Origin of the sequence: Pseudomonas palleroniana (assembly GCF_003031675.1) — a bacterium.
GTDB classification, from domain to species: Bacteria; Pseudomonadota; Gammaproteobacteria; order Pseudomonadales; family Pseudomonadaceae; genus Aquipseudomonas; species Aquipseudomonas palleroniana.
In genome coordinates this window covers 55,739-110,416 of record NZ_PYWX01000068.1, presented here as the reverse complement: position 1 = coordinate 110,416, position 54,678 = coordinate 55,739, and the positions used below count along the sequence as shown (strand labels likewise).

The following is a 54,678-nucleotide window of genomic DNA, read 5'->3' as shown; positions in this document are numbered from 1 at the left end:
GCCAATTCTGTTTGCCAGTGGTTATGCCGAAAACATCGACGTTCCCGAAGGGATGCAAGTCATCGGTAAACCGTTCTCGATCGATCAACTGCGCGACAAAGTCAAATCGATGTTGCCCGCCGCGTAGCCCTCCTTCCCCAGGACAAACAGCACGGCCCCTCTGAACCTGGAGCCGTCTGCTAACCTGCACATCTGCGCCACGCCGTTATCACACTGACAGTTCAACTTGTTTGCAGGGATTAACGTGACGTCCGGCGAATAAAACTGGAAACTCGGCGTTTTAATCCCACGCCCTTGAAAAAGCACTCAGGAAGGACGCAACTACATGATTGGAAAACCGACGCGCCTGCTGTTGGCGAGCCTCTCGATATTCATGAGCACCGGTGCCTGGGCCGACTTCACGGCGACCCCGACCGAAGCCCGGGCCATCGCCAAGGAGGCCTACTTGTACGGCTACCCGGTGGTGGAGATGTACAAGACGCTCTACACCCAGGCCGTTGATAAAGGCGGCACCAATTTCAAGGCCCCGTTCAACCACATCGGCAACAGCGCCCAGCTGTTCACGCCCAAGGACACTGCGTTCACGACCCCGAACTCGGACACACCCTACTCCTTCGTCTGGATGGACCTGCGCAAAGAACCCCTGGTGCTGACCCTGCCCAAGATCGAAGACAACCGCTACTACTCGGTACAATTGATCGACCTCTACACGCAGAACATCGCCTACCTGGGCACCCGCAGCACCGGCAACAATGGCGGGCACTTCATGATCGCCGGGCCTGACTGGAAAGGTCAGCAACCGGTCGACATCGACCGCGTGATCTACAGCGAAAGCAACATTGCCTACGCCCTGTACCGCACGCAGTTGTTCGATGAAAAAGACCTGGCCAAGGTCAAGCAGATCCAGAGCGGTTATAAAGTGCAGCCGCTGAGCAGCTATGTGAAGCAGCCAGCTCCGGCCAAAGTGGCCAAGATCGAATGGCCCAAGCCGATGGCAACCATGACCGACAGCCCGCAGCTGTTCCGTTACCTGAACTTCATGCTCAGCTTCGCCGCGCCCCAGGACAGCGAAAAAGACCTGTTGGCGCGTTTTGCCAAGATCGGCATTGCGCCGGGCGCACCGTTCAAGGTCAACCAGCTCAGCGCTGAACAGCGCAAGGCCCTGGAAGAAGGGATCGCCGATGCCAAGGCAGAGTTCGCAGCGTTCAAGAAAGACAAGCTCGACACCCAGCAAGTCTCCAGCAGCGACCTGTTCGGCAGCCGTGATCGCCTGAAAAACAACTATCTGTACCGTTATGCCGGGGCCAACCTGGAGATTTTCGGTAACTCAAGCGACGAAGCCACTTACCTGACCTACTACGTCGACAGCGAAGGCAAACCCGCCAACGGCGCGCGCCACAGCTACACCGTGCATTTTGCCAAGGACCAACTGCCGCCGGCCGATGCGTTCTGGTCGCTGACCATGTATGACGCCAAAACCAAGTTGCTGGTGCCCAACCACAAGAAGCGTTACCTGATCAATTCGCAGATGTTGCCCAACCTCAAGCTCGACGCCGATGGCGGCCTGACCCTGGCGCTGCAACACCACGAGCCGCCGAAGGCCGAACAGAGCAATTGGCTGCCGGCGCCACCCGGTCCGTTTTATGCGGTGCTGCGCATTTACCTGCCCAAACCTGAGGTGGGTAACGGTCAATGGAAACTTCCCCCCTTGACGCCTCTCAAGTAACGGGTTGTACAGGAGCGAGCCTGCTCGCTCCTGCTTGCACGCAATAATCAGTGTTTGAACTTGGCATAGGATTGATGCAGATCCGAAGCCCAGGCATCGATCACACTTTTCACATCATCGGCCTTCATGACCTGGGAATCATTGGACAGGGGCTTGCCGGTGCCTTTGCGTACCACTTGGGCGAGCACTTTGCCATTGCCACCGTCGAGGAACTGCGCTTCGGTGCCCAGGGTGGTTTCCTGATCGCGGATGCCGGCGCCGGTACTCACGGCCGCCGCCACCAGGGCCACAGGGATGTACTCATAAGGCTTGAGGCTTTCGGTCTTGCTGCTTACGGCGGTGATGGCGGCACGCACCACAATCACCCCCGGCCCCGGCGCACTCGCCAGCGGCAACGACTTGACCAGCTCACGCTTGAGCGCCTGGTTGTAGTAGGCATTGATGCCGTCCAGGGTGCCTTGCGGGATTTTAGTGGTTGCCTGGGGCTTGGGATAAAACTGGGTCGGCTCGACAAATACCGCCGTGTAGTTGCGCAGGTTCAGATTGGGGTCGACCCAGCGCATCACTTCAGCGCCCGAAGGCGACTTGGCTTCCTTGAGCTGACTGTAGTCCGATAGAAACCCCGAGTACTCGTCGGGTTGGGTGACCTTGCTCGCGCAGCCTGCCATTGCGAGCGAGGCGATGCACAGCGTGCTGATCATTAGCCTTGATTTCATCATTGAACTCCCTGTCGGTCATCACCGGAATATTGAGCTGTAGGTATAGCCAACTTTGCGCAAACAAGGGTTTCTGCCGGCAAGTTTTGCCGCAGTGGCAGAAACGCGCTATTGCGCTTGAGAGGTGAACTGCACCGGTCATTTCGCAGGCAACTGCGTATGACTAATCCACGAGCGGTGGGTAAGGTAACGCGACATTCCTCTTCAGGAGCATCGCATGCGCACCATTGGCCTTATCGGCGGCATGAGCTGGGAATCCAGCGCCGAGTATTACCGCATCATCAACCAGAGCGTGCGCGACCAGCTCGGCCCACTGCGCTCGGCGCAGTTGTTGATGTACAGCGTGGACTTCGGCCCGGTGGAACAAGCCCAGCATGCCGGGCGTTGGGATGACACCGCAGTGATTCTGCAACACGCGGCGCGCCGCCTGCAGGCCGGCGGCGCCGATTGCGTAGTGCTGTGTACCAATACCATGCATTTGGTGGCGCCGCGCATCGAGGCCGCGGTGTCGATTCCGTTCCTGCATATCGCCGATGCCACCGCGGCCGCAGCCCTTGCGGCGGGCACCCTGACCGTGGGCCTGCTGGGTACGGCGTTCACCATGGAGCAGGATTTTCTCAAATCACGCCTGGCCGCCCAGGGTTTGAGCGTGCTGGTGCCTGATGCAGACGAACGCCAGGCCGTGCACCGGATCATCTACGAAGAGTTGTGCGTGGAGGTGATCAGCGAAGCTTCCCGCCAGGTCTACCAACGGGTGATCGACAGCCTCGCCGCGCGAGGTGCCCAGGCCATCATCCTGGGGTGCACCGAGATCTGCCTGCTGATCCAGCCCGAACACAGCAACCTGCCGCTGCTGGACAGCACCGAGCTGCATGCGCGGGCGGCGGTGGCGTTTGCTTTACAGGACTAAGCCAAGGCCATCGACAGTAATCCAAGCCATCTGAAGTCAACTGCGGGAGGGGGCGAGCTCAATTAAGGATGAACATTGTCCCTGTGGCGAGGGAGCTTGCTCCCGCTGGGTCGCAAAGCGGCCCCAGCTTTTGGTTTGAAACGACTAGGCCTGCTACGCAGTCCAGCGGGAGCAAGCTCCCTCGCCACAGGTTACCCGTTGTCCGCTCCTTTGCGCAGGCGCGCCATGCTCAGCGCGTCGACAAACACCCCATCGCGCACACCGTAATCGCGCAGGCAGCCCTCGACCTCGAAGCCGAACTTGCGATAGAGCGCGTGCGCGGCTTCGTTGTCGGCATACACCGTCAATTCGACGCGGCGCAGGTTCATCCAGTTGTCAGCCACTTCCAACGCAGCGCTCAATAGCTTCGAACCCACACCTTTGCCCTGCCACGCGGTAGCGACTCCCATGCCCAAGCCGGCGATGTGGCTTTGGCGAACGCGGGCGTTCTGCTCCATGCCGAGGTTGCCGATGACCTCACCGCCATGCACCGCCACCAGTTGCAGCCGCCGTTCGTTGTCCATCACCAGACGCTTGCGCCAGGCCTCCACGGATTGGAAAGGCATTTGCAGCACCTGACGGCACACAGCCGGGTCGTTATACAGCGCAGTGACGCCCTCCAGATGGGCTTCGGTAAAGCGCTGGATCACGATGTGGGGTTCAGGTGCGTGCATTGTGTTTCATCCTTTGAAAGACACGTGGCCAGCCAGTGTAGAGGCCCAACCCGCCGGCTGGCTAGCGCGCTGGAGCGCTCGACCAGAGCGACGGCCAATCGCCATAACCCACGCCGGTACAGCGCGACATCATCTTGAATTCGCTGAGCTGGAAGCCCTTGCCGTCATACACCCAGACGCCTCCAGCACCGCAATCCCCAATCCCACGCTGTTTATAGAAATAGCTCAACGTGCCAGTGGCTTCGTCATACCCGACCGAGCCTTGCAGCGCCGCGCCGTCCAACGGCAAGGGTTGCAGGGTCAGTGGGGTTTCGCCGTAAGGCGCCTGGCGCTGGCGGCTGGTGACATCGTACTCGCAGTTGTAGGCGGCGCAGTCATAGCGCACCACGCTCATGGCTTGAGCCGCACTCAGCGCGCCGACTTCAGCCTGCGGCGCCATCTCGGTATCGGTCTGCGTGATGGCTTTCACGGCGGCGGCCGCCAAGCCGGTCTGCTCCTGTGCAGTCAGCGGTGGCGCAGCCGGGAACTTGCGCAATAGCGGTAGCGGCAAACGCGCCGGTACTTCACTCGCAGCGCCTTTGCCCGGCCGCGCCAGTGCGGTGACGGTATCCAGGCGACCTTGCACTGCATCCATCAACAGCAGCGAAGCGCTCAGCCCGCTGAGCGATACATGCGCGCTTTCATCTCCCGGCACCTGCAAACGCTGACCGTTGCGCAACCGCTGCAACCAGAGGCGAGCCGGTGCTTCATCGATCACGCCGTAGGACTGAACCTGGGGGTCTTCGCCCTCATCGTCCAGCTCCACGTGCAATGCCTGCGTCAACTCCAGGCCCAGAGGCTGACCATCCAATAGCAATGTAGAAAGGTCCACCGCCTCACCACGATGATCAAAACGCAAACGTGGATACCCCTGCGGGCCGGCCTGATGCCAGATGTGCAAGGTCAGGGAGCTATAGTCCTCTTCGTCGACGCCGCTGGGCGCACTGAGGGCATGGCAATTGCGCAGGTTGTCGCAGCCGGTCACCCATTGCTTGATTTCCCGCAGCAAGGGCACGGTTTCGGCGGGCGGTTGAGCGAAGGCTGGAAAGGTGGCGCCGGCCAGCGACAAGGCCAGTAATGCGGGGCGTAGCATGGGGACTCTCCGTGTCTGAAAGGCGCGGATTGTCCCATGTTCAGTGCATGGCGTCAGCGGCCGGAAGCGGTTCGCCACACCCGCGCAACATCCGCCGCTCGCTCGCGCAACAAACGCGGCGCCTCGGCGCAGGCCTGCTCCAGGTTCATCGGCCCGTTCGGCAAGGCGAACGCAGCCGCCACGCCATGGGCGTACATCTGTTCATAGCCATCGCCCAGGGTGCCGGCGATCACGATCACCGGCACCTGGTGCCGCTGGGCGATACGGGCCACGCCAAAGGGGGTTTTACCGCGCAGAGTCTGGGCGTCGAAGCGGCCTTCGCCGGTGATCACCAGGTCGGCGCCGCGTACGGCAGCGTCCAGGCCCACCAGTTCGGCCACCACTTCAACGCCGGCCCGAAACTGTGCGCCGAGAAACGCCTTGGCAGCAAAGCCCAGGCCACCGGCGGCGCCGCTGCCGGGCTCGTCGCGCACATCCTTGGGCAGCACCCTGGCGCAGTGGTCGGCGAAGTGGCCGAGGGCTGCATCCAGTTGTTGGACCTGTGCGGGATTGGCGCCCTTTTGCGGGCCGAAAATAGCCGAGGCGCCCTGGGGGCCACACAGGGGGTTGTTCACATCCGCCGCGATTTCAAATTGCACCTGCGCCAGGCGCGGGTCCAACCGCTCAAGGTTGAGGTGCGCCAGGCGCGCCAACGCCAGGCCGCCGGCGGGCAGTGGTTGCTGTTGGTCATCGAGCAGTTGCACGCCGAGGGCCTGCATGGCGCCGGCGCCCGCGTCATTGGTGGCGCTACCGCCAATCGCCAGGATGATACGCCGGGCCCCCAGGTCCAAGGCGGCACGGATCAGCTCGCCGGTGCCGTAGGTGGTGCTGGAGCATGCGTCACGCTGCCCTGGCGGTACCCGTTGCAGGCCGCTCGCTTCGGCCATTTCGATCATCGCGGTGTGGCTGGCTGCCAACCAGCCCCAACGTGCCTCGACTGTGCCGCCCAGCGGGCCACGCACCCATTGGCGACGCAGTTCGCCGTCGCAGGCGGCGAGTACCGCATCCACCGTCCCTTCACCGCCATCCGCCATCGGGCACTGGATGCATTGCGCGTCCGGCCAGACCTCGGTCAGCCCTTCGGCAATGGCCTGGGCAACGCCTTCAGCACTCAGGCTGTCCTTGAACGAGTCGGGGGCGATGATGATTTTCATGGGCTTTCTCCGGTTTTTATAACGCCCATGCTGCCAGTTGTCTGCGGCGATGACGCCGGTCCGATGCACAAGTGTGGATGAGCTTTGTTGTTCATTCCGACAAAGCCTGGGGTAACAGCTGTACGCCCAGGTAGAGGGCGAGCATGCCGTCCAGTGTCAGGGGGTCGACACCGCTGAGTTCGGCGATACGCTCCATGCGATAACGCAAACTGTTGCGATGGATGCCCAGGGCATCGGCGCACGCCTGGCTTTGGCCATCGTGTTCGCACCAACTGCGCAAGGTGGCGAGCAGTTGGCCGTTGCTGTCCTTGGCCAGGACTTTGCGCAGCGGGTTGAGCAATTCGTCCAGGGCATCATCGTTGCGATGACGCCAGAGCATCACCGGCAGGCGGTAACGGTTGAGGGTCAGCAGGCGTGACTGAGGCAGTACATCCCGGCCGTAGGCCAGCAGATCGCTGACACGTCGGTAACAACGACGCAACCCGGCCAAGCCATCGGCCTGCCCGCCCACGGCTACACGCAGGATGTTCCAGCCCTGGCCAACGAGTTTTTCCAGCAGGCGTGGGTTGTCCACCGGCACGGTTGCCGGCCGACACCACAACAGCGAGAACTGCGCCGAGCTGACACACCAACTGTCCGGGTAGCGACTGCCCAGCCAGGCACTCAAGGCCTCGGCCGATTGCCCCGGCCCCAGCTCGAACAGGTACGGCGTACGGGGCATCTGCGGCTTGAGCCCCAACTGTTGGGCTTCGTCCACCAGCCGTGGTGAGTCGCCACTGTCGGCCAGCAACAACGCGAGCAGATCATCACAGCGCTGCCGGCGCCATTGCTGTTCGGCTTGCTGGTGGCGATGGCTCACCAGCATTTCAGCGGTCATGCGCACCAGCTCGGCGTAGGTGCGCAGCCCTTCGGGTTCGCCGGTAATCCCCAGCACACCGATCAGGCGCTGGTCATGCAGCAATGGCAGGTTGATGCCCGGCTGCACCCCCTTGAGGTGCTTGGCGGTCTGGCCGTCGATTTCCACCACGCGACCATTGGCCAGCACCAGCTGCGCCCCTTCGTGGCGGGTATTGATGCGCTCCGGCTCGCCACTGCCCAGGATCAGGCCCTGGCTGTCCATGACGTTGACGTTGTAAGGCAGGATTGCCATGGTGCGATCGACAATATCCTGCGCCAGGTCATGATCCAACTCGAACATGGGGCTATTTTCCTGGAAAGCGGTTGTTCAGCGGCACAGCGCAAAGGGCGCTCGACTGTGCGCGAGCACAAAGACAGTACCCCATCACGTCACCGAGACTGTTTGGGCGATCAACGTTACCCTCGCATCGCGAAAAATCATAATAAAGAGAGAACCCCATGTCACAGAGCGCCGCTGCCACACTGGCCACCGATGACGATAAAAACGCCATCTATCAGCGCATTACCCTGCGCCTGATCCCCTTCATCTTTATCTGCTATCTGTTCAATTACCTCGACCGGGTAAACGTTGGCTTTGCCAAACTGCAGATGCTCGATGCGTTGAAATTCAGCGAAACCGTGTACGGCCTCGGTGCCGGTATCTTCTTTATCGGCTACGTGCTGTGCGGCGTACCGAGCAACCTGGCGCTGACCCGGTTCGGCCCACGGCGCTGGATTGCGCTGATGATGATCGTGTGGGGCACGCTGTCTACCTGCCTGCTGTTCGTCACCACACCGACGCACTTCTACACCCTGCGCCTGTTGACCGGTGCCGCCGAGGCCGGTTTCTTCCCGGGTGTGGTGCTGTACCTTTCGCAGTGGTTCCCGACCTTTCGCCGGGGGCGCATCATGGCGTTGTTCATGTCGGCGATCCCGGTTTCCGGCCTGCTCGGCAGCCCGTTCTCCGGCTGGATCCTCAACCACTTCGCCGCCGGTCAAGGTGGCCTGGCGGGCTGGCAATGGATGTTCCTGTTGCAGGGCATCCCCACCGTGATCCTCGGCGCCCTCGCCTACTTCCTGCTCAGCGATAACTTCGCCAACGCCAAGTGGCTCAAACCCCACGAACGTGAGGTATTGGAAGCCGACCAGGCGACCGATTTGGCGAACAAACCGAAAACCACCAGCGACTCATTGGCCGAAGTCTTCAGGAATCCGGCGATCTGGGCGTTCGGCCTGATCTACTTCTGCATCCAAAGTGGCGTCTACGCGATCAACTTCTGGCTGCCGTCGATCATCAAGAACCTGGGTTTCAGCGACAACCTGGTGATCGGCTGGCTCAGTGCCATCCCGTATTTGCTGGCGGCGGTGTTCATGCTGCTGGTGGGGCGCTCGGCCGATTTGCGTAAAGAGCGGCGCTGGCATTTGGTCGTACCGATGTTGATGGGCGCAATCGGCCTGGTGATTGCGGTGAATTTCGCCACCACGCCGGCCCTGGCGATTCTGGGCCTGACGATCGCCACCATGGGCGCCCTGACCGGCCTGCCGATGTTCTGGCCGGTGCCCACGGCAATGCTCAGCGCCGGTGCGGCGGCAGGCGGCTTGGCGCTGATCAACTCCATGGGCCAGATGGCGGGCTTTCTGAGCCCGTATATCGTCGGCTTTGTGAAAGATGCCACCGGCTCCACCGACATGGCGCTGTACCTGCTGGCGGCCGTGATTGTCGCCGGTAGCCTGTTGGCGCTGCGCATGACGCGTAGCCTCAGGACCTGAGCCGTCCATGGCTCCCACGCCTATGGATGCGTGGGAGCCACTGATCAGTAGGTCACTTGAGCGGGTTGCGGCTGAACCGGCAGCCCGTTCAAGACTCGCTGCTGATCCTCGCTGAGCGGACGGTTTTCAACCGGCGGCTTGTTTTGCAGCGTGGCGATAATCGACTCGATCAGATGGTTGGCGCCTGGGAACGCCGTCGGCTGGTTTACTGAGGACATGGAGTTTCTCCTTGGGATCATTGGATGAACACTGCCAGGCATCGGCAGTTACAGCCTGTGTGGTCTCACCGACGATTGCGTTCCCATCGGCCTTGCCCGTGCCTACAACAGGCCGCCACCGTCAATGTCGATCACGGCGCCGGTCATAAAGCCATTTTCCATGGCCAGCACATACCCCGCCGCCACTTCTTCAGCCTGCCCCACACGCCCCACTGGCAGGCCTTCGCCGGCCTTGGCGAACATCGCCAGGCGCTGTTCCTCGGCCAACCCGGCATACGCCGGTGTGTCAATCACCCCCGGGCTGACCACATTGACCCGACGTGGCGCCAACTCTTTGGCCAGTTGCTTGCCCAGCGCCTCGGTCGCCGCATTGATGCCGGTCTTGATGAACTGGCCGGGCGCCAACTTGCGCCCCAGTTGCCCCGAGGTCAGGCTGATGCTGCCGTGCTCATGCAAATACGGCAGCGCCTGCTGGATGGCGCGCAACGCGCCCCAGAGTTTCACGTTGAAATTGTCCTGGGCCTCGAGCAAATCGGTCTCGACCAGCGTCTTGGCACGCACCGACGGGCCGGACGTATACACCAGGTGATCAAAGCGCCCCACCGTCGCGAACAGACGCTGCAAGGACGCGGCGTCGGTGACGTCGACCGGTTCGCTGCGCAGATCGTTGTGCACGCCGGATGTCAGCCGACGCCCGGCCAGTACCACCTGTGCGCCACGCGCAGCGGCGGCCTTGGCGACTGCCGCACCGATCCCGCTGCTGCCACCGATCACGATGACGGTTTTACCGTTGAGGGAAGCGTTCATAGAGAAACATCCAAGGTCAGAAAGTGAGCGTTCATCTTCCTCGCTTGGCAATCCGCGAAAAATCCCGGTAAAACGACAAGATCTTTAAAGGAATTTTACAGATGAGCTCGACCCTGGACCTTGAAGTCTTTGTGCGCACCGCCGATAGCGGCAGCTTGTCGGCCGCAGCACGTGGGCTGGGCCTGACGCCGGCCGCCGCGAGCATCGCCCTCAAGCGCCTGGAGACCCGGCTTGGTGTGCGCCTGCTCGCGCGTTCCACCCGCAGCATGCGCTTGACCGAGGAAGGCCGGCGTTATCTGGACAGCGTACGGGTGGCACTGGAAGCCCTGGCGGAAGGCGAACAGGCCATCAAGCAACAGGGCCAGAGCCTGAGCGGCTTGTTGCAACTGGCGGCACCTTCGGATTTTGGGCGCAACGTGCTGCTGGGCTGGCTGGATGAGTTCAAGGTCGAACACCCGAACATCCGCTTGCAACTGCTGCTCAATGACAGCAACGCCGACCTGTTCCGCGACACCGTCGACATTGCCCTGCGCTTTGGCGTCCCCCGAGACTCAAGCCTGGTGGCGCTGCCGGTGGTACCGGGCCATCGGCGCATTGCCTGCGCCAGCCCCGACTACCTCGCGCGTCATGGCACACCGAGCCAGCCGGCGGATTTGGCGCAACACAGTGCATTGCGTTATATGCGCCGTGGGCAGGCCAATAACACCTGGTATTTTCGCCAGGGCACGCACCTGCAGGAAGTCGAGGTCACGGGCGACTATCTGAGTGACGATGGTGAAATCGTTCGGCGCTGGGCCCTGGCCGGCCATGGCATCGCCTATAAAGCCACCCTGGACATCGCCCGCGATATCCAAGCGGGGCGGCTGGTGCCGCTGCTGACCGATTGGCAAGGCGAGCCGACGCCATTCAACCTGATGTGCCCCCATCGCCTGCAAGTGTCGGAACGCGTGAAAGTGCTGCATCGTTTTCTTCAGCTACGCTGCCAGGCGTTGCTGAGTGCATGAAGAAACCTGGGCAGGGCTTGTTCCAGAGCGGTCCGGTCTGGTATTGCAGGCGCTACGTTTCAACGCCACGAGGAGCTTTCCATGATTTACCGCACACTGGGCCAGTCCGGCTTGAAGGTCAGCGCACTGACACTCGGCACCATGATGTTTGGTGAACAGACCAGCACTGAAGACTCGCTGCGCATCATCGACAAAGCCTGGGACCAAGGCATCAACTTTATCGACACGGCTGACGTGTATACCGGCGGGCGCTCCGAAGAGATCGTGGGTGAGGCCATTGCGCGTAACCGCCAGGATTGGGTGGTGGCGTCGAAAGTCGGCATCGGCCCGGCAGAAGGTTTGCCCAACCGCAGCGGGTTGAGCCGCAAGCGTATTTTCAATGCGCTGGAGGCCAGCCTGGCACGCCTGGACACCGATTACCTGGATATCTATTACCTGCACCGTGAAGACCACGACACCCCCTTGGAGGCTACGGTGTCAGCCATCGGCGATCTGATCCGCCAGGGCAAGATCCGCTACTGGGGCCTGTCCAATTATCGTGGCTGGCGCATTGCCGAGGTGATCCGGGTCGCCGAGCATCTGGGCGTGGACAAGCCGATCATCAGCCAGCCGCTGTATAACATCGTCAACCGTCAGGCCGAGGTCGAGCAACTCACGGCGGCCGCCGCCTATGGCTTGGGCGTGGTGCCTTACAGCCCGCTGGCCCGCGGTGTGCTCAGCGGCAAGTACGCCCCTGATGCACCCCCCGAAGCCGGCAGCCGCGCGGCGCGCCAGGACAAGCGCATTCTGGAAACCGAATGGCGCGTCGAGTCGCTGCGCATTGCCCAGCAGATTCAGCAATACACCCAAGGCCGGGGCGTGGGGATGGTCGAGTTTGCGATTGCCTGGGTGCTGAACCATTCGGCGGTGAGTTCGGCCATTGTCGGACCGCGTACCGAGGCGCAGTGGGATGCCTACACGGGAGCGCTGGATGTGAAGATCACGGCGCAGGATGAGGCGTTTATCGACGCGCTGGTGACGCCTGGGCATTCGTCCACACCGGGCTTCAATGATGTGGGCCATTTTGTCTCAGGGCGCATCGCCCGCTCCTGATGATCACCCCCTGTCGGCGCGCGCGGGTTTGCCGCCACCCGCCCGTGCCGCAGGCAGTGCGCAAAAAAATTCCATCAAACGCTCCAAAACAGCGCACAGCCTGCCGCTAAAAGCACCATAATCGCCTGCTCTTTGTATCCATCAGTTTTCGCGAGGACGGCGTGTCTAAAGGTGTTGCGTTATCGGTCTTGGCCTCGGTGCTGTTTGCCGTGATGTATTACTTCACATCCCTGCTGACGCCCTTGAGTGGCCTGGAGATTTTCGGCTGGCGCATGTTGCTGACCGCGCCCTGCATGACGGTGTTCATGATCGTCAGCGGCGAATGGCGCCGCGTGTGGGACGTGCTGCGGATGTTGGCGGCCAAACCACGCTTGATCGTCGGTGTGCTGCTGTCGTCGGCACTGCTGGGCGCGCAGTTGTGGCTGTTCATGTGGGCGCCGCTGAATGGGCGCAGCCTGGACGTGTCGGTGGGGTATTTCCTGCTGCCGCTGAGCATGGTGCTGACCGGGCGCCTGGTGTATGGCGAACATCTGTCGCGCCTGCAACAGATTGCCGTGGTGTTCGCCGCCATCGGCGTGCTGAACGAGTTGTATCGGGCTGGCGGGTTTTCCTGGGCGACGCTGGTGGTGGTCATCGGCTACCCGGTGTATTTCGTGGTGCGCAAGTACCTGACCACCGACCACCTGGGCGGCCTGTGGCTGGATATGGCGCTGATGCTGCCGGTGGCCTGGTGGTTCGTGCAAAGTGGCGACCAGGGTTTCGCGGTGCTCGACGCCCAGCCGAAACTGTATGCGTTGATTCCCATCCTGGGCTTGATCAGTGCCTCGGCACTGGTGAGCTACATCATCGCCAGCCGTTTGTTGGCATTCAGCCTGTTCGGGCTGCTCAGTTATGTGGAGCCGGTATTGCTGCTGGGTGTAGCGTTACTGCTGGGCGAAGGGATCAAGGACGGGCAATGGTTGACCTATATTCCGATCTGGTTGGCGGTGATGGTCCTGGTGTACGAAGGGTTCAAGCACCTGGTGCGTCAGCGTAGAGCCTGAACGCAGGCGCAGGCTGTCTGGCTGCCGGCTCAGCCGGTTCTCACCGTGGTGCTTGCAGGGCGCACCGGCGCTATCTGCTCAAGACCATCAGCCAACCCTGTCAGTACTGTTCGGGTAGTACCGTAATACCGGATCTCGCCTTGGGCTTGATCACCGAGGTTTTCCAGTTGCGCGTCCATCGTTTTCTGGTCCACGCCGAACAACTTGCCGATCCGGTTATCTCTGTTCAACTCAACCAATGTGCCGCTCCCGGGATTGGTCAATTGGGCCTCAAGGGAATGTGCCACATCCTCGGGAACCCCCAATGCCGTCAGCGCCTTGCCCAGGCCATGGCCTGGGTTTCTGAGTTGCTTGAGGAGTTCTTCGTAGAGTCCGTTCAAGTCGTTGGCGCCAACGTTGTCGAGCGCAACGCTCGTCACCGTCTGGCGGTATTGATCGAATGAAAGCAGTTGCAGCGGCTGATCATCGTTCAAAGCGTTTTTCACGAAGTAGAAACCGTCACGGGCTGCGCCATGCAGGTTTCCATAGGCGTCGTACTTATAGATAACCTCCTTGCCGTCGGTGCGCTTCCCTATGTAAGTCGCGCTGCCATCGGGCGCAAGATTGTAAAGCCGAGTACCGGTCAAACCCTTGACGGGAGCCGGTGGCACGCTGCCTGTTCCGCTCAGATACGTGAAGACATCGCCTTTGACCCGAGCGAAACTGCCCACCACTGCATTGATATCGTTATCGGCAAAGTCAACCAGCCTCTGCCTGACCCGTTCGACCTGCTGGGGCGCCCTATCGTTGGAAAAGTGCCGCACAAAACTATCCAACTCCTTTGGGTCGAGGGCCATCGTTTTAACCCAGTCGGTCAGTTCCTCGCGGTCTTTGAACTCATAGAATGCATACTGGCCCTCCTCCGGTACGTACAGCAGGAAATTGGGGCCCTCAGCCGTGACAGGCACGCGCTTGATCATCAGAATGTCATTGGCTTGAACCCCATCGACCGCGAACGTAGACACCTGCACCCCGGGTGCCCCACGCGTGCCTGGGTACACGACCGCATCCACCAGCTTCTTGCCTTCGACACTCAGGACATCATCGCGAAATGCCTCATCGGCTTCATCAATGAACCGACGGCGGGCCTGGTCACTGCGCTGCAAAGTCTGCGCTGCGGGAGCTGGATCAGGCGATTTGGATGTGACGGTGGGCGCCGGTGGGTGCCCAGGCAAAGATGCAATATTCATCAGAAAACCTCTTTAATCAGATGAAGATTTCCCTACATCGGACGCGACCGGCTACCTGCGTCACTGTCCTCTTTGTGGAGGGTCTTGCCCAACCGGTTCCGTTGTCCTGCCGGCCATGGTCAACCTATACAGCGCATACAAAAAAGCCCGGCAGGGAAGACTCCCGGCCGGGCTTTCAAGTATTGCGAACGAGTCGATCAGTCCGCCGTCAACACGCCCCGGCGCACCTGGTCACGCTCGATCGATTCGAACAGTGCCTTGAAGTTGCCCTCACCAAAGCCGTCATCGCCTTTGCGCTGGATGAATTCGAAGAACACCGGGCCCATCAGGGTTTCCGAGAAAATCTGCAGCAGCAGGCGTTTGTCGCCCTCGATCGACGAACCATCGAGCAGGATGCCGCGTGCTTGCAACTGATCCACCGGCTCGCCGTGGTTCGGCAGGCGGCCTTCGAGCATTTCGTAGTAGGTGTCCGGTGGCGCGGTCATGAAGCGCATGCCGATCTTCTTCAGCGCGTCCCAGGTCTTGACCAGGTCGTCGGTCAGGAACGCTACGTGCTGGATGCCTTCGCCGTTGAACTGCATCAGGAACTCTTCGATCTGGCCCGCGCCCTTGGACGACTCCTCGTTCAGCGGGATGCGGATCATGCCGTCCGGAGCACTCATGGCCTTGGACGTCAGGCCGGTGTATTCGCCCTTGATATCGAAGTAGCGCGCTTCACGGAAATTGAACAGTTTCTCGTAGAAGTTGGCCCAGTAGACCATGCGTCCGCGATAGACGTTGTGGGTCAGGTGGTCGATGACTTTCAAGCCCGCGCCCTGGGGGTTGCGGTCCACGCCTTCGAGGTACACGAAGTCGATGTCATAGATCGAGCTGCCTTCGCCGAAACGGTCGATCAGGTACAGCGGTGCACCGCCGATGCCCTTGATGGCAGGCAAGTTCAGCTCCATCGGGCCGGTTTCGATGTGGATCGGCTGGGCGCCCAGCTCCAGTGCGCGGTTGTAGGCTTTTTGCGAGTCCTTGACGCGAAACGCCATGCCGCAGACCGACGGGCCGTGTTCGGCCGCGAAATACGATGCAAGGCTTTCTGGTTCGTTGTTGAGGATCAGGTTGATTTCGCCCTGACGGTACAGATGGACGTTCTTGGAGCGGTGGGTCGCGACTTTGCTGAAGCCCATGATCTCGAAGATCGGCTCCAGGGTGCCAGGGGTCGGCGACGCGAATTCGATAAATTCAAAGCCCATCAGGCCCATCGGGTTTTCGTATAGATCTGCCATGATTTGGCGCCTCATCATTCTTGTGGTTAAGCGGATTTCAATTGCCGGCAAGGATGAGGTGCAACGGTGGCGCGCAGGAGAGTCCTCGCACGCTGCGGGCGAGGAAGTCACCGAAAATGAGGGGGGAGCCGAGTAGCTTCATGGTTACATCAGTCTCTGACAGCCGAGGCCTGCGTGAGCGCAAGTCCATATTCTTGTATGCGTAAATCGATTCTACACAGCGTAACCTGATTTGTCCTATTCCTTATCAAATCCCTATGCCTTGGCGGTTGCAAGAGGTTTATTGCACCGGTAGATGCCCAGCAGAATCAACACGGCGCCGACATACATCACAGGCGTCAGTCGCTCGTCGAGCAGCAGCGCACTGCTGATCACGGCGGTCAGCGGGTTAAGCGCGATAAAGGCGCCGGACCGCGTCGCGCCAATCCGACGAATACCGTCGTAATAGCCGATGTAGGCCAAGGCCGAGCCCAACACACCGAGGTAAACCAGGCTGAACCATTGAACAGGCTGGATCGCAGCCAGCCGCTGCAGCGTGAAAGCCCCCATCAGCGCACTCGTCACCGTCAGCATCAAGGTGCCCAGCAGGATTGACCAAGTGACGGTCTGCAAGGGCCCCAGGCTCTGGTTGAGGCTGCGCGAGAACAACGAATAGACGCCCCACCCCACCACGCAGCCAAAGATCAACCCATCCCCCAGCCAGGCATGGGCCGCGCCCTGCAGCAAGTTCGGGTTGCGACTGACGATCACCAGCCCCGCACCACCCAGGCACAGCAGAATGCCCGCAGCACTCCCGCGCTCCTTGAACAACAGCCAGGCCGCCAGGCCAATCACGGCCGGATTCAAGGCGACGATCAATGAGGCCCGCGAAGCATTGGTGTAATGCAAGCCATAGAAAAAGCAGAGGTTATAGAAATAGATGCCGAAAAAGCCCAACACCGCCAGCTGTAGCAATTGCCTGCGGCTGGGGCGTGCCAGGGGAACCCGCGCCACGGCCAAAAACGCCAGCAACGCCAGGCTCGCCAGCACAAAGCGCACACTTGCGGCCAGCAAAGGGTCGACGTCAGGCGCCAGGTAGCGTCCTGCAACAAAAGTGCCGCCCCAAATGACAGTCACTGCGACCAGTTTCAGGTAGGTCAGATGATCATTCATACGCGTTCAAGCTCCTCAAGGGCTGGGATGCGCGTATTCTTCGGCTAATGATCTGTCATCGTAAAATGAGTAAACGTTCATGACCCTTACCCAGCTTGAGATATTCTCTCTGGTCGCCGAGCTCCAGGGCTTCACCAGCGCAGCCCATCGTCTCGGGATCAGCCAGTCGGCCGTGTCCCATGCGATTCGGTCCCTGGAGCAGGAACTGGGCGTCGAGCTGTTGCATCGTCATCAGGCCCAAGTGGAGCTCAGCGACATCGGCCGGCAACTGCTGGGGCGGGCGCGTGCGATGCTGGGGCTGGCCAACACCCTGCGCCAGGAGGCCGCCGATGCCCGGGGCATGCGCACCGGCACCCTGCGGATCGGCTCATTCGGGCCTACCTCATCGATGCAATTGCTGCCGAAGATCCTGCAGGGTTATCGCGCCGCTCATCCGGGGGTCGAGGTGCATATCCACGAAGGCCCGGATCGGCAAGTGATCCAGTGGCTGGACGATCGGCGTATCGATGTCGGGTTCGTGGTGCTGCCCCTGGAGCGCTTTGATACCGTCCCACTGATGCAGGATCAGATGGTGGCATTGTTGCCTGCCGGACATCCCCTGGCCCAGGCCCAGGCCGTCAGCCTGGAACAACTGTGCAACGAGCCCTTTATCCTCACCGAAGCCGGCTCGTCCGAACTGGTTTCACACCTGTTCAGCAGCGCAAGGCTGAGCCCGAATGTGCGCTTTCACTGCTCGCAGTTGATCAGCACGCTGGATACCGTGGGTCGTGGAGACGGTGTGACCGTTGTCGCCGAGGCGTCTTTGCCCTCGGTATCCGACAGCCGTTACGTGACGCGCCCTCTCCGGCCCCGCGTACCGCGCGAAATCGGCCTGGCGGTACTGGACCGGCGCGAGTCATCCCCGGCGACGCTGGCGTTTATCGAATGGGCGCGCAAGGCGTTATAGCGCTGCAGATTTTATTCAGGCCCTGCAAGCATCCCTTTCAGTTGCCATCTATCCTCGGCAATGCATGCCTTTTCACTCTGTTACCGGCCATCCTCTATGCCCCTGACCGCCAAAGGTCCACGAAGCCCAACCACTCGCTACCTGATCAGCGGCCTCAGCGCATTGCTCCCCATTTTGCTGGGGGTGCCGATTCTGCATTGGCAGGCCGAACGCACCCTGCAGAAAAGCACCGAACAGACCGCCCAGGAGGCCGTGCGCCAATTCGACCTGATGCTCGATAACACCGACCTGGCCGCGCAGGCCTTGCTGCCCTTGGCCGGCCAACCCTGTGATAACGCGGTGCAATTGGCACTGCGTGAACAAGTCACCCGTCGGCCGTTTGTACGGGCGACCACCTTGTCTTTCCAGCGCAATATTTATTGCAGCTCGTTGTTTGGGAGCCATTACGAGTCACCGGTCAACCCCGAGGATTACGTTGCAGGACGGCTTTGGTTGATGAATGGCAACCCGGTCACACCCAACACCGCCCTGCTGGTGTACCGCCTTACAGACGGCGACAAAGGTGCCTTTGCCTCCATTGACGGCTATCACCTGACCAATGCCTTGCGCCTGATCAGTCGTTACGCGGGGCTGATTCTGCAGGTCGGCCCCCACTGGCTGGCGGCCGATGGCAGCGTTCACACCACGCCACCTCCGACCTTTGCCGTGGCCCATCAACATCTCGTTTCCCAGCGTTATCTCTACAGCGTGGAAGCCGGCATGCCTGACGGCGAAATCCTGCGCTACATGCAGGAACGTTACCCGGCGGTGTTCAGCCTGGTGGTGTTTTTCGGCATGCTGGCCGGCGTCCTTGCGCACTGGTTGCAAAAGCGCTCATCGGCTCCCACCCATGAGCTGCAACGCGCGCTGGGCGCCCACGAGTTCATTGCCTATTACCAGCCCGTCGTGCGTGGCGATACCCGGGAGTGGGCCGGCTGCGAAGTGCTGATGCGTTGGCAGCATCCTAAAGAGGGGCTGGTGCGGCCCGACCTGTTTATTCCGTTGGCCGAGCATTCCGGCCTGATTGTGCCGATGACCCGTGCGCTGATGCGCCAAGTCGCCGCGCAACTGGCGCCGCATGCCGCTCGCTTCGCGCCAGGCTTTCACATTGGGGTGAATATCACGGCCCGTCATTGTGAGGACCTGGCATTGGTGGAGGACTGCCGCACGTTCCTCGCCGCGTTCCCGCCAGGCCAGGTCATACTCGTGCTGGAACTGACCGAGCGTGAGTTGATCCAGCCCACCGATATCACGCGCCGCTTGTTCGAGGCGTTGCATGAACTGGGGGTGATGATTGCCATTGACGACTTCGGCACTGGCCATTCCAGCCTGGGTTATTTGCGCAACTTCAATGTCGACTACTTGAAGATAGACCAGAGTTTCGTCGCGATGATTGGCCAGGATGCACTTTCGCGGCACATTCTGGACAGCATCATCGAACTGTCCGGCAAGCTCGATCTGGGCATTGTGGCCGAAGGGGTGGAGACGACCGAGCAATGTGAGTACCTGGCGGCACAAGGTGTGGATTTTCTGCAAGGCTATCTGTTCGGCAGACCACTACCGGGTGAAGAGTTCATTAAATCGATGCGCAGCCATTGATTAGCCATCTAGTCCAGAATGAAAGAATGTTATTTAGGCAAAAGACATGATTTACTCGTGATGCATTAACTACTACAATTTTTCCTGCCTGTGTTGAACTCGCAGGAAGGCTTGTTTCTTGAGTCGCCAACACTCTTGGCTTATAGCGTTATCTTCAGTCGATATCAGCCAAATACACTATTGGAGTACAGATTTTGTCCAGACTCGCCGAATTTCGCGCAGCAGAAAAAGCCCTTCAAGAGCAGCTCGCCCAGCTGGAATCCCTGAAGAACGATGCTGGCCTGAAGAAAGAAATCGAATTCGAAGAAAAGCTCCAGGGGCTGATGAAGACTTACGGCAAAGGCCTGCGCGATATCATTGCCATCCTTGATCCGAACTTTCACAAAGGCACTGCAACTACTGCTGCCGCACCAAAACAGCGCCGCGCACGCGTGGTCAAGGTCTACCACAACCCGCACACCGGCGAGCTGATCGAAACCAAAGGCGGCAACCACCGCGGCCTTAAAGCCTGGAAAGAACAGTACGGCGCCGCCACTGTAGATTCCTGGCTGCGCGGCTGATCAAAGCGCACTAACAAAGAGCCCCGCTTATGCGGGGCTTTTTTTGCTTAACCGTTCGAAAGCGAACTTAACAACGATTTCATTGTGTTCAAAGTCGCGCGTGCAGCGCGCTTAAAGTTTCAGGCTACCGCGTACCGAATTGACCTCATCCTTGCTTGCCTCGTACACCTGAGCCTGGCCGGCAAATGAAAAAACATACGCCTTGTCGGTATCAACAGCGCCGACTAAAGTTTGCGACAGTACGTGCCGTCCATTCTCGGTAATCACGCAAGTAGTCTCCAGTGCGTCCAGGCGACTCAGTGTTGTAGGGTGCATTTTGCTGCACACGCTTTGATAGCCGCCCTGGGCAAAATCTTTCTGGATGGATTTACGCATCTCCAGCAGCACGCCTTGAAGATTAACTTTATGGCCCGCCTCTATCGGCGTAGCGGTCAGTTCCATCACCATCAAGGTCGAGCCATTTTCATCATTCTTGATCGCCCGCTGCCGGGTCACGGCCTGGGGAGTGGCGGGCGCGTCGCTATCGGGTGCGACCTCCTCGATCTGCCAGCCGCTGGGCCAATGAACCTGTGGATCAGCCGCCAGCACCCACGGGCTGCCCAACAGAAAACCCACAGCACCTAACAGCGGTTTACGAAATGCGATCATTGCAAGAAACATCCAGAATTCAAGCGTTGAAGTTTGAGCCTGAGGCCCGCAGGTCGCAAGGCCCGCGCGGGCTTTTTCATTTGGCGCACCGGGCATGGCTTGCGTATCATGACGCAGCTGCAGGGATGCTTGCCGCAAGCCAAGGAACCGCTCGGCCCCGCTGACCTCAAACGGGAGTCGAGTTTGCCCCATTTTTTTCTGGAGGGCCCATGAGCCTGCACGATCTGAACACTTTCCCAGGCGTCACCGCCCAACCTGACACCGCCACGTCCAACTTCGTGTTCAACCACACGATGCTGCGGGTCAAAGACATTACCAAGTCGCTGGATTTCTACACCCGAGTCCTGGGCTTCTCCCTGGTTGAAAAACGCGACTTCCCGGAAGCCGAATTCAGCCTGTACTTCCTGGCCCTGGTGGACAAGGCCCAGATCCCGACAGACGCCGCTGAGCGCACGCAGTGGATGAAGTCGATTCCCGGCATCCTGGAACTGACCCATAACCACGGCACCGAAAACGACGCCGATTTTGCGTACCACAATGGCAACACCGACCCACGTGGCTTTGGCCATATCTGCATCTCGGTGCCGGATATCGTCGCCGCCTGCGAACGCTTCGAAGCCTTGGGCTGTGATTTCCAGAAGCGCCTGAGCGACGGCCGCATGAAGAGCCTGGCCTTCATCAAGGACCCGGATGCCTACTGGGTCGAGATCATCCAACCCGCGCCGCTGTAAAGCTTTCACGCATAAAAAACCCCATGAGCAATCATGGGGTTTTTCGTTAATGCGCCAGGGTTCAGGCCGGAGCGGAGGTACGGATCAGGTGATCGAACGCGCTCAGTGAAGCCTTGGCGCCCTCGCCGACCGCAATCACGATCTGCTTGTACGGCACAGTGGTCACGTCGCCGGCGGCGAACACGCCCGGCAGTGAGGTTTCGCCACGGGCATCGACGATGATCTCGCCACGCGGTGTCAGTTCCACGGTGCCTTTGAGCCAGTCGGTGTTCGGCAGCAAGCCGATCTGCACAAAGATACCTTCCAGGTCGATGGTCTTGAACTCACCGCTGTCGCGATCCTTGTACGCAAGGCCGGTCACTTTCTGGCCATCACCTTTGACTTCGCTGGTCAGCGCGCTGGTGATCACGTCAACGTTCGGCAGGCTGTAAAGCTTGCGTTGCAATACGGCGTCGGCGCGCAGCTTGCTGTCGAACTCAAGCAAGGTGACATGGCTGACGATGCCGGCCAGGTCGATGGCCGCTTCAACGCCGGAGTTACCGCCGCCGATCACCGCCACGCGCTTGCCTTTGAACAACGGGCCATCGCAGTGCGGGCAGAAGCACACGCCTTTGGCCTTGTATTCCTGCTCGCCTGGTACGCCCATTTCACGCCAGCGGGCACCGGTGGCCAGAATCACGGTCTTGGACTTGAGGACCGCACCGCTTTCAAAACGGATTTCGTGCAAGTCACCGGCAGTTTTCGCCGGGATCAAGCTGCTGGCGCGCTGCAGGTTCATGATGTCCACGTCGTACTGACGCACGTGGGCTTCCAGGGCACTTGCCAGTTTCGGCCCTTCGGTTTCCTGCACCGAGATGAAGTTCTCGATGGACATGGTATCCAGTACCTGCCCGCCGAAACGTTCAGCGGCCACACCCGTACGGATGCCTTTACGGGCCGCGTAGATGGCGGCGGACGAACCGGCTGGGCCGCCGCCGACGACCAGCACATCAAACGCGTCTTTGGCGCTGATTTTCTCGGCAGCTTTTTCGGCGCCGCTGGTGTCGAGCTTGGCCAGGATCTCTTCCAGGCCCATGCGCCCTTGGCCAAAATTCACCCCATTGAGGTAGACACTGGGCACCGCCATGATCTGGCGTTCATCGACCTCAGCCTGGAACAGCGCACCGTCAATAGCGACGTGACGGATGTTCGGGTTGAGCACGGCCATCAGGTTCAGCGCCTGGACCACGTCCGGGCAGTTCTGGCAGGACAGCGAGAAGTAAGTCTCGAAGCTGAACTCGCCTTTGAGGGCGCGGATCTGTTCAATCACTTCGACACTGGCCTTCGACGGGTGGCCACCGACTTGCAGCAGGGCCAGCACCAACGAAGTGAATTCATGGCCCATCGGAATACCGGCGAAACGCAGGCTGATGTCGGCACCCGGGCGGTTGATGGAGAACGACGGCTTGCGCGCATCATTGCCATCGGTTTTCAGGGTAATCAGCGTAGTGAGGCTGGTTACATCCTGCAAAAGAGCAAGCATTTCCTGGGATTTCGCGCCGTCGTCGAGGGAGGCGACGATCTCGATCGGCTGGGTGACCCGTTCCAGGTATGACTTCAACTGAGCTTTAAGATTGGCGTCCAACATACGGGCGATTTCCTATTAATTCGGTTTATTGCAGACAAAAAAACGCCCGAGCGAATCTCGCCCGGGCGTTTTGAGGGGCGGTTGCAGCTTACTGAGTAGGTGCGGAAACCCGCCCTTGATACTTCACAGACTTAGATCTTGCCGACCAGGTCCAGGGACGGAGCCAGGGTGGCCTCGCCTTCTTTCCACTTGGCTGGGCACACTTCGCCTGGGTGGGCAGCAACGTACTGGGCCGCCTTGATTTTGCGCAGCAGCTCGGAAGCGTCACGGCCAACACCGCCGTCGTTCAGTTCAACGATCTTGATCTGACCTTCCGGGTTGATCACGAAAGTACCGCGGTCCGCCAGGCCGGCTTCTTCGATCAGTACGTCGAAGTTGCGCGAGATGGTCAGGGTTGGGTCGCCGATCATGGTGTACTGGATTTTGCCGATGGCTGGCGAAGTGTTGTGCCAGGCAGCGTGGGCAAAGTGGGTGTCGGTGGAGACGCTGTAGATCTCAACGCCCAGCTTCTGGAATTCGGCGTAGTTGTCGGCCAGGTCTTCCAGTTCGGTTGGGCAAACGAAGGTGAAGTCGGCTGGGTAGAAGAACACTACCGACCATTTGCCTTTCAGGTCAGCGTCGGTCACATCTACGAAGCTGCCGTTTTTGAATGCGGTGGCTTTGAACGGTTTTACTTGGCTGTTGATGATAGGCATCGTTGACTCTCCGTCAGGGGTTAAGAAGTTGATGAAGTGAATCCTACCCACTCTCTCGTTCGATGGCTCATTGGCAAACCTCATGCTGACGATTGCTTTTGCCTATCAGGCGGCCATATCAATAGAAGAAATCTCAAAGCAACGCTGACGTCGCCAAGGTCATGCCGAGAAAAGGCGTCGACTCAACATAGCGCATGGCCGATTTCATGTCGCTCCAGCCGACGTAACTCATCAATGACTTCAAGTCCCAACCGCTGCGATGCGCCCAGGTCGCGAAACCCCGGCGCAAGGAGTGGCTGGTATAGGCGTCGGCGGCAATGCCCGCACGTTCCAGGGCCTGGCGCAGTAGCGGGATCACACTGTTAGGGTGCAGCCCCTCCTCGCCCAGGTTGCCCCAGCGGTCTATGCCCCGAAACACCGGGCCGGCCACCAAGACCGAGGCGCTCAGCCATTCACTGTAGGCCTGCACCGGGCACAGGCGTAGCAACGCCGGCGTCTGGTAGGTCTTGCCAAGGTTTTCCCGGTCGCTCTTGCTGCGCGGCAGATACAGGCTGATGCCCGCTCCCGGCACCGCGTGCACGTGCTGGATTTGCAGGCGACACAATTCATCGCTGCGAAACCCGCGCCAGAACCCGAGCAGGATCAGCGCCGTGTCGCGCTTGGCGCGCAGTAAACGTGGCAGGTCCTGAGCCTCGCTCGCCCGCTTCGCCTCGGCCTCAAGGGCGGCAATCACCTGCTCAAGCTGCTTGAGTTGCAACGGTTCGGCCTGTTTTTCCCGCGCGGGATGCACGGCGCGAATACCTTTGAGCACCTTGCGCACCACCGGCGCCTTGGTGGGGTCGGCAAAACCCTGGCTGGTATGCCACTGCGCCAGCGCCGAGAGGCGCAGCTTCAAGGTGTTCACCGCCAGCACTCCGGCATGGGCCACCAGGTACCGGGCGACGCTGTCGCTGGTGGCCGGCAGGAACCCACCCCAGCTGACTTCGAAGTGTTCGATGGCGGCACGATAACTGCGCCGCGTGTTATCGCGGGTTGCGGCGTTGAGGTAACGGTCCAGATCGCTCATGAGGTGCCTATTTGACGACTGCTTGTACTGCTGCGGCGCGTTTCAGGGATCAAAACGGTATTCACACGGGATAATACGCCAATATCCCATCTGTTGAATCGTGAATTTAAACAACGTTTTGTTCGTGATATAGTACGTAAATACATACCACGTACCACATTATCAAATCGACGGAGACCCTATGGCTCGCGGCGGCATAAACAAAGCAGTTGTGCAGACGGCACGCCTGGCCATCCTGGCCCGCGGCGAAAACCCCAGCATTGATGCGGTACGCATCGAAATGGGCAATACCGGCTCGAAAACCACGATTCATCGCTATTTGAAGGAGTTGGATGAAAGCGAAACCCGCCTGGCCATTACCCAAGCCCCTCTGGATGATGAACTGAGCGAACTGGTCGCACGCCTGGCGCAACGCCTTAAAGAGAAAGCCCAGGAGCCCATCGACCTGGCCCAGGCACAATTCGAACAGCACAAAGCCGCCCTGCTCACCCAGCTCGAAACCCTTGAACAAGCGCACAGCCAGCTCCAACAACAATTCGATATCCAGGGTGCCGCCCTCGCCGAAGAAAGTGCCGCCCTGCAAACCGCCAGCACCAGCTTGCAGACCGAACAAACCCGCAATGCGGGCCTCAGCCAGGCGTGCAGCGACTACGAATTGAGGCTCAACGACAAGGACGAGCAGATTCGCTCATTGGAAGACAAGCACCTGCATGCACGGGATGCCCTTGAGCACTACCGCAACGCGGTCAAGGAACAGCGTGAGCAGGAACAGCGGCGCCATGAAGGCCAACTGCAGCAACTCCAGGCAGAACTGCGTCAGGCCCAGCAGAGCGCCCTGGTGCGCCAGGATGAAATCACTCAACTGCATCGCGACAATGAACGGCTACTGATCGAGCACAGGGTCACGATGAAGGAGCTGGCCGCCCAGCAGGAGCAAAACCGCCAGGAGCAGGCCCAGCAACTCAAGCTGAGCGAACAGCTCAGCCTGATCGAAAGCGAACGCACCCTGCTGCAAGAACGCTTGCGGGTGGCGCTGCTGGAAAGCCAGTCACGCCAGCAGGCGCTCAGTGAATGTCAGCACGCGCAAAAAACCCTGGAACTGGACCTGCTGAAGGCCCAGGCCAGCATCGAGGCGTTGCAGTTGGCGGCCACCCTTGCGGCGGCACCCGAAGCAACGCCCGACGCCTGATCAATCCGCCACAGGCGTGCGCATGGTGACGAATTCTTCCGCCGCCGTGGGGTGCACGCCGATGGTCTCGTCGAAATGCCGTTTGGTCGCGCCCGCCTTGAGCGCAATCGCCAGGCCCTGGACGATCTCGCCGGCGTCCGGCCCCACCATGTGACAGCCCAGGACTTTGTCGGTGTCGGCGTCGACGACCAGCTTCATCAGGGTTTTCTCCTGGCAATCGGTCAGCGTCAATTTCATTGGCCGGAAGCGGCTTTCGAAGATCTGCACCCTGTGGCCGTTCTTCTTCGCCTCTTCTTCGGTCAGGCCGACGGTACCGATATTCGGCAGGCTGAACACCGCGGTCGGGATCATCGCGTAATCCACCGCACGGTACTGCTCCGGCTTGAACAGTCGACGTGCCACCGCCATGCCTTCGGCCAAAGCAACCGGAGTCAATTGCACGCGACCAATCACATCGCCGATTGCCAGGATCGAAGGCTCGGCGGTCTGGTACAGCTCGTCCACCTCGACGAAACCCCGCTCATCCAAGCGGACGCCGGTATTTTCCAACCCCAGGTTGTCCAGCATCGGCCGGCGGCCGGTGGCGTAGAACACGCAATCGGCTTCCAACACGCGACCATCTTTCAGCGTGGCCTTGAGGCTGCCATCGGCTTGCTTGTCGATGCGCTCGATGTCGGCATTGAATTGCAGGTCCAGGCCGCGCTTGGTCAGTTCTTCCTGCAGGTGCTTGCGCACCGCGCCATCAAACCCACGCAAGAACAGGTCGCCGCGATAAAGCAGCGTGGTCTGCGCGCCCAGGCCATGGAAAATGCCCGCGAATTCAACGGCGATATAGCCCCCGCCTACCACCAGCACGCGCTTGGGCAGCTCCTTGAGGAAAAAGGCTTCATTGGAGCCGATGGCGTGTTCGCGTCCGGGAATGTCCGGAATCTGCGGCCAGCCGCCCGTGGCGATCAGAATATGCTTGGCGGTGAAACGCTCACCATTGATCTCCACCTGATGCGGGTCCACCAGGCGCGCATGCCCTTCATGCAAGGTCACGCCGCTGTTGACCAGCAGGTTGCGATAGATGCCATTGAGGCGGTTGATTTCACGGTCCTTGTTGGCGATCAAGGTCGCCCAATCAAAGTTCGCTTCACCCAGCGACCAGCCGAAACCACTGGCTTGCTCAAAGTCTTCGGCGAAATGCGCGCCATAGACCAACAGCTTTTTCGGCACACAGCCGACGTTCACGCAGGTACCGCCCAGGTAGCGACTTTCCGCGACGGCCACCTTGGCGCCAAAACCCGCAGCAAAACGTGCTGCGCGGACGCCACCGGAACCGGCGCCAATTACATACAGGTCAAAATCGTAGGCCATTTCACTCTCCTCGGCAGGACATCAGCATACCGACTTACATGGGGCTGAAAAACGAAAAAGCCACCCGAAGGTGGCTTTCTCTTGAAACGGGCGGGCTTGCGTGAATCAGTAAGCCTTGCCGGTTTTGTAGAAGTGCTCGTAGCAGAAGTTGGTTGCTTCGATATAACCCTCGGCACCACCGCAGTCAAAACGCTGGCCTTTGAATTTGTAGGCAATGACGCAACCGTCTTTGGCTTGCTTCAACAGGGCATCGGTGATCTGGATTTCACCGCCCTTGCCCGGCTCGGTTTCTTCGATCAACTTGAAGATATCCGGAGTCAGGATATAACGACCGATAATCGCCAGGTTCGACGGAGCATCTTCCGGTGCTGGTTTTTCAACCATGTCACGTACGCGGATCAGACCATCACCGATGTCGTCGCCGGCGATGACGCCGTACTTGTTGGTTTGATCCGGATCCACTTCCATGACCGCAACGATGGTGCAACGGTACTTCTGGTACAGCTTGACCATCTGGGTCAGTACGCCGTCGCCTTCCAGGTTCACACACAGGTCATCCGCCAGTACCACGGCGAAAGGTTCGTCACCAATCAGTGGGCGACCGGTCAGGATGGCGTGACCCAAGCCTTTCATCTGGGTCTGACGGGTGTAGGAGAACGAGCACTCGTCGAGCAGTTTACGGATACCAACCAGGTATTTTTCCTTGTCGGTGCCCTTGATCTGGTTTTCCAGCTCGTAGCTGATGTCGAAGTGGTCTTCCAGCGCGCGTTTGCCACGGCCGGTCACGATGGAGATTTCGTTCAGGCCGGCATCCAGTGCTTCTTCCACGCCGTACTGAATCAGTGGCTTGTTCACCACCGGCAGCATCTCTTTGGGCATGGCTTTGGTCGCTGGCAGGAAGCGAGTGCCGTAACCGGCTGCTGGGAACAAGCATTTCTTGATCATATGAGTCCTTACAAAGGGCTATGCGTACGGAATTCGGCGCAGTCTAATCAGGCCGCAGCCACCTTACAATGGGTCCTGCTGGCGTTGCGATGTCATCTAAGAGAAAAAATGTCGACGTAAGTTCCGCTAATCCTACGAAGAGCCTCACCAACAGCACACTAAAACAGCCAACGCGCCCACTTTTCGAGGCGCTGCAACCTTTTTAGCACGCTTTTCGACACTGGGCACTGACCTGCAACAACTTGCGCTGGACGGCAGCATTTGGCGCTATGATGGCGCCCTTGAACCCGAATACGAGAGACATAGATGTCAGAACCAAAAGGCGTTAACGGCTATCTGATCACCCAGCGAGCAGACGGCTGGCACCTGATCAACTTCCATGGCGACAGCGTCGCCGGTACATTTGCGACCGAGCGCGAAGCGATCCAGGTTGCCGAAGTGTTTGTGGATGAGGCCGGTCACGCGTCGAGCAAAAAGCCGAAGGGCAAATAAGCCTCGCCTACTTGCACACAAAGCCCCGTTCAACGGGGCTTTTTTTGTGTTTGTCTGTACCTAGGTGGCAGTTAGCTATAATCTGCTGCCAACGCCCCACGACAGTGTCAGCGCTCCTCCAACACCCTCGACGACGACCCCACTATGAACAAATTCCTGGCACTGATTGCGGTACTGGCGCTGGCCGGCTGTACGACCACCTCCGATACCTACCTGAAAAACGGCGAACAAGGCTTGACCATCGATTGTTCGGGCGAGGCCAACTCCTGGGCCAGTTGCTACGAGAAAGCGGACGCCTCCTGCGCAGGCACCGGTTACCGCATCGTCGGCACCGAAGGCACGCCTTCCTTGAACGAAAGCGACAAGACCCTGGGCAAAGACGTGGGCAACTTCAAAAGCCGCAGCGTCGTGGTCGTGTGCAAATAAGCGGCGCGACTACAGGTGAACTTCGGCGAACTTGATGCCCAAACCGCGCAATATCTCGATCAGGTCATCCAGTCGCGGGAATGACTCGACTTCATCCTGTTCGTCGACCAGGAAGTAACTGCGCCCCCCGCTTTTCTTGAAGAACACAATCCACTCACCCAGGTCGGCAGGATTCTGGATAACGTGGGTAGCCGAAATCTGGCCCTCGGCGTAGCGGGCCTTGACGTGTTCACGCTTCATGACAGGCTTTCCAAAAAAAGACAAATGCCGCGCAGGCCCAAGGGCTTGAGCGGCATTCTTGCGTTGATTGCCCGCCAGTTTAACGGATGCCCTGCCCGATCAGCACGCTTGCCGCGTGCGACACCGCCGGAAAGTGTGTGACTACCACATGAATTTGAGCTCCACGCCCAAGTAGTTGCTGTCGTCACCTCCCGCATTGCGCAACGTATCGCCCACAACGTAATGAACCGCCTCAACTGCACCCGACAGGTTGCGATTGAATGCATAGTCCATACGCACTTGGTCGTAGTAACCCGTCCAGCGCCCACCGCGCCCCGCCGTTCCGGCTACCGGCAGATTCGGTTGGGTGTACACCGCATCCTCAGTCGTTTGTCGCCAGAGCATGCCCACAGCGGTCTGGATAGACAGGTCGGAAATCGGCCGTATCGTTACAGACGGCTTGACGTGGATAAGGTTGCTGTAGCCGGTGTAACCGGCCAGCGAGAAGTAGTAGCCATTCGGGAACAGAGGATTGAACGTGCCGAGGGTGCCATCGCCGGCGTGACGGTCACCGGAAGCGGCATCGAACTGCAGCCCGAGCCGTGGCGCCCAGGGCACAGACTGCAAGGTGTAGCCGAAACGGCTACCGCCACCCCAGGCACGGATGTCCTTGGAACCGACCGTACCGGTTTGAACCATCGCTTCCACGTCCCAGTCGTACGCCCCTTCGGTACCGGCGGTGCGGGCATCGAACAGGTGCCGGGTCTCGTCACCTTGCGCGTCGAGATAACTTGCCTGGCGTTGTTCGTACAACCCGTAGTAGGCCGAAAGCTCATTCTTGTTGTCGAGCTGGCGCTCAACCCGGAGCATATGAAACGCCACATCGGCGTTGGACTTGTCATCGAAGTGGCGGCCATCCAGGTACTGGACGGGGTGGCTGGCCAGGCCAATGAAGCGCCAGTCGCTTGTCTCCCAGTCGGCCCATACGGCATCAAACGACTGCCGAACGTTCGGACCGTCACGCGAAGAAATAAAGCGCTGCAAGTCAAAGGCAAAATCCTGCCGCCCCACCCGAGCCTTGAAGGTGTGATCAGGCGTCTTGTCAACGTACTCGACAAAGGCCAAGCGCATATCCAGGCGGTTCTGGTCTGCCCCGCCGATGGTTGTCTTATCGAAGGCGCGGGCATCTTCCAGCTCGGTAAACACGCGCCAATGTTCGTTCAAATGCAAATCGGCATGCACCTGCAGTCGCTGAATCAACCACGAGTCACGCTTGCGGTTACCGATACCAAAGCCATTGGCGTCATTGAGTTCAAACCGCTCCCGCAGCGTCAAGCCGAACGATAGATAACGCTGCGGGTCCGTATCCGACAGCGACAGGTATTTGAGACCGTCTAACGGCTCGGTTCTCAACGCAGGGTTTTGAAGGACCGACCAGTCCTCCTGCCAACGGTTGGTTTTAAGCACAGGACGTTCAGGCGGCTCGGCGCCGTAGCCGCTGGAAACCCCCAGCGGCCACAGCACGGCCAGAACCCAGGCATACACGCTATGCGAAGGACGGCTGTTCATACGTTACTTCTTCGCGAGCGACTGGTGTATTTCAGCAACGTAACCACCGGGGAATTCCACCACGGCGGATTGGCGATCAGGCTCCGCCTTGGGTTCTATCAACAGTTGGGCACCGGAGTCCTTGGCCTTCGCGAGCGTGGCCGCAAGATCCTTCACCTCATAACCGGTCGTTTCACGGCCGTACGGGTAAGGCAGGTGCCCGTCGGTGACGAACATCACCATCTTGCCGAAATCGGATTCAAGCTTTACGCGGCGGATCGTCTTGCCGGGCTCCCCGACAACCGCACCGTCGAGATGTTTTTCATCCGCCACGACTTTGCCGTGAGAGAAACCCGTGAAACTTTTGATAAAGGCATCGGCGCGCTGCTCAGAGAGATATACCCGGTTTTCAGGAATGCTCTGGAACGCAACGTAATTGGGCGCCTTGCTATGCCAGTAAAGCTGCATCGTCACGCCACCGGGCCATTGCACCACGGCGTCTCGACCGATCGGATCGGGGAAGTCGTGCACGATCACGTCCGCGCCGTGTTGCTTTGCTTCGGCGAGAGCGACATCCATATCCTTGACGAGATAGCCGTTACGCTCGGCGCCAAAGGGGTAAGGAACCGGCGTGGTGAAACCAAACAGCGACACGGTGCCGACGGGTGTCTGCACCAGCTGCGAAGTCGTACTGCTGGGGACGGGCAGCACGTTTACCACGACCTGGGGGGTGCTTTGGCCGCCGAAGGTGGCCACAAAGCTTTTCACAAAACGATCCACATCGCCCGGCGCTACATAGACATGGCTGGTGTCGTACTGGGCTCCGACCGCAGGGCCAGTGGAAGCCTGAGCGGAAAGGGATACCGCCATCCCGAGGACGACCGGCAGAAGAAGTTGCTTGAATGAAGGAGTCATAAAGATGCCCTTGACGATTTAGGAGGTTCAGCGCCAGCAAGCGTAAGAAGCGACCGCAATCGTCGATAGGACGTATGTGCGCAGTAATATGAAAATTTATTCATCTGCAAAAAAAAGCCTGGTGCAGCAACAGCAGCACCAGGCTTCTTTATCGGGTTCAAGTGTTTGAGCAAGCGGCGGCTCAGCCGGAAATGCAATCCTCCCCGGCTTTCTTGATATCGCCCGGGCGGATCGGCACATTGGACATGCTTTCATAAAGCTTGATGCTGCTGCCGCTGGAACGCTCTTCAATCTCGAAGATCGCCGAAGGATCCGAGGAGAATTTCTGCGGCACAATGACCTGCACGCCATCCTTGTGCGGTTCAATCTGCGGCGGCCGGCGGGTGGCTGCGAGTTTACGCACGACACAGGCAGCATATTCCGGTGGTTTTTTCCCTGAGATGACGACCAAGGTGGGCGGGGTCTGCTTGATATCCGCAACCGAAGCACACCCACCCAGCGCCAGGGCCAAAACCAACACACTCCATTTCATACTTAAACCTCCGATAAAGACCCTACTGACAGCGGATATAGGAATTTTCTCCCACCAAAGTAGGATTTATCCCTAAAAACTCGGTAAATAACTGTTTTAAATTGTCGAAGTCGTCGACGACGGCCCGATAATAAACGCGCTGGGGCTGATAAACTCTATCTTAACCTACGTATCATTCTGATTTTTCAGAAAAAGCCCTTCTGGAGACCCCCATGAAATTCATTCATCAGCGCGAGCACCTCAACGAGGGAGACATTGTCGTCATCGAATGCTCGCAGACTTGCAATATCCGCCTGATGAGCGACGCCAATTTTCGCAGCTTCAAGAATGGCGGCCGCCACACCTACCACGGCGGTGCGTTTGACAAGTTCCCGGCGAAAATCACCGCGCCCAGCACCGGCTTCTGGAACATCACCCTGGATGTGGTCACGCGCCGCGCCATCAGCGTGACCCGTAAACCCGCGCTGTCCCACAAGATTCGCATCGTTCGTCGTACCAGCTCCAAACTGAGCTGATCCGGATAACCGACAGGAAAAAGCTGTGACCACCACGACCAAATACGTCATCAAGTACAAGCTCAACGGCGAACGTCGCTTCGAGTTCGCGCAACTGCACAGCAACAGCGTGGAAGAAGCCAAGCAAGCCCTGGCGAAAATCCATGATGCCGGCGATGTCATCACCGACATCACGGTGAGCAAGGCGCTGTAAGCCATGACTGCCGACTTGTTCGCCGATGACGCCCTGCAACAACCCAGGGGACGCGAACAAATTGGCGCAGAATCCTATGTGCTCAGGGGCTACGCCCTACCCTGGGTTGAGCGTCTGCTGCCTGAGCTGCGTCGGATATTGGCGCAGTCGCCGTTTCGTAAAATGGTAACGCCCGGCGGCTTTACCATGTCGGCGGCCTTGAGCAGTTGTGGTGAGCTGGGCTGGACCACCGACAGCAGCGGCTACCGCTACAGCCCCGTCGACCCGCGCAGCCAAACCCCGTGGCCGGCGATGCCGGATGCCTTGCGCGAACTGGCCACCCTGGCAGCAACGGAGGCCGGCTTCCCCGACTTCGCACCCGACGCGTGCCTGATCAACCGATATGTGCCCGGAGCCAAGATGTCCTTGCACCAGGACAAGAACGAGCGTCGTTACAACGCCCCCGTCGTTTCAGTGTCCCTGGGGCTGCCGGCGATTTTTCTGTTCGGCGGCCATGAACGCGGGGACAAGCCCCAAAAAATCTCGCTGTTCCACGGTGATGTGGTGGTCTGGGGCGGCGTCGATCGCTTGCGCTTTCATGGGGTGATGCCGATCAAAGAGGGCGTGCACTCGGTGATGGGCCCGCAGCGGATCAACCTGACCTTTCGCACCGCCGGCTGATTTGACCGCAAGTTTGAGAGTGTCGAGCTCGATCTACGCCGCTAAGCTGCCCGTGAATCGTCAAGAGTGCAGGTCATGAACAACGAACAAGACCCCCGCTGGGCGGCCATTGTTGCCCGCGACGCCAAAGCCGACACGCTGTTTGTCTACGGGGTGAAAACCACCGGGGTGTACTGCCGCCCCAGCAGTGCTTCGCGCCTGCCGCGCCCGGAAAATATCGAATTCTTCGACAGCCCGGCCCTCGCCGAAGCCGCCGGCTACCGCCCCAGCAAACGCGCCTGCGCTGACCAGACCCAATTGGCCGCCCACCATGGGCAACTCGTCGCCGCCGCATGCCAGCAAATCGAACAGGCCGAAACACCGCCCAGCCTGGAAGCGCTCGCCAACCAGGCCGGGTTGAGTTCATTCCATTTTCATCGCGTGTTCAAGGCGGCCACCGGCCTGACGCCCAAGGGCTACGCCAGCGCGTTGCGCTCGCGCAAGGTTCGCGACGGTTTGAAAGGCCAGCACTCGGTGACCGATGCCTTGTACGACGCCGGCTTCAACTCCAGCAGCCGCTTCTATGAGGCGGCCGACCAACTGCTTGGCATGACCCCGCGCGACTTCAAAGCCGGAGGCACCAACAGCACCATCCATTTTGCCGTTGGCCAATGTGCACTCGGAGCCGTGCTGGTAGCGCAGAGCCAGCGAGGGGTGTGCGCCATTTTATTGGGTGACGATCCGGACAAGCTGGTGCGTGATCTGCAGGACCAGTTCCCCAAGGCCGAACTCGTCGGCGCGGATCGTGAGTTCGAACAATTGATCGCCCAAGTCGTGGGCTTCATCGAAGCGCCGGCCGTAGGCCTGGATCTGCCGCTGGACCTGCGCGGCACTGCGTTCCAGGAGCGGGTATGGCAAGCGCTGCGCGAAATTCCGGTGGGCGCCACCGCCAGCTACGCGCAGATTGCCGAACGCATCGGCGCGCCCAAGTCTTTTCGTGCGGTGGCCCAGGCCTGCGGCGCCAACAGCCTCGCGGTGGCAATCCCTTGCCATCGCGTGGTCCGCAGCAACGGCGAGCTGTCGGGCTACCGTTGGGGCGTGGAGCGCAAGCGGCAGTTGCTGGAGCGGGAAACCGCTGCGTGTCCCCTTCATGAAATACCCCTGACGTCCAGTGAATAAAACAGACTGGCCGAGTGCCAAGGGCCCTGCTAAAACAGCGCAACGTCTTACTCACGCTGGAGACACGTCCCATGAGCACCTGGCCAGACACGCGCATTCTCGACCTGCTGGGCATCGACGTGCCCATCATTCAAGCCCCGATGGCCGTGGGTACCACCACCGCAATGGTGATCGCCGCCAGCCAGGCCGGCGCGCTGGGCTCGATGCCTGCTGCAGCGCTGAGCCTGGAACAATTGCGCGAAGCCTTGACCACGCTTCGTCAAGCCGACGTACGGCCCATCAATGTCAATTTCTTCTGCCATCAACCACCCGCGGCCGATGAGGCGCGTGACCGCCGCTGGAAGGCGCTGCTGGAGCCTTATTACCGTGAGCTGGGCGCCGACTTCGATGCCCCCACCCCGGAGTCCAATCGCTCCCCTTTTAATGAGGCTGCCTGCGAAGTGGTCGAAGAGTTCCGCCCGGAAGTGGTCAGCTTCCACTTCGGCCTGCCGGAAAAGCGCTTGCTTGACCGCGTAAAAGCTACCGGTGCCAAGGTGCTTTCTTCGGCCACCACGGTAGAGGAAGCCATATGGCTGGAACAACATGGTTGCGATGCGATCATTGCCATGGGTGTGGAAGCCGGTGGGCACCGTGGTTTGTTTCTCAGTGACGACCTCAATACCCAGATCGGCCTGATGGCCCTGGTCCCGCAGATCGTCGACGCCGTGAAGGTGCCCGTGATTGCCGCCGGTGGCATTGGTGATGCGCGCGGTATCGTGGCAGCGTTCGCGCTGGGCGCTGCGGCGGTGCAGATTGGCACCGCGTACCTGTTCACCCCCGAAGCCAACGTCAGCGCCTCCCATCACCATGCACTGCGCAATGCCCAAGCCAGTGAAACGGCGCTGACCAACCTGTTTACCGGCCGCCCGGCGCGAGGCATCGTCAACCGGGTGATGCGCGAGCTGGGGGCGATCAACCCGGCGGCTCCGGCATTCCCCAGGGCCGGCGGCGCCTTGATGCCGCTCAAGGCCAAGGATGAAGCGGGTTTCAGCAACCTGTGGTCCGGCCAGGCATTGCGCCTGGGCAAAGAGATGTCCAGTTATGCGCTGACGCGCGAATTGGCCGAGCAGGCGCTGGCCAGACTCCAGAGGAACTGACCCCCGAGGCGACTTTGCACTGTACCGGCGATGGCTAACCGCTATATATTCCCCTACATAGCGGTAACGCCTTCTACCTGAGACTCGCCGTACTACCCAAGGAGCTGCTTCATGATGATCCGCGCCTCTCGCCTGGCCCCCCTTGTCGCCGCCATGGCGTTCAGCACCGCTCACGCTGACGAAGTGCAAGTGGCGGTGGCCGCCAACTTCACTGCACCGATCCAGGCGATCGCCGCCGACTTCGAGAAAGACACCGGCCACAAACTGGTCGCCGCCTATGGCGCCACCGGCCAGTTCTACACGCAGATCAAGAACGGCGCGCCGTTCGAGGTGTTCCTGAGCGCCGACGATACCACCCCGCAAAAACTCGAAACCGAAGGCGACACCGTCAAGGGTTCACGCTTCACCTACGCCGTCGGCACCCTGGCCCTGTGGTCGGCCAAAGCTGGCTACGTGGACGCCAACGGCGATGTGCTGAAGCAGAACGCGTTCAAGCACCTGTCCATGGCCAACCCGAAAACCGCTCCCTACGGCCTGGCCGCCACCCAAGTGCTGGCCAAGGAAGGCTTGACCGACAAGGTCAAGGACAAACTCGTCGAAGGCCAGAACATCACCCAGGCCTACCAGTTCGTGTCGACCGGCAATGCCGAACTGGGTTTTGTCGCGCTGTCGCAGATCTACAAAGACGGCAAAGTCACCAGCGGTTCGGCGTGGATCGTTCCGGCCTCCCTGCATGACCCGATCAAACAAGATGCGGTGATTCTCAACAAAGGCAAGGACAGCGCCGCTGCCAAAGCCCTGGTCGAATACCTCAAAGGCGCGAAAGCGGCTGCGGTGATCAAGTCCTACGGTTACGAGCTCTAACTGCATGCCTCTGTCGAGTGCCGATTTTTCCGCTATCGGGTTGACCCTCAAACTGGCGTCGCTGACCACGGTGATCCTGCTGATTATCGGCACTCCGATCGCTCTATGGCTGTCGCGCACCCAATCCTGGTGGCGCGGCCCCATTGGTGCGGTTGTGGCGCTGCCGTTGGTGCTGCCGCCGACGGTGATCGGTTTTTACCTGCTGCTGGCCCTGGGCCCGAACGGCTATGTGGGCCAGTTCACCGAATGGCTGGGCCTGGGCACCCTGACCTTCAGCTTCGCCGGGCTGGTGCTCGGCTCAGTGATCTACTCCATGCCATTCGTGGTGCAGCCGTTGCAAAACGCGTTCTCCGCCATTGGCACTCGCCCACTCGAGGTCGCCGCGACCTTGCGGGCCAACCCCTGGGACACCTTCTTCACGGTGATCCTGCCGCTGGCGCGCCCAGGGTTTATCACCGCCTCGATTCTCGGTTTTGCCCACACCGTCGGTGAATTTGGCGTGGTGCTGATGATCGGCGGCAATATCCCCGACAAAACCCGCGTGGTTTCGGTACAGATCTACGACCACGTCGAAGCGATGGAATACGCCCAGGCCCATTGGCTGGCCGGCGCCATGGTGGTCTTCGCATTCCTGGTATTGCTGGCGCTCTACTCCAGCCGTAAAACCAAGATGGGCTGGAGCTGATCGCGATGATGGAGGTACGCCTGCAACTGGGTTATTCGGCTTTTGCCCTGGATGTGGACCTGCATCTGCCTGGCCGTGGCGTCACGGCGTTGTACGGGCACTCCGGTTCCGGCAAGACTACCTGTTTGCGCTGCATTGCCGGGCTGGAGCGGGCCGCAGACGGGTTTATCCGAATCAACGATGAGGTCTGGCAAGACAGCCGCAAGGGCGTGTTTGTGCCACCGCATAAACGCGCTATCGGCTATGTGTTCCAGGAGGCCAGCCTGTTCCCGCATTTGTCGGTGCGCGCCAACCTGGAGTTCGGCCTCAAGCGCATCCCACGCGCGCTGCGCCGGGTGGATATGGCTCACGCCACCGAACTGCTGGGTATCGGCCATCTGCTCGACCGTCACCCGCAGCACTTGTCCGGCGGCGAGCGCCAGCGCATCGGCATCGCCCGTGCGTTGCTGACCAGCCCGCAATTGCTATTGATGGATGAGCCGCTGGCAGCCCTGGACAGCCAGCGCAAAAATGAAATCCTGCCGTACCTCGAACGCCTGCACGATGAGTTGGAGATTCCGCTGCTCTACGTCAGCCACGCCCAGGATGAGGTCGCGCGGTTGGCTGACCACCTCGTGCTGCTCAGCGACGGCAAGGCGCTGGCCAGCGGCCCTATCGGTGAAACCCTGGCACGACTCGATTTGCCCATGGCCCTGGGCGATGACGCCGGTGTGGTCATCAATGGCGCCGTCAGCGCGTATGACGCGCACTACCAGTTGCTCACGCTGCAACTTCCCGACAGCGCGCTGTCGATGCGCGTCGCCCATGCACCGCTGGCACCGGGCAAACAGCTGCGTATCAAGGTGCAGGCGCGGGACGTGAGCCTCAGCCTGCAAGCCGAAGAACACAGCAGTATCCTCAACCGCTTGCCCGTGACGGTCACCCAGACGATTGGGGCGGATAACAGCGCCCATGTGCTGGTGCGCCTGGACGCCGGGGGTACGCCCTTGCTGGCGCGTATCACGCGATTCTCCCGCGACCAGCTGCAACTGCGCCCTGGCCAGACACTGTGGGCACAGATCAAGGCGGTGGCGGTATTGGCCTGAGCGGCCTCCGCACAAGTTTTTGGCACCACCGCACAGGGCCGCGGTCAATCAGACATACCGGCCTGATCCTTTGCCAAGGAACCTGCACCATGCCCGACTCTGCGCTGCCCGCCGATCTACCCCGCGACCTGCATTACGTTGACGACAGCCAGCCCGGCATCCGCCGTAAAACGCTGCGGGGCAAGTTCCAGTATTTCGATGTGCAGGGCAAGCGCATCACCGATGCCGATGAAATCAAGCGCCTGAACGCCCTCGCCGTACCGCCCGCCTATACCGATGTGTGGATCTGCGCCGATCCGCGTGGTCACTTGCAGGCGACCGGGCGGGATGCCCGTGGCCGCAAGCAATACCGGTATCACCCCCGCTGGCGCGAAGTGCGCGACAGTGACAAATACGCTCGGCTGCAAGAGTTCGGCAAGGCCCTGCCCAAGCTGCGCAAACAGTTGGAGGCACAGATCGCCGAACCCGGTTTCACCCGCGAAAAAGTCCTGGCCACCGTGGTCATGCTGCTGGACGCCACGCTGATCCGCGTGGGCAATACGCAGTATGCGCGGGACAACAAGTCCTACGGGCTGACTACCCTGCGTAATCGTCATGTGGACATCAAGGGCAGCGAAATCCAGTTCCAGTTCCGGGGCAAAAGCGGTGTCGAGCATCAAGTCAGTGTCAGGGACAAGCGCCTGGCCACAGTGGTCAAGCGTTGCATGGAGCTGCCGGGGCAAAACCTGTTTCAGTATCTGGATGCAGACGGTGAGCGCCATACCGTCAGTTCCCACGACGTCAACGCCTACCTGCACAGCCTCACCGGCGCCGACTTTACCGCCAAGGACTATCGCACCTGGGCCGGCACCGCCCTTGCGTTGGCGGTGCTGCGTGACCTGGAATGGCAGCCGGAATCCGACGCCAAGCGGCATGTGGTGGCCATGGTCAAGAGTGTGGCCAAGCAGTTGGGCAACACGCCAGCGGTGTGCCGCAAGTGCTACATCCACCCGGCGGTACTGGAGCATTTCAGCCTGGGCGAACTGTCCAAACTGCCCAAGCCACGGGTGCGCCAGGGCCTGAAAGCGGAAGAGGTCGCCCTGGCGATGTTTCTTGAGCAATTGGCCGCCGACTTGCCTAAGAACGCCAAGGCAGGTTAGCCTTTGCCCCCCTTCTGATTTACGGGATGACCGCCGACGTGAACCACTAAGCCTTCCAAAATGTATCTGCAACGAGCCGCCTGGCGCGCTTGTTGGCCTGTTCGACATTTTTTTGGAGGTGCTGATGACTGACGTCAACCGGCTGCCCGTACTCGTTTCCCTGCAACACGTGTCTTTCCAGTTCGCCAATGGCGATACCTTGCTGGAAGCTATCAACCTGTCCATCGATCACACGCCGACCGGGATTGTCGGGCGTAATGGCCGTGGCAAAAGTGTCCTCGCCAAGCTGATCGCCGGTGTGCTCCAGCCCTCCTCCGGCACACTCGACGGCAATGCCCGTGTGGCCTATGTCGCGCAGAGCCTGAGCGTTCAACCCGGTGAAAGCATTGCCCAGCTCACCCGCACCGCCGAAGCCTTGGCCGCGCTTGAGCGTATGGCATCGGGTGAGGCCCGCGCCGATGACTTCGAGCGGATTGATGAACGCTGGGACCTGGCCGAACGCCTGCGCGCGGCGCTGGATGGGGCGGGCTTGCAAGCGCTGGGCTTCGATACGCCGGCCGCTCAACTGAGTGGCGGCCAACTGGCCCGCGTCGCAGTGATCGGCGCGTTGTTGGCCGCTCCGGATTTGCTGGTATTGGATGAGCCCACCAACCACCTCGACAGCCTGGGCCGCGACTGGCTGCTGCGCATCCTGGGCCAGTGGCGTGGTGGCCTGGTCGTCGTCAGCCATGATCGACAGTTGCTCAACACCTTGGGGCGCATCGTCGAGCTTTCCCCGCTGGGCATGCGCGTCTATGGCGGCAACTACGATGCTTACCGCCAGCAACGCGACACTGAACAACACGCAGCGGTTGCAGCCCTGGAGCACGCCAGGCTTGAACGTAGCCGCGAACGCAAGCGCCTGCAAAAGGATCACGACAGCCTGCAACGCAATGCCGCCCGCGCGCGCAAACACGCAGAAACTGCCAACGTTGACCGGTTCACCAAGGCCCGCTGGAAAGGCGCCGCCACGGAAATCGTCAGTACCGTACGCAGCGCCCACCACGCGCATAAACACCAACTCGACCAGCAGGTGCGCCAAGCCTACGAACGCGTCGTGGACGAGACGCCCACTCTGCTCGCCCTGCCCGGTTCAAGGCTGCCCAATGGTCGACACGTGGTGACGCTCGAACAGGCCCAATTGCCGTGGCTCGATGCGCAGCAGTCTTCTACCTACGTCACGTTGAACCTGATGGGGCCTGTGCGCGTGGCGGTACACGGGCCGAACGGTTGCGGCAAATCCACCCTGCTCAAACTGCTTGCGGGGCACTGGCGGGCGGTCGGCGGCGAATGTGCCGTGCACGTCACCCACGCGTATATCGACCAGCATCTGGCGCTACTGGACGACCGACGCTCCATCGTCGAACAGCTGAACCTGCTCGACACGCCGCTGGCCGAAGCCGAACTGCGCACACGCCTGGCCTTGCTGCAACTGGATGCGCAGCGCGTCACCCAGCCTACCGGCCAGTTAAGTGGCGGCGAGCGGTTGAAAGCTGCAATGGCGATTGCCTTGTGGCGCGAAATCCCGGCGCAACTGTTGTTGCTGGACGAGCCCACCAACCATCTGGACCTGGAATCGGTGCTCGCTTTTGAGCAGGCGCTGCGCGGCTTTACCGGGGCCATGTTGGTGGTGTCGCATGACGAGGCATTTGTACAGGCGCTCAGGCCGACCCATCGATTGGACTGGCATCCGGCGGGCTGGCGACTGGAATCTGTCTGAGGTCATTGCGCCAACCCGCAAAGCCTCTTACGGTAGTGGCCGAATAATCTCATCGAGGAGCCCGCTCCATGCTGCCTTCGTCCCGCACGCCCTACGCCAATGCCGCGCTGGCCCATCGCCAACGCTGGCGTGGCCGGGTCGGCTTGTTGCTGGTGGCCAGCCTTTCGGTGCTGGCCGGCATGACCGATGCCATCGGCTTCATGGCCAGCGGGGACTTCGTGTCATTCATGAGCGGCAACACCACCCGCCTGGCCGTGGCGATGGGCGCCGGTGATCTGGGCCTGATCGGGCGCCTGCTGTTGTTGATCGCCACGTTCGTCATCGGCAACGCCTTGGGTGTCGTGGTCAGCCGCCTGGGCCGTCGGCATGCCCTGCCCTTGCTGTTGTGTATCGCCGTGCTGTTGAGCGGCGCCGGCTTATGGCCTTTCGCCGATACCTTGCCTGCCTTGCTGGCAGCGATCACCGCCATGGGCATGCTCAATGCAGCCGTGGAAGAGGTCAATGGCCTGCCCGTGGGGCTGACCTATGTGACGGGGGCACTGTCACGCTTTGGTCGTGGGCTGGGCCGCTGGATGCTGGGCGAACGACGCAACGGGTGGCGGGTACAGTTGATCCCGTGGGCCGGGATGTTTGTGGGGGCGGTGATCGGCGCGGTGCTGGAGCACCAATGGGGGCTGAAGGCGCTGCTGGTCAGCGGTGCATTGGCCATATTACTGGGCCTGGTATCGCTGAGGATTCCCCGGCGCTGGCACTTGGGCTACATGCCGCGATAACGAGCAAAGAGGCCCGCCCGACGTTTAGGCCTCGACATCCGTGTACCGGTAAAGAGCCATCACGTCGAGCGAGCGGATGAATAATAAGCCAATGCTCGGCGCCTGTCGCGCCAGGCATTTCTGAATAATTCTAAAGCAACGGACTACAGGCAGGTCGCGAGGGCGGCCTGGCGACGCTTGGCAGGCATCGTGTCTTCGGCTGCGTAATACTTGACGGTAGAGCCGGCACCCGCGGCGCGCACGTCTACAAAGTAGGCACCGTCAGTGGTGTACACCGTGAAACCATCTGACTCCAACGGCTCCTTGAAGCCTCCGGCGTCCACGCCGAACACCGCCTCGTCCTGCCAGCCGAACTGCACGCATTGGGCAACTACCAGCGGGGCCTTGTCCGAAGCCAGGGTTTTATAGGGCTGGCCTGCACGCGCCTCTTTCATCTTCGTGCCGGCGCAACCGGACAGCGCCGCCACCATCATGACGCCCATTACTACCTTACGCATGCCATCGCCTCCATGGAAAAACCGCGACTGTACCACCGCCGCAGGCTTAACTGACGCGCACATGAACTTTGTTTCACGGTAAAAGCACAATGCGCCGTCTATAGTTGCCTGGCTCATTTTTAAGAAGTCTTCCTTCTGCCCGCCCTCCCGCGGGCATTTTTTCGCCTGCGCTTCAGAAGTACCAACGAAACAGATAGAACAGCGCCATGCTCAGCAACACCGTGATCAGTACGCTGCGCGTCCAGAACATCAGCGCCACCGCGCAGATACCCGCGAGCAGATAAGGGTTGGTCGGGCTCAGGTTGAGCCGGTGATCGGCGAGAAAAATGATCGGCCCGCAAATCGCCGTGAGCATGCCCGGCACCGCAAACCCGAGGAACTCTCGGGCGCCGCGATTAAGGCGCACCGGCAGACGCGGCTCGATAAACAGGTAACGGTTGAAAAAGACCACCAGGCCCATGGCGACTATCATCAAGTAGATCATGCCTGCCCTACCCCCAGCCGCTTGCACGCATAGCCTGCACTCATGCCCAGCAAGCCCGAGACCACCACCGCCGACTCCCAGCGCAAAAAGCTCAACCCTACCGAGCACAACAGCGAGATCGCCACGCAGACCACCGTCGGTACGTCGCGCACCACTGGGGTGATCAAGGCAATGAAGGTCGCCGCGATGGAAAACTCCAACCCCAGTTGATCAAGCCCGGGGATGCTTTTGCCGAGCACGATGCCGGCCAGGGTAAACAGGTTCCAGGCGATGTAAAACGTCAGGCCGACGCCCAGGGCATACCAGCGGTTGAAGGTTTCACGGTCATAGTGGTTGACCAAGGCGAAGAACTCGTCGGTCAACAGAAACCCCATGCTGATGCGCCAGCGTGTATTGAGCGCCGAGAGTGTCGGGCGCATATGCATGCCATACAGCAAATGCTGGGACGTCAGCAGCAGCGTGGTCAGGACAATGGATATCAGGCTCGCGCCACTCTTGACCATGCCGATCGCCACCAGTTGCGCGGCACCGGCAAAGACAATGGCGGACAAACCCTGGGCTTGCAGCGGCGTGAACTGCGCGTCGATCGCCATGGAGCCGGCGAGCAGCCCCCAGGGCGCACAGGCCAGGGATAACGGAATAACCGCGATTGCACCGCGAGCGAAGGCGTAATGAGGTAAGGCGGCAGGCATGGAAACGGCTCATCGACAGAGGGTCGACAAGCATGCCAGGGTCACACAGGGGCTGTCTTGAACGATCTTGCTCAGGCGAGTTTTACCGATACCTGTTCGACCGAGTCCCGCGCTTCGCGCAGCTCGTAGGCGTCCTGGTTGAGCCGGTGAATGGTATTGAGCAGACGTTGGCGCAGCACTTCATCGCCGACTTTTTCGACGGCACGCATCAAGTCAAACGCCGCGGTTTCGTTATTGTCCGCGACGGAATCGAGGGTCTTACGCAGGTTGCGAGTGGCACGGGTCACGCGGGATCTTCCTTCATGAGCAATGGGCAGGCACTTTAGGACATTCATGTTTCATTTTAATTTCAATCACTTGTGTGTCGATTGCGGTAGATTTGATCCACGTCAATGGTTTCAGGGTTTGACCTCGCAACGCGCCTACCCGTCGGCGTAATTGTTCCCACACAAAGACGAACTTTGCTCACGCGAACTGATCCATGCCTTGGATGACAAAGTGCCATGGTTGGCGCAGCGACGCGTAGCGTCTGGATACAATAGGCCCAACACCATAACCGGCCGGCACCTGTTGCCGAGCCATCGGAGCGTTCATTCATGCTTGTCGCCGTTGCGATTTTTCTCTTCACCATCATCCTGGTCATCTGGCAGCCCAAAGGGCTGGGCGTCGGCTGGAGCGCCACCTTGGGGGCAATCCTGGCCCTGGCCTGCGGAGTGATCAGCCTGTCGGACATCCCGGCGGTGTGGCACATCATCTGGAACGCCACCGGTACGTTTGTGGCGCTGATCATCATCAGCCTGTTGCTCGACGAGGCCGGCTTCTTTGCCTGGACCGCGCTGCACGTGGCGCGCTGGGGCCAAGGGCGTGGGCGGCGGTTGTTTGCCTATATGGTATTGCTCGGCGCGCTGGTGTCGGCACTGTTCGCCAATGACGGCGCGGCACTGATCCTCACGCCCATTGTGATGTCGATGCTGCTGGCGTTGCGTTTCTCTCCGGCAGCGACCCTCGCCTTCGTCATGGGCGCCGGGTTTATCGCGGACACGGCCAGCCTGCCGCTGGTGGTGTCGAACCTGGTGAACATCGTCTCGGCGGATTACTTCAAGATCGGTTTCAACCAATACGCCGCCGTCATGGTGCCGGTGAACCTGGTCAGCGTCGCGGCCACCCTGGCGGTGCTGCTGTGGTTCTTCCGCCGCGACATTCCACAGGCCTACAACCCAGACGACCTGGAAGACCCGGCCAGGGCCGTTCACGACCGTGCGACCTTTCGCGCCGGTTGGTGGGTACTCGGTATTTTGCTGATCGGTTGCTTTGCCCTGGAGCCGCTGGGTATTCCCATCAGTGCGATTTCTGCGGTGTGCGCGGTGCTGCTGTTGGTCATCGCGGCCAAAGGCCACAAGATCTCCACGCGCAAGGTGCTCAAGGAAGCCCCCTGGCAGATCGTGATCTTTTCCCTGGGCATGTACCTGGTGGTCTACGGGCTGCGCAACGCCGGCCTGACGACCTACCTGGCCACCTGGCTGGACACCTTCGCCACCTACGGGGTGTGGGGGGCGGCGATGGGCACCGGTGTGCTCACCGCGTTGCTGTCATCGGTCATGAACAACCTGCCGACGGTGCTGATCGGTGCCCTGTCCATCGAGTCCAGCCATGCGATGGGCGTGATCAAGGACGCGATGATCTACGCCAACGTGATCGGCAGCGACCTGGGCCCGAAAATCACGCCTATCGGCAGCCTGGCCACCTTGTTATGGCTGCATATCCTGGCGCGCAAAGGCATCACCATTACCTGGGGCTACTACTTCAGGGTCGGGGTCGTACTGACCCTGCCGGTGCTGTTGATCACCCTGGCCGCGCTCGCGCTGCGCCTGAGTGTCTGAACACTTTCGCCGCCTGGGTCAGCTACGTATGCTAAGGCGCAACCCACTGCCGAGCTGACCCGATGAACGCGATGCAACACGCCTGGCTGGGCCACTATGAACTCACCAGCACCCGCTGCACCGGCCTGTCCTTTGCCCGTCACAGTCACGATGAATGCGTGATCGGCGTGAACCTGGTCGGCGAAGAGAAAGTCTGGCTCGACCGTCGCGAATTCCAGGCGGGCCCGGGCAGCATCACCCTGTACAACCCGGGCCAGATTCAGGGCGGTGGCGCTGCTGAGGGCGCTCCCTGGCAGTTTGTCAGCGTGTACGCCATGGCAGATCAACTGGCCACCGACCTGGGCCTGGCAGAGTTGGAGTTTGATCGTGCCCTGTGTTTTCAACCGGAGCTGGCGCAACGCCTCGCGAGGGCGGTGAAAGGCGCATTGAGCGGCGATGCCTTGGTCCGCGAACTGAATGAAGAAGCGCTGGTACTGCTGCTCGGCGAGGTGGTCGGTTGCAGTGGTGTGCGCCTGCAAGGGAGTGCACCGGCGGGAAAACCCATGATCAGCCGCGCCCAGGAGTTGCTCGCTGCGCAACTTCATCAGACGCTGCCTCTGGAACACCTTGGCGATGAGTTGGGGCTGTCCAAATTTCATCTGTTGCGGGCCTTCCAGAAAGAGACCGGCTTGAGCCCGCGGCAATGGGCCATGCAACTTCGCACCCGGCGCGCCAAAGGTCTGCTGCGCAGGGGGCTGCAACCCTGCGAAGTGGCCCAGGACCTGGGTTTTGCCGACCAGAGCCACCTCAATCGGCATTTCCGCGCCGCCTATGGCATTACTCCCGGCCGTTATCAACACCTGTTGCAGCGCTGAAATCGCAATCTGGTCCAAGACGATAGCGCCATCCGCTCGCACACTGCCTGCCATCACTTCTGGGAATTCAGGCATGTTGACGATCTTTTTTTACGCACTGGTATTCGGTTTTGTTTTTTGCCTCTCTCCCGGTGCGGTGCTGGCGGAGACGTTGCGCCGGGGTTTGCTTCAGGGGTTCACCCCGGCCTTGCTCGTGCAGGTCGGCTCTCTGGTGGGCGATGCCGTGTGGGCGGTTATCGGCCTGACCGGTATCGCCCTGCTGATCCAGCATGACGCCGTGCGCATACCGCTGACGGTGGTCTGCGCGCTGTACCTGGCCTGGCTGGGCGTGCGCGGCTTGATCGACGCCTGGCACTTGCCGCAAGCGCAAACCGGGCCTGCACGTTCAGGGCAGAATGCGCTGGCGGTAGGCGCAGCCATCTCCCTGGCCAACCCGAAGAACATTGTGTATTGGGGCGCCCTCGGCAGTGCATTGTCGGGCATCGTCGGCACTACGCCCAGTCATTCGCAGACCCTGATGTTTTTTGCCGGTTTCATGCTGGCGTCGGTATTGTCGTGCTTCGTGGTGGCTACGCTGGTCAACCTGTTGCGCAAGAACGCATCGGCGCGCTGGCAGCGGGTCAGTTATGGCACCTGCGGATTGGTACTGTTGTATCTCGCCTATCTCGCGGCATTGGGCGTATGAAGTTATATATATCGCAACTTTCCCGTGCCTCTTGTCTGAATGAACTCTGAACGCCGGATCATTTAATTAATCATGCGTTGACATTTTGTAACTGGCTGAGTAGATTGCCCCTGCCCGCAATTGGGGGCCTTTTTTAAACCTCACAAAAGAAGCCAATGGACACAGTATCTAGTCGCTGTCCGAGCACCGCCTCTGCGGGCATCGGGCGCCAAACCCAGAATATGACAGGACTCGCCTCCCCGGTCCGGTAAGCTGCGCTAGAGCTTGATGCTCCACCGTAACTGCCTCGCCGGTCGCTTGTCCGGTCCCGAGGTGTGTTATGACCCTTCAACCCTTTGTTTTGCCTGATATCCGCTCGCTGGCCTCGGCCCTGCGAGCCAAGCTATGCCGCATGCCCGTGGGCTTTTCGCCTACCCGCTCGCCCTTTGCCGCAACCTCTCCCCAAGTACGCCCGGCGCCAATGCTGGCGCACTGGCGTGTCTGCCCCACCACTGGCCAACTGGTTCAGCACTGGGATCACGCCGACCCTCAAGACCCGCAGAGACGGAACGTTTCCAGCCTCGTTCAAGCGAGCCTGATGCTTAGCCTCTATGTGAGCGCTCGCACAGCCTGAGCCTGCTGGAAACCACAACTTTTCCGATTAACCTTCTGGAGTTCTTTATGAACAAGTCCAGTAGTAGCCCGCTGCGCGCTAATTAATTAACGCGCACTAAGCGGGCCTTGTAGAAGTTATTAAGCACTTTATTTAAACCGATCGCGAAGTCCGCGGCTCGGCATGCTTTCGCTCGCCTGCAATCAGGTAAGTACCGGGTATGTTTTGTCGAGAATTGGCGACAGGAGTACAGACAATGAGCGCCGTAAAAAACACGCCTCTGCACAAGAAAAATGGCACTGCGACCGACACCAAACTGTCGATGCGTGCCGCCCGCGAAGCCCAGAACGGCCTGTCGGCCACCCTCGCCAATGTACGGGCGACCCAGGACGGCCTGACCGAACTGGATGCCTCGGCACGCCTCCAGCGCGAAGGCTATAACGAGGTGGCCCATGACAAGCCGCCTCACGCCATCGTCCAGTTCCTGCAGGCACTGAACAACCCTTTTATCTATGTCCTGCTGACCCTGGGCGGCATCAGCTTTGTCACCGACTGCTGGCTGCCGATGCGGGACGGCGAAGAGGCCGACCCGACCAAGGTCATCATCATCATGACCATGGTGTTGCTCAGCAGCCTGCTGCGCTTCTGGCAGGAACACCGCTCGGCCAAGTCCGCCGAAGCGCTCAAGGCAATGGTCCGCACCACCGCCACCGTGCTGCGCCGCGAGCAAGTGGGCGCCCAGCCCAGCCTGCGCGAAGTGCCGATGCGTGAACTGGTGGCCGGCGATATCGTGCAGTTGTCGGCCGGCGATATGATCCCGGCGGATATCCGCCTGATCGAATCCCGTGACCTGTTTATCAGCCAGGCGGTGCTGACCGGCGAAGCCTTGCCGGTCGAGAAGTACGACACCCTGGGTGATGTGACGCAGAAGTCGGCGTCCTCGTTGGCGGCCGACCAGGGCAACCTGCTGGACCTGCCGAACATCTGCTTCATGGGCACCAACGTAGTCAGCGGCCGGGCCAAAGCCGTGGTGGTCGCCACCGGGCCGCGCACCTACTTCGGTTCCCTGGCCAAAGCGATCGTCGGCTCCCGTGTGCAAACCGCCTTCGACCGTGGGGTGAACAGCGTCAGCTGGCTGCTGATCCGCTTCATGCTGGTGATGGTGCCGATCGTGTTCCTGCTCAACGGTTTCTCCAAAGGTGATTGGGGCGATGCGTTCCTGTTCGCCCTGGCGGTTGCTGTGGGCCTCACCCCGGAAATGCTGCCGATGATCGTCAGCGCCAACCTGGCCAAGGGCGCCACCGCCATGGCCAAGCGCAAAGTGGTGGTCAAGCGTCTGAATGCGATCCAGAACTTCGGTTCGATGGACGTGCTGTGCACCGACAAGACCGGCACCCTGACCCAGGACAAAATCATCCTCGAACACCACGTCAACGCCTTTGGCCAACGTGACGATGCGGTGCTGTCGCTGGCCTGGCTCAACAGTTTCCACCAGAGCGGCATGAAGAACCTGATGGACCAGGCCGTGGTGCAGTTCTCGGAGCAGAACCCCAAGTTCCAGGTGCCATTTGCCTACAGCAAAGTGGATGAATTGCCGTTCGACTTTGTACGCCGCCGCCTGTCGATCGTCGTCAAGGATGCTGCCGGCGATCAGTTGCTGGTGTGCAAGGGCGCCGTGGAAGAGATGCTGAGCATTTCCACCCACGTGAAGGAAGGCAGCGATGCCGTGCCGCTGGATGAGCGCCGTCGTGAAGAGTTGCTGGCGCTGGCCAACGACTACAACGAGGATGGTTTCCGCGTACTGGTGGTCGCAACGCGCAACATTCCCAAATCCCTGGCGCGCCAACAGTACACCCCTGCCGATGAGCGCAACCTGGTGATCCAGGGCTTCCTGACCTTCCTCGATCCGCCAAAGGAAACCGCGGGCCCGGCCATTGCCGCACTGCAGGAAATTGGTGTTGCCGTCAAAGTGCTCACCGGCGACAACGCGGTAGTCACCGCCAAGATCTGCCGCCAGGTTGGCCTCGAACCCGGCCAGCCGCTGCTGGGCGTGGATATCGAAGCCATGGACGACGCCACCCTGCTGCGCCGCGTGGAAGAACGCACGGTGTTTGCCAAGCTGACACCGCTGCAGAAATCCCGGGTGCTCAAGGCCCTGCAAGCCAACGGCCATACCGTGGGTTTCCTGGGCGACGGTATCAACGATGCGCCGGCGCTGCGCGATGCCGACGTGGGTATTTCGGTCGACACCGCCACGGATATCGCCAAGGAATCGGCGGACATCATCCTGCTGGAAAAGAGCCTGATGGTGCTGGAAGAAGGTGTGCTCAAGGGCCGCGAAACCTTCGGCAATATCATGAAGTACCTGAACATGACCGCCAGCTCCAACTTCGGCAACGTGTTCTCGGTACTGGTAGCCAGTGCGTTCATTCCGTTCATGCCGATGCTGGCGATCCACCTGCTGCTGCAAAACCTGATGTACGACATCTCCCAGCTGGCCTTGCCGTGGGACAAGATGGACAAGGAATACCTGGCCAAACCACGTAAGTGGGATGCGCAAAACATCGGCCGCTTCATGATCTGGATCGGGCCGACCTCGTCGATCTTCGACATCACCACCTTTGCCTTGATGTGGTACGTGTTCAGCGCTAACAGTGTGGAAATGCAGACCCTGTTCCAGTCCGGCTGGTTCATCGAAGGGCTGCTCTCGCAAACCCTGGTGGTGCATATGCTGCGCACCCGCAAGATCCCGTTCTTCCAGAGCACGGCGGCCTGGCCGGTGCTGATGATGACCTGCCTGGTGATCGCTCTGGGGATCTACGTGCCGTTCTCGCCGCTGGGCACCCTGGTGGGCCTGCAACCGCTGCCGCTGGCGTACTTCCCATGGCTGGTCGGCACCCTGCTCGCCTACTGCTGCGTGGCCCAACTGATGAAAACGATCTACATCCGCCGCTTCAAGCAGTGGTACTGATCGCTCCCGCCGTTTAAACGGTGGCGGCCGCAGGGTCGCCACCGCGCATCACAAGGATTCGAACATGCGCGTCTTGATCTGTGCAGGTCGTCATTACGCCGACACCAAGAAGTCCCGCCAAGTGCTGGACGCTTACCACCGCCTGCGCCCGATGCAGGTATTGATTCACGGCGGCAACCAATTCCTCGGCAGCAACATCGAGGAGTGGGCGCGGGAAATGGGCATCGATGTGGTGCGTTACCCGTGCAATTGGCAACGCCATGGCAAACAGGCGGAACGCCAACGCAATCATTTCATGCTGACCGACAGCCGACCCGACGTGATTATCGCCCTGCCAGGCGGTGACGACACCTCGGAGCTGGTCAGCCAGGCCAAAGCCAGCGGCATTTCGGTGCTGACCGTAGAAAGCTGAATTCAAGCGAGGTGCATCATGCACAAAAAACACACCCCTCATCGCCCGGATGGGTTTGCCAAATATCGCGCACGTCACTATCGGGGGGCTCGCCATACGCTGTTGCTGTTACCGCCGGCCAAGCGCCGCGCGCTGCAACGCAACCTGATCTTCATTGGCGCGAGCCTGGGCATTGTTCTGCTCATCGCGATGTGTTCCAAGGCCCAGGCAGCCGGTGGCGCCTACGTGGTCGACGACGGCGCGGTCAATGATCCGGGCACCTGCAACGTCGACGCCTGGTACAGCGTCAACCGGCACCAAGGCAACGTCCATAACGAAACCCTGAACCCGGCCTGCACGTTCAGCGCGCTGCCGGCGGTGCAATGGAGTGCGGCGCTGTCGCGTGCCAGCAATGCGGGGGATGCCGAGACGCAGGTGAGCCCGCAAGTCAAAGCCCAGGTATGGTCACGGCAAGATCTGGGATTGCAGTTGGCGGTGTCCGCCACCAGCCACTTCGCCTTGGACCGCGCGCATGCCTTTGACGGCGCCGACTTCAACGTGCCTCTGACCTGGCAACCCGTTGAAGCACTGCGCTTGAACTTCAATGGCGGTTGGACCCACGCCTATAACGGTGGTGAACAGCAGCACCGGCTGACGTGGGGCACAGGTTTCGAGTACCAAGTAGCCGATGCACTCACGCTGATCGGTGAGCGCTATGGCCAGGAAGGCGGCGACCAGGCCTGGCAGGCCGGGCCGCGCTTTCACGTGGGTCAGCTGATCGACATCGACCTGCTGGTTGGGCAAAGCCTCAACGAGGATCACAACCAGTGGTTGACCACGGGTGCCACCCTGCGTTTTTAAGCTTTCGCCTGCTGCTCCAGGTGCAGTTGCAACTGCGGGTCGATTTGCAACTGCCCGGCCAGCTCATCCAGGTAAGCGCGTTCCGCCTCCTGTTGATCGTTGACCAGCATCACGCTGGCCAGGTAGATCTCCGACGCCAGTGCCGGGTCATCGGCATACTCGGCAAAATCCCCGGCATTCAGTGGCTTGGCGACTTCGGCGTCGAGCCATTGTTGCAACTGGGGGTCATCGGTATGCCGGCCAATTTCGGCTGAGATCATCTGCCGCTCTTGCTCATCGATCTTGCCATCGGCCTTGGCTGCCGCGATCAATGCGCGCAGCACGGCATGGCTATGGGCTTCGGCATCCGCCCCGTCGAGTTGGTCGACCGTCTGGATTGCCTGCTGCGGCGCACTGGCCTGCTGGCGCTGCCACGCCTGGTACGCCTGGAAAGCCGCCATCCCCAACGACGCCAGCGCCGCATAATTCATCCCACCGGAGCGCTGCTGCGTGGCACCGCCCGCAGGCGCACCGCTCAATAAACCGCCGAGACCACCCAGCAATCCGCCCAAACCGCCCCCGGCCGAAGCACTATTGCCCGTACTGTTGAGTAACCCGCCGAGCAACCCGCCCAGGCCGCCCAAGCCGCCCAGGCCACCGCCTGAAGCACCGCTGTTTTGCTGGCCCGCGCGCAGCAGTTGTTCCAATAGATCGCTGGTGTTCATGGTGTCGCCCTCCCAGGGCGCAATATGGGCGTTCAACAACCATAGCCTGCCCCTGTCGGAATACCAAGACCGCCGAGCAGGCACGCCTTATGATGGCGCCATTACACCGTTGAAGGAGCACACAGGTGAACCGTATCGAGCACGTTGCATTGATGGCGAGCTACAACCAGTGGATGAACCAGAAGGTCTATGCTGCTGCCGGCCAATTGCCGGACGCCGCGTTGAGCGCAGACCGGCAGGCGTTCTTCGGCTCGATCCTCGGCACCCTGAACCACCTTGCACTGGGTGATACGGTCTGGCTCAAACGCTTTGCCCAACACCCGGCAGGCTTTGCGGCGCTGGCACCCTTGAGTTCGATCGCAACACCCACCGACCTCAAGCAACTGGCGTTCGCCGATATTCGTGAGCTTTCTGCCCGACGCGCCTGGCTGGATCAGTTGATACTCGATTGGGTCAACACCTTGCGCGAGCCTGACCTGGATCATCGCCTGCAGTACTCCAACATGCGCGGCGTGGGGGCCAGCAAGCCGTTCTTTGGCTTGCTCGTGCACTTTTTCAATCACCAGACCCATCACCGGGGCCAGGCCACCACGCTGCTGAGCCAGGCAGGCGTGGACGTGGGTGTTACGGATCTATTGGCGTTGATTGACTGAGACAAACTCGGCGTAAGCCTGCAACAGGCGCGGGAAGTCCTCGGGTTCAGGCAATTGTGCAAAGCTTTCGACGGCGGGGGTGGAGGCCCAGGGCAGTTTTTCGCGGGTCCAGGTTTCCATGAAAGGTACATAGTCGCGGGCGTTATCGAGCAACGTGGCGCGCACATTGACGAACTCGTCGATGCCGTGGGGCCGGGTAAACAGCCAACTCATGCAATGCGGGCAGCAATAGTGGCGGTCCACACCCTGCAGCCCGCCGATGACCGGGCAGCCTTGGGTGATGGTAAACCCAGCGGCGGGAATCAAGGCGCTGAGGGAAAACGCGCTGGAGGTCATTTTCTGGCAACCACGGCAATGGCAGGCCATGGTGATCACCTCGGGCAAACTGACACTGAAGCGCACCCGGTTACAGCGGCAACTGCCCTCCAGCGGCTGGTGTACGACGCTCATCATTCATTCCTTTTCATGATTGTGGACGTCACAGGGTAGCGTGAACCGAACGCTGAGAACACCACACGCCATGTCGCCAGCAATGCCGCTTCGCACATTGCCAGCGACTGACTCAAGCGCCGGCAGGCGTCACTTCACCTTGCTGGCCAGGGTGTCGACCGTGTGCTTCAGATCATCAAGGCTGCGCTTCTGGTCTTCAAGGCTACGTTTCTGATCCTGGGCATCGTCCTTGAGCCGCGACAGCTCACTGGAGCTGGAACTCGAACTGGAGCTGGAATTGCGCTTCAGGTCCTCCACTTCGCTTTTGAGCTTGTCGATGGTGTTCTTCTGATCCGCGACCGTGTGCTTCAAATCAGCCAACTGGCTGTCACTGGCGCTGGAGCTTGAGCCATCCTTACGCTTGAACTCTTCGAAATAGCGCGCCTGTTCGTCCAGTTTGCTTTTCAAACGCTGAAGCTCTTCCTCGTGGCTTTTCTGATTACTCTGCAAGCGCTCAATATCGTTCACCGTAAAATTGCTCGCCGCCAATACTTGCTGCTGACCGGCCCCCGCGGAACTGGTCGCAAGCCTGTCACCCGGCGAGGA

The 54,678-nt window shown here is 60.4% G+C and carries 60 protein-coding genes (2 of these 60 only partly in view); 33 read left to right on the top strand and 27 right to left on the bottom strand.

Annotated elements, in window-relative coordinates; translation table 11 throughout:
• On the top strand, positions 1-127 hold the 3' end of the coding sequence (locus C9383_RS23675) for a response regulator (RefSeq protein WP_060752993.1). Its footprint begins 236 nt before the window's first position; the window shows 127 of its 363 coding nt (coding positions 237-363); its start codon lies off the left edge, out of view; it ends in the stop codon at positions 125-127.
• Between the two features lie 198 nt (positions 128-325).
• Complete coding sequence (locus C9383_RS23670) at positions 326-1,726, top strand: DUF1254 domain-containing protein (protein WP_060752992.1); 1,401 nt, start codon at positions 326-328, stop codon at positions 1,724-1,726.
• Positions 1,727-1,773: 47 nt separating this feature from the next.
• Here C9383_RS23670 and C9383_RS23665 read toward each other — a convergent pair whose 3' ends face one another.
• Positions 1,774-2,442 carry a DUF3313 domain-containing protein gene (locus C9383_RS23665; RefSeq protein WP_090370996.1) on the bottom strand — a complete coding sequence of 223 codons (669 nt, stop codon included), beginning with the start codon at positions 2,440-2,442 and terminating at the stop codon, positions 1,774-1,776.
• 217 nt (positions 2,443-2,659) lie between these two features.
• Between C9383_RS23665 and C9383_RS23660 the strand changes: the two genes are divergently transcribed.
• Entirely contained in the window at positions 2,660-3,352 is a 693-nt protein-coding gene (locus C9383_RS23660; protein ID WP_090370994.1) for an aspartate/glutamate racemase family protein, read from the top strand.
• A 191-nt stretch (positions 3,353-3,543) separates the two neighbouring features.
• Here C9383_RS23660 and C9383_RS23655 read toward each other — a convergent pair whose 3' ends face one another.
• From C9383_RS23655 to C9383_RS23640, 4 genes are all read right to left on the bottom strand, one after another.
• Positions 3,544-4,065, bottom strand: coding sequence for a GNAT family N-acetyltransferase (locus tag C9383_RS23655; protein ID WP_060752989.1), 522 nt, complete (start codon positions 4,063-4,065; stop codon positions 3,544-3,546).
• A gap of 61 nt (positions 4,066-4,126) precedes the next feature.
• A complete protein-coding gene (locus tag C9383_RS23650) occupies positions 4,127-5,197 on the bottom strand; it encodes a DUF1176 domain-containing protein (RefSeq protein WP_090370991.1) in 1,071 nt (356 codons plus the stop codon).
• 53 nt (positions 5,198-5,250) lie between these two features.
• Positions 5,251-6,390 carry a glycerate kinase gene (locus tag C9383_RS23645; protein ID WP_090370989.1) on the bottom strand — a complete coding sequence of 380 codons (1,140 nt, stop codon included), beginning with the start codon at positions 6,388-6,390 and terminating at the stop codon, positions 5,251-5,253.
• A 91-nt stretch (positions 6,391-6,481) separates the two neighbouring features.
• Positions 6,482-7,588, bottom strand: coding sequence for a sugar diacid recognition domain-containing protein (locus C9383_RS23640; RefSeq protein ID WP_090370986.1), 1,107 nt, complete (start codon positions 7,586-7,588; stop codon positions 6,482-6,484).
• A gap of 158 nt (positions 7,589-7,746) precedes the next feature.
• On the opposite strand from C9383_RS23640, the gene C9383_RS23635 reads away from it, so the two are divergent.
• Positions 7,747-9,057 carry an MFS transporter gene (locus tag C9383_RS23635; protein ID WP_060752985.1) on the top strand — a complete coding sequence of 437 codons (1,311 nt, stop codon included), beginning with the start codon at positions 7,747-7,749 and terminating at the stop codon, positions 9,055-9,057.
• A 44-nt stretch (positions 9,058-9,101) separates the two neighbouring features.
• Here C9383_RS23635 and C9383_RS28240 read toward each other — a convergent pair whose 3' ends face one another.
• Both C9383_RS28240 and C9383_RS23630 read right to left on the bottom strand, forming a co-directional pair.
• Positions 9,102-9,275: a hypothetical protein gene (locus C9383_RS28240; RefSeq protein ID WP_158510680.1), complete on the bottom strand. Its 174-nt coding sequence runs from the start codon at positions 9,273-9,275 to the stop codon at positions 9,102-9,104.
• Positions 9,276-9,377: 102 nt separating this feature from the next.
• Complete coding sequence (locus C9383_RS23630) at positions 9,378-10,082, bottom strand: SDR family oxidoreductase (RefSeq protein ID WP_090370984.1); 705 nt, start codon at positions 10,080-10,082, stop codon at positions 9,378-9,380.
• A 101-nt stretch (positions 10,083-10,183) separates the two neighbouring features.
• Between C9383_RS23630 and C9383_RS23625 the strand changes: the two genes are divergently transcribed.
• The 3 genes from C9383_RS23625 to rarD all read left to right on the top strand — a co-directional run bounded on the left by C9383_RS23625 (position 10,184) and on the right by rarD (position 13,221).
• Positions 10,184-11,086 carry a LysR family transcriptional regulator gene (locus tag C9383_RS23625; RefSeq protein ID WP_090370982.1) on the top strand — a complete coding sequence of 301 codons (903 nt, stop codon included), beginning with the start codon at positions 10,184-10,186 and terminating at the stop codon, positions 11,084-11,086.
• Positions 11,087-11,167: 81 nt separating this feature from the next.
• Entirely contained in the window at positions 11,168-12,178 is a 1,011-nt protein-coding gene (locus C9383_RS23620) for an aldo/keto reductase (RefSeq protein WP_090370980.1), read from the top strand.
• Positions 12,179-12,339: 161 nt separating this feature from the next.
• Positions 12,340-13,221, top strand: a complete 882-nt coding sequence (rarD, locus tag C9383_RS23615) for an EamA family transporter RarD (protein ID WP_060752981.1) — start codon at positions 12,340-12,342, stop codon at positions 13,219-13,221.
• Positions 13,222-13,250: 29 nt separating this feature from the next.
• Here rarD and C9383_RS23610 read toward each other — a convergent pair whose 3' ends face one another.
• From C9383_RS23610 to C9383_RS23600, 3 genes are all read right to left on the bottom strand, one after another.
• Complete coding sequence (locus C9383_RS23610) at positions 13,251-14,450, bottom strand: dermonecrotic toxin domain-containing protein (protein ID WP_235863262.1); 1,200 nt, start codon at positions 14,448-14,450, stop codon at positions 13,251-13,253.
• Between the two features lie 197 nt (positions 14,451-14,647).
• Positions 14,648-15,724 carry a 4-hydroxyphenylpyruvate dioxygenase gene (gene hppD / locus C9383_RS23605; RefSeq protein ID WP_060752980.1) on the bottom strand — a complete coding sequence of 359 codons (1,077 nt, stop codon included), beginning with the start codon at positions 15,722-15,724 and terminating at the stop codon, positions 14,648-14,650.
• A 255-nt stretch (positions 15,725-15,979) separates the two neighbouring features.
• On the bottom strand, positions 15,980-16,876 hold the full coding sequence (locus C9383_RS23600) for a DMT family transporter (RefSeq protein ID WP_090370977.1): 897 nt from the start codon (positions 16,874-16,876) through the stop codon (positions 15,980-15,982).
• 79 nt (positions 16,877-16,955) lie between these two features.
• Between C9383_RS23600 and C9383_RS23595 the strand changes: the two genes are divergently transcribed.
• From C9383_RS23595 to C9383_RS23585, 3 genes are all read left to right on the top strand, one after another.
• Positions 16,956-17,822: a LysR family transcriptional regulator gene (locus C9383_RS23595; RefSeq protein ID WP_090370975.1), complete on the top strand. Its 867-nt coding sequence runs from the start codon at positions 16,956-16,958 to the stop codon at positions 17,820-17,822.
• Positions 17,823-17,918: 96 nt separating this feature from the next.
• Positions 17,919-19,460, top strand: coding sequence for an EAL domain-containing protein (locus tag C9383_RS23590; protein ID WP_090370974.1), 1,542 nt, complete (start codon positions 17,919-17,921; stop codon positions 19,458-19,460).
• A 194-nt stretch (positions 19,461-19,654) separates the two neighbouring features.
• Positions 19,655-20,020, top strand: a complete 366-nt coding sequence (locus C9383_RS23585) for a histone-like nucleoid-structuring protein, MvaT/MvaU family (protein ID WP_060752976.1) — start codon at positions 19,655-19,657, stop codon at positions 20,018-20,020.
• A 111-nt stretch (positions 20,021-20,131) separates the two neighbouring features.
• Here the strand turns inward: C9383_RS23585 and C9383_RS23580 are convergent, their stop codons facing one another.
• Complete coding sequence (locus tag C9383_RS23580; RefSeq protein WP_060753306.1) at positions 20,132-20,668, bottom strand: DUF4946 domain-containing protein; 537 nt, start codon at positions 20,666-20,668, stop codon at positions 20,132-20,134.
• A 209-nt stretch (positions 20,669-20,877) separates the two neighbouring features.
• Between C9383_RS23580 and gloA the strand changes: the two genes are divergently transcribed.
• Positions 20,878-21,399: a lactoylglutathione lyase gene (gloA, locus tag C9383_RS23575; protein ID WP_060752975.1), complete on the top strand. Its 522-nt coding sequence runs from the start codon at positions 20,878-20,880 to the stop codon at positions 21,397-21,399.
• Positions 21,400-21,460: 61 nt separating this feature from the next.
• Here the strand turns inward: gloA and ahpF are convergent, their stop codons facing one another.
• The 3 genes from ahpF to C9383_RS23560 all read right to left on the bottom strand — a co-directional run bounded on the left by ahpF (position 21,461) and on the right by C9383_RS23560 (position 24,787).
• The gene (gene ahpF, locus C9383_RS23570; protein WP_060752974.1) at positions 21,461-23,026 is read right to left on the bottom strand and encodes an alkyl hydroperoxide reductase subunit F; all 1,566 of its coding nucleotides are present in this window, start codon (positions 23,024-23,026) and stop codon (positions 21,461-21,463) included.
• Positions 23,027-23,157: 131 nt separating this feature from the next.
• The gene (gene ahpC / locus C9383_RS23565) at positions 23,158-23,721 is read right to left on the bottom strand and encodes an alkyl hydroperoxide reductase subunit C (protein ID WP_003191303.1); all 564 of its coding nucleotides are present in this window, start codon (positions 23,719-23,721) and stop codon (positions 23,158-23,160) included.
• Between the two features lie 133 nt (positions 23,722-23,854).
• Complete coding sequence (locus tag C9383_RS23560) at positions 23,855-24,787, bottom strand: site-specific integrase (protein WP_090370972.1); 933 nt, start codon at positions 24,785-24,787, stop codon at positions 23,855-23,857.
• Positions 24,788-24,968: 181 nt separating this feature from the next.
• Between C9383_RS23560 and C9383_RS23555 the strand changes: the two genes are divergently transcribed.
• Positions 24,969-25,976, top strand: coding sequence for a DNA-binding protein (locus C9383_RS23555; RefSeq protein ID WP_090370970.1), 1,008 nt, complete (start codon positions 24,969-24,971; stop codon positions 25,974-25,976).
• Here C9383_RS23555 and gorA read toward each other — a convergent pair whose 3' ends face one another.
• Positions 25,977-27,335: a glutathione-disulfide reductase gene (gene gorA / locus C9383_RS23550; RefSeq protein ID WP_090370968.1), complete on the bottom strand. Its 1,359-nt coding sequence runs from the start codon at positions 27,333-27,335 to the stop codon at positions 25,977-25,979.
• A 105-nt stretch (positions 27,336-27,440) separates the two neighbouring features.
• Positions 27,441-28,280: a UTP--glucose-1-phosphate uridylyltransferase GalU gene (gene galU / locus C9383_RS23545; RefSeq protein WP_060752970.1), complete on the bottom strand. Its 840-nt coding sequence runs from the start codon at positions 28,278-28,280 to the stop codon at positions 27,441-27,443.
• Between the two features lie 306 nt (positions 28,281-28,586).
• Here galU and C9383_RS23540 point away from each other — a divergent pair, with 306 nt between their 5' ends.
• On the top strand, positions 28,587-28,772 hold the full coding sequence (locus tag C9383_RS23540) for a hypothetical protein (protein ID WP_060752969.1): 186 nt from the start codon (positions 28,587-28,589) through the stop codon (positions 28,770-28,772).
• A gap of 144 nt (positions 28,773-28,916) precedes the next feature.
• A complete protein-coding gene (locus tag C9383_RS23535) occupies positions 28,917-29,198 on the top strand; it encodes a hypothetical protein (protein WP_060752968.1) in 282 nt (93 codons plus the stop codon).
• A 9-nt stretch (positions 29,199-29,207) separates the two neighbouring features.
• Here C9383_RS23535 and C9383_RS23530 read toward each other — a convergent pair whose 3' ends face one another.
• The 4 genes from C9383_RS23530 to C9383_RS23515 all read right to left on the bottom strand — a co-directional run bounded on the left by C9383_RS23530 (position 29,208) and on the right by C9383_RS23515 (position 32,412).
• The gene (locus tag C9383_RS23530) at positions 29,208-29,438 is read right to left on the bottom strand and encodes a hypothetical protein (RefSeq protein WP_060752967.1); all 231 of its coding nucleotides are present in this window, start codon (positions 29,436-29,438) and stop codon (positions 29,208-29,210) included.
• 141 nt (positions 29,439-29,579) lie between these two features.
• Positions 29,580-30,986, bottom strand: a complete 1,407-nt coding sequence (locus tag C9383_RS23525; protein ID WP_090370965.1) for an alginate export family protein — start codon at positions 30,984-30,986, stop codon at positions 29,580-29,582.
• A gap of 3 nt (positions 30,987-30,989) precedes the next feature.
• The gene (locus C9383_RS23520; protein ID WP_090370963.1) at positions 30,990-31,880 is read right to left on the bottom strand and encodes a glyoxalase; all 891 of its coding nucleotides are present in this window, start codon (positions 31,878-31,880) and stop codon (positions 30,990-30,992) included.
• Positions 31,881-32,061: 181 nt separating this feature from the next.
• Positions 32,062-32,412 carry a hypothetical protein gene (locus C9383_RS23515; protein WP_060752964.1) on the bottom strand — a complete coding sequence of 117 codons (351 nt, stop codon included), beginning with the start codon at positions 32,410-32,412 and terminating at the stop codon, positions 32,062-32,064.
• Between the two features lie 212 nt (positions 32,413-32,624).
• On the opposite strand from C9383_RS23515, the gene C9383_RS23510 reads away from it, so the two are divergent.
• The 11 genes from C9383_RS23510 to C9383_RS23465 all read left to right on the top strand — a co-directional run bounded on the left by C9383_RS23510 (position 32,625) and on the right by C9383_RS23465 (position 42,379).
• Complete coding sequence (locus tag C9383_RS23510; protein WP_003191319.1) at positions 32,625-32,927, top strand: DUF1883 domain-containing protein; 303 nt, start codon at positions 32,625-32,627, stop codon at positions 32,925-32,927.
• Positions 32,928-32,952: 25 nt separating this feature from the next.
• Complete coding sequence (locus tag C9383_RS28235; protein WP_090370960.1) at positions 32,953-33,120, top strand: hypothetical protein; 168 nt, start codon at positions 32,953-32,955, stop codon at positions 33,118-33,120.
• Between the two features lie 3 nt (positions 33,121-33,123).
• The gene (gene alkB / locus C9383_RS23505; RefSeq protein ID WP_090370958.1) at positions 33,124-33,780 is read left to right on the top strand and encodes a DNA oxidative demethylase AlkB; all 657 of its coding nucleotides are present in this window, start codon (positions 33,124-33,126) and stop codon (positions 33,778-33,780) included.
• A 75-nt stretch (positions 33,781-33,855) separates the two neighbouring features.
• Positions 33,856-34,938 carry a bifunctional DNA-binding transcriptional regulator/O6-methylguanine-DNA methyltransferase Ada gene (gene ada, locus C9383_RS23500; RefSeq protein ID WP_090370956.1) on the top strand — a complete coding sequence of 361 codons (1,083 nt, stop codon included), beginning with the start codon at positions 33,856-33,858 and terminating at the stop codon, positions 34,936-34,938.
• Between the two features lie 71 nt (positions 34,939-35,009).
• Entirely contained in the window at positions 35,010-36,074 is a 1,065-nt protein-coding gene (locus C9383_RS23495) for an NAD(P)H-dependent flavin oxidoreductase (protein WP_090370954.1), read from the top strand.
• Positions 36,075-36,185: 111 nt separating this feature from the next.
• A complete protein-coding gene (modA, locus tag C9383_RS23490) occupies positions 36,186-36,938 on the top strand; it encodes a molybdate ABC transporter substrate-binding protein (protein ID WP_090370952.1) in 753 nt (250 codons plus the stop codon).
• A 4-nt stretch (positions 36,939-36,942) separates the two neighbouring features.
• Positions 36,943-37,623 carry a molybdate ABC transporter permease subunit gene (gene modB / locus C9383_RS23485; RefSeq protein ID WP_090370951.1) on the top strand — a complete coding sequence of 227 codons (681 nt, stop codon included), beginning with the start codon at positions 36,943-36,945 and terminating at the stop codon, positions 37,621-37,623.
• Positions 37,624-37,628: 5 nt separating this feature from the next.
• On the top strand, positions 37,629-38,708 hold the full coding sequence (gene modC, locus C9383_RS23480) for a molybdenum ABC transporter ATP-binding protein (protein WP_090370949.1): 1,080 nt from the start codon (positions 37,629-37,631) through the stop codon (positions 38,706-38,708).
• 89 nt (positions 38,709-38,797) lie between these two features.
• Positions 38,798-39,847, top strand: coding sequence for a DNA topoisomerase IB (locus C9383_RS23475; RefSeq protein WP_060752957.1), 1,050 nt, complete (start codon positions 38,798-38,800; stop codon positions 39,845-39,847).
• A gap of 124 nt (positions 39,848-39,971) precedes the next feature.
• The gene (locus C9383_RS23470) at positions 39,972-41,606 is read left to right on the top strand and encodes an ABC-F family ATP-binding cassette domain-containing protein (RefSeq protein WP_090370946.1); all 1,635 of its coding nucleotides are present in this window, start codon (positions 39,972-39,974) and stop codon (positions 41,604-41,606) included.
• A gap of 68 nt (positions 41,607-41,674) precedes the next feature.
• Positions 41,675-42,379, top strand: a complete 705-nt coding sequence (locus C9383_RS23465; protein WP_090370944.1) for a YoaK family protein — start codon at positions 41,675-41,677, stop codon at positions 42,377-42,379.
• Positions 42,380-42,522: 143 nt separating this feature from the next.
• On the opposite strand, the gene C9383_RS23460 is transcribed toward C9383_RS23465, so the two are convergent.
• From C9383_RS23460 to C9383_RS23445, 4 genes are all read right to left on the bottom strand, one after another.
• Positions 42,523-42,876 carry a hypothetical protein gene (locus tag C9383_RS23460; protein WP_090370941.1) on the bottom strand — a complete coding sequence of 118 codons (354 nt, stop codon included), beginning with the start codon at positions 42,874-42,876 and terminating at the stop codon, positions 42,523-42,525.
• A 172-nt stretch (positions 42,877-43,048) separates the two neighbouring features.
• A complete protein-coding gene (locus C9383_RS23455) occupies positions 43,049-43,360 on the bottom strand; it encodes an AzlD domain-containing protein (protein ID WP_060752953.1) in 312 nt (103 codons plus the stop codon).
• On the bottom strand, positions 43,357-44,052 hold the full coding sequence (locus C9383_RS23450; protein WP_090370939.1) for an AzlC family ABC transporter permease: 696 nt from the start codon (positions 44,050-44,052) through the stop codon (positions 43,357-43,359). The genes C9383_RS23455 and C9383_RS23450 overlap by 4 nt, the downstream gene beginning before the upstream one ends.
• Before the next feature lie 71 nt (positions 44,053-44,123).
• Entirely contained in the window at positions 44,124-44,339 is a 216-nt protein-coding gene (locus C9383_RS23445) for a hypothetical protein (RefSeq protein WP_060752951.1), read from the bottom strand.
• A gap of 309 nt (positions 44,340-44,648) precedes the next feature.
• Between C9383_RS23445 and C9383_RS23440 the strand changes: the two genes are divergently transcribed.
• The 7 genes from C9383_RS23440 (at position 44,649) to C9383_RS23410 (ending at position 52,286) form a co-directional block, all read left to right on the top strand.
• Positions 44,649-45,932, top strand: a complete 1,284-nt coding sequence (locus C9383_RS23440) for an arsenic transporter (RefSeq protein ID WP_090370937.1) — start codon at positions 44,649-44,651, stop codon at positions 45,930-45,932.
• 62 nt (positions 45,933-45,994) lie between these two features.
• On the top strand, positions 45,995-46,786 hold the full coding sequence (locus C9383_RS23435; RefSeq protein ID WP_090370935.1) for an AraC family transcriptional regulator: 792 nt from the start codon (positions 45,995-45,997) through the stop codon (positions 46,784-46,786).
• Positions 46,787-46,859: 73 nt separating this feature from the next.
• Positions 46,860-47,471, top strand: coding sequence for a LysE family transporter (locus C9383_RS23430; protein WP_090370933.1), 612 nt, complete (start codon positions 46,860-46,862; stop codon positions 47,469-47,471).
• A gap of 319 nt (positions 47,472-47,790) precedes the next feature.
• Complete coding sequence (locus tag C9383_RS28470) at positions 47,791-48,084, top strand: hypothetical protein (protein ID WP_081086954.1); 294 nt, start codon at positions 47,791-47,793, stop codon at positions 48,082-48,084.
• Positions 48,085-48,319: 235 nt separating this feature from the next.
• Complete coding sequence (mgtA, locus tag C9383_RS23420; protein WP_090370931.1) at positions 48,320-51,034, top strand: magnesium-translocating P-type ATPase; 2,715 nt, start codon at positions 48,320-48,322, stop codon at positions 51,032-51,034.
• Positions 51,035-51,098: 64 nt separating this feature from the next.
• Positions 51,099-51,446: a DUF2493 domain-containing protein gene (locus C9383_RS23415; RefSeq protein WP_090370928.1), complete on the top strand. Its 348-nt coding sequence runs from the start codon at positions 51,099-51,101 to the stop codon at positions 51,444-51,446.
• 18 nt (positions 51,447-51,464) lie between these two features.
• Complete coding sequence (locus tag C9383_RS23410) at positions 51,465-52,286, top strand: hypothetical protein (protein ID WP_090370926.1); 822 nt, start codon at positions 51,465-51,467, stop codon at positions 52,284-52,286.
• Here C9383_RS23410 and C9383_RS23405 read toward each other — a convergent pair.
• Entirely contained in the window at positions 52,283-52,990 is a 708-nt protein-coding gene (locus C9383_RS23405) for a tellurite resistance TerB family protein (RefSeq protein WP_090370924.1), read from the bottom strand. The genes C9383_RS23410 and C9383_RS23405 overlap by 4 nt on opposite strands.
• A 125-nt stretch (positions 52,991-53,115) precedes the next feature.
• On the opposite strand from C9383_RS23405, the gene C9383_RS23400 reads away from it, so the two are divergent.
• Positions 53,116-53,643 (top strand): DinB family protein, encoded by a 528-nt coding sequence (locus tag C9383_RS23400; RefSeq protein WP_090370922.1) that lies wholly within the window; start codon positions 53,116-53,118, stop codon positions 53,641-53,643.
• Here the strand turns inward: C9383_RS23400 and C9383_RS23395 are convergent.
• Both C9383_RS23395 and C9383_RS23390 read right to left on the bottom strand, forming a co-directional pair.
• Entirely contained in the window at positions 53,623-54,093 is a 471-nt protein-coding gene (locus C9383_RS23395; protein WP_090370920.1) for a GFA family protein, read from the bottom strand. The genes C9383_RS23400 and C9383_RS23395 overlap by 21 nt on opposite strands.
• A 129-nt stretch (positions 54,094-54,222) precedes the next feature.
• Positions 54,223-54,678, bottom strand: partial view of a hypothetical protein gene (locus tag C9383_RS23390; protein WP_090370918.1) — the 3' portion only. It continues 117 nt past the right edge of the window; the window shows 456 of its 573 coding nt (coding positions 118-573); the start codon falls outside the window, past its right edge; the stop codon is at positions 54,223-54,225.

What these genes read in the sequence shown, in the direction of transcription:
- C9383_RS23670 (WP_060752992.1), top strand. Translation starts at nt 326, where the DNA reads ATGATTGGAAAACCGACGCGCCTGCTGTTGGCGAGCCTCTCGATATTC.
- C9383_RS23665 (WP_090370996.1), bottom strand. Translation starts at nt 2,442, where the DNA reads ATGAAATCAAGGCTAATGATCAGCACGCTGTGCATCGCCTCGCTCGCA.
- C9383_RS23660 (WP_090370994.1), top strand. Translation starts at nt 2,660, where the DNA reads ATGCGCACCATTGGCCTTATCGGCGGCATGAGCTGGGAATCCAGCGCC.
- C9383_RS23655 (WP_060752989.1), bottom strand. Translation starts at nt 4,065, where the DNA reads ATGCACGCACCTGAACCCCACATCGTGATCCAGCGCTTTACCGAAGCC.
- C9383_RS23650 (WP_090370991.1), bottom strand. Translation starts at nt 5,197, where the DNA reads ATGCTACGCCCCGCATTACTGGCCTTGTCGCTGGCCGGCGCCACCTTT.
- C9383_RS23645 (WP_090370989.1), bottom strand. Translation starts at nt 6,390, where the DNA reads ATGAAAATCATCATCGCCCCCGACTCGTTCAAGGACAGCCTGAGTGCT.
- C9383_RS23640 (WP_090370986.1), bottom strand. Translation starts at nt 7,588, where the DNA reads ATGTTCGAGTTGGATCATGACCTGGCGCAGGATATTGTCGATCGCACC.
- C9383_RS23635 (WP_060752985.1), top strand. Translation starts at nt 7,747, where the DNA reads ATGTCACAGAGCGCCGCTGCCACACTGGCCACCGATGACGATAAAAAC.
- C9383_RS28240 (WP_158510680.1), bottom strand. Translation starts at nt 9,275, where the DNA reads ATGTCCTCAGTAAACCAGCCGACGGCGTTCCCAGGCGCCAACCATCTG.
- C9383_RS23630 (WP_090370984.1), bottom strand. Translation starts at nt 10,082, where the DNA reads ATGAACGCTTCCCTCAACGGTAAAACCGTCATCGTGATCGGTGGCAGC.
- C9383_RS23625 (WP_090370982.1), top strand. Translation starts at nt 10,184, where the DNA reads ATGAGCTCGACCCTGGACCTTGAAGTCTTTGTGCGCACCGCCGATAGC.
- C9383_RS23620 (WP_090370980.1), top strand. Translation starts at nt 11,168, where the DNA reads ATGATTTACCGCACACTGGGCCAGTCCGGCTTGAAGGTCAGCGCACTG.
- C9383_RS23610 (WP_235863262.1), bottom strand. Translation starts at nt 14,450, where the DNA reads ATGAATATTGCATCTTTGCCTGGGCACCCACCGGCGCCCACCGTCACA.
- hppD (WP_060752980.1), bottom strand. Translation starts at nt 15,724, where the DNA reads ATGGCAGATCTATACGAAAACCCGATGGGCCTGATGGGCTTTGAATTT.
- C9383_RS23600 (WP_090370977.1), bottom strand. Translation starts at nt 16,876, where the DNA reads ATGAATGATCATCTGACCTACCTGAAACTGGTCGCAGTGACTGTCATT.
- C9383_RS23595 (WP_090370975.1), top strand. Translation starts at nt 16,956, where the DNA reads ATGACCCTTACCCAGCTTGAGATATTCTCTCTGGTCGCCGAGCTCCAG.
- C9383_RS23590 (WP_090370974.1), top strand. Translation starts at nt 17,919, where the DNA reads ATGCCCCTGACCGCCAAAGGTCCACGAAGCCCAACCACTCGCTACCTG.
- C9383_RS23580 (WP_060753306.1), bottom strand. Translation starts at nt 20,668, where the DNA reads ATGATCGCATTTCGTAAACCGCTGTTAGGTGCTGTGGGTTTTCTGTTG.
- gloA (WP_060752975.1), top strand. Translation starts at nt 20,878, where the DNA reads ATGAGCCTGCACGATCTGAACACTTTCCCAGGCGTCACCGCCCAACCT.
- ahpF (WP_060752974.1), bottom strand. Translation starts at nt 23,026, where the DNA reads ATGTTGGACGCCAATCTTAAAGCTCAGTTGAAGTCATACCTGGAACGG.
- ahpC (WP_003191303.1), bottom strand. Translation starts at nt 23,721, where the DNA reads ATGCCTATCATCAACAGCCAAGTAAAACCGTTCAAAGCCACCGCATTC.
- C9383_RS23560 (WP_090370972.1), bottom strand. Translation starts at nt 24,787, where the DNA reads ATGAGCGATCTGGACCGTTACCTCAACGCCGCAACCCGCGATAACACG.
- C9383_RS23555 (WP_090370970.1), top strand. Translation starts at nt 24,969, where the DNA reads ATGGCTCGCGGCGGCATAAACAAAGCAGTTGTGCAGACGGCACGCCTG.
- gorA (WP_090370968.1), bottom strand. Translation starts at nt 27,335, where the DNA reads ATGGCCTACGATTTTGACCTGTATGTAATTGGCGCCGGTTCCGGTGGC.
- galU (WP_060752970.1), bottom strand. Translation starts at nt 28,280, where the DNA reads ATGATCAAGAAATGCTTGTTCCCAGCAGCCGGTTACGGCACTCGCTTC.
- C9383_RS23540 (WP_060752969.1), top strand. Translation starts at nt 28,587, where the DNA reads ATGTCAGAACCAAAAGGCGTTAACGGCTATCTGATCACCCAGCGAGCA.
- C9383_RS23535 (WP_060752968.1), top strand. Translation starts at nt 28,917, where the DNA reads ATGAACAAATTCCTGGCACTGATTGCGGTACTGGCGCTGGCCGGCTGT.
- C9383_RS23530 (WP_060752967.1), bottom strand. Translation starts at nt 29,438, where the DNA reads ATGAAGCGTGAACACGTCAAGGCCCGCTACGCCGAGGGCCAGATTTCG.
- C9383_RS23525 (WP_090370965.1), bottom strand. Translation starts at nt 30,986, where the DNA reads ATGAACAGCCGTCCTTCGCATAGCGTGTATGCCTGGGTTCTGGCCGTG.
- C9383_RS23520 (WP_090370963.1), bottom strand. Translation starts at nt 31,880, where the DNA reads ATGACTCCTTCATTCAAGCAACTTCTTCTGCCGGTCGTCCTCGGGATG.
- C9383_RS23515 (WP_060752964.1), bottom strand. Translation starts at nt 32,412, where the DNA reads ATGAAATGGAGTGTGTTGGTTTTGGCCCTGGCGCTGGGTGGGTGTGCT.
- C9383_RS23510 (WP_003191319.1), top strand. Translation starts at nt 32,625, where the DNA reads ATGAAATTCATTCATCAGCGCGAGCACCTCAACGAGGGAGACATTGTC.
- alkB (WP_090370958.1), top strand. Translation starts at nt 33,124, where the DNA reads ATGACTGCCGACTTGTTCGCCGATGACGCCCTGCAACAACCCAGGGGA.
- ada (WP_090370956.1), top strand. Translation starts at nt 33,856, where the DNA reads ATGAACAACGAACAAGACCCCCGCTGGGCGGCCATTGTTGCCCGCGAC.
- C9383_RS23495 (WP_090370954.1), top strand. Translation starts at nt 35,010, where the DNA reads ATGAGCACCTGGCCAGACACGCGCATTCTCGACCTGCTGGGCATCGAC.
- modA (WP_090370952.1), top strand. Translation starts at nt 36,186, where the DNA reads ATGATGATCCGCGCCTCTCGCCTGGCCCCCCTTGTCGCCGCCATGGCG.
- modB (WP_090370951.1), top strand. Translation starts at nt 36,943, where the DNA reads ATGCCTCTGTCGAGTGCCGATTTTTCCGCTATCGGGTTGACCCTCAAA.
- modC (WP_090370949.1), top strand. Translation starts at nt 37,629, where the DNA reads ATGATGGAGGTACGCCTGCAACTGGGTTATTCGGCTTTTGCCCTGGAT.
- C9383_RS23475 (WP_060752957.1), top strand. Translation starts at nt 38,798, where the DNA reads ATGCCCGACTCTGCGCTGCCCGCCGATCTACCCCGCGACCTGCATTAC.
- C9383_RS23470 (WP_090370946.1), top strand. Translation starts at nt 39,972, where the DNA reads ATGACTGACGTCAACCGGCTGCCCGTACTCGTTTCCCTGCAACACGTG.
- C9383_RS23465 (WP_090370944.1), top strand. Translation starts at nt 41,675, where the DNA reads ATGCTGCCTTCGTCCCGCACGCCCTACGCCAATGCCGCGCTGGCCCAT.
- C9383_RS23460 (WP_090370941.1), bottom strand. Translation starts at nt 42,876, where the DNA reads ATGCGTAAGGTAGTAATGGGCGTCATGATGGTGGCGGCGCTGTCCGGT.
- C9383_RS23455 (WP_060752953.1), bottom strand. Translation starts at nt 43,360, where the DNA reads ATGATCTACTTGATGATAGTCGCCATGGGCCTGGTGGTCTTTTTCAAC.
- C9383_RS23450 (WP_090370939.1), bottom strand. Translation starts at nt 44,052, where the DNA reads ATGCCTGCCGCCTTACCTCATTACGCCTTCGCTCGCGGTGCAATCGCG.
- C9383_RS23440 (WP_090370937.1), top strand. Translation starts at nt 44,649, where the DNA reads ATGCTTGTCGCCGTTGCGATTTTTCTCTTCACCATCATCCTGGTCATC.
- C9383_RS23435 (WP_090370935.1), top strand. Translation starts at nt 45,995, where the DNA reads ATGAACGCGATGCAACACGCCTGGCTGGGCCACTATGAACTCACCAGC.
- C9383_RS23430 (WP_090370933.1), top strand. Translation starts at nt 46,860, where the DNA reads ATGTTGACGATCTTTTTTTACGCACTGGTATTCGGTTTTGTTTTTTGC.
- C9383_RS28470 (WP_081086954.1), top strand. Translation starts at nt 47,791, where the DNA reads ATGACCCTTCAACCCTTTGTTTTGCCTGATATCCGCTCGCTGGCCTCG.
- mgtA (WP_090370931.1), top strand. Translation starts at nt 48,320, where the DNA reads ATGAGCGCCGTAAAAAACACGCCTCTGCACAAGAAAAATGGCACTGCG.
- C9383_RS23415 (WP_090370928.1), top strand. Translation starts at nt 51,099, where the DNA reads ATGCGCGTCTTGATCTGTGCAGGTCGTCATTACGCCGACACCAAGAAG.
- C9383_RS23410 (WP_090370926.1), top strand. Translation starts at nt 51,465, where the DNA reads ATGCACAAAAAACACACCCCTCATCGCCCGGATGGGTTTGCCAAATAT.
- C9383_RS23405 (WP_090370924.1), bottom strand. Translation starts at nt 52,990, where the DNA reads ATGAACACCAGCGATCTATTGGAACAACTGCTGCGCGCGGGCCAGCAA.
- C9383_RS23395 (WP_090370920.1), bottom strand. Translation starts at nt 54,093, where the DNA reads ATGAGCGTCGTACACCAGCCGCTGGAGGGCAGTTGCCGCTGTAACCGG.